The organism is Atlantibacter hermannii, from assembly GCF_009907385.1.
GTDB classification, from domain to species: domain Bacteria; phylum Pseudomonadota; class Gammaproteobacteria; order Enterobacterales; family Enterobacteriaceae; genus Atlantibacter; species Atlantibacter hermannii_A.
This window is the reverse complement of sequence record NZ_JAAATR010000116.1, coordinates 1-57,671: the sequence shown is the minus strand read 5'-3', so window position 1 is coordinate 57,671 and position 57,671 is coordinate 1. Positions and strand designations below refer to the sequence as shown.

Below are 57,671 nucleotides of genomic sequence, written 5' to 3'. Positions count from 1 at the left end.
GCGCCTCACGATCCTGGTTATTGGTGGCGATCAGCACAAAGTTATCGGGCTTGATATCGAGAGCGTCCACGGCGGCGGAAAACGATGCCGCGTGGAGCAACTGCGTTGCGGGTGGGAAAAAATCGGGATTGAGGCTTTCCGGGTAAATATCCGCCACTGAAATTTCGAATCCGAGCGGCTGCGCCGCCAGGGCAATCGCCCGGTTAACGTGGCCTGCGCCAATCAGCACCAGCCGGGGCCGCAACCCGTGAACGCTGATGTACACTGACATCGCGCCGCCGCAGTCGGACCCGACCGCGTCATCGCCGTTACGCGCCATGCGTCCGTGGAACAGCCGGGGTCTACGTTCGCGCATCGCCTCCAGCGCTTCGTCAATGACCCGACGCTCCACCATGCCGCCGCCGATCGTGCCGACGATGGAGCCATCCTGATGCACAATCATTTGCGCCGAATGACGCGGCGTGGAGCCGCGGCTATCGATAATTTGCGCCATGGCGAACGGGCAGTTTTTTTCTTCGAGTTTTGCCGCTTCAGTGAAAATATTCATTGTTACCTCAAGAGAAATATCCATTCGGCGCCCCGTTAAACCTGGGCTGCTATCTCACCACTCTGCGCGTGATGGGCGGCGTTTCCTGCACCGCCCCTTGCCAGATGACGTCCACGTCGTTCGCCTCCAGCATCTCTTTCAGGGTTTGCTGATTCTCATATTGAGAAACGCGATTGATAAACCAGATCCGGCGGCAGCCCGGCGGAGCCCCTTTAAACAGCCCCTGCGGATGCTGAACCAACCGCCGTAGGGCTGGCGTATCCAGCCGGTCTCCGGCGCTAAGCCCGGTAATCGCGGCAAAGTGCGCCCAACGATGAACGTTATCTGGCCCAACCGGCTTACCGAACAGGTTGCCGCCGGTGACCCCTATCACGCAGCTACTGGATTGAGGTATGCAAGGTTCATGCTCAGCGGGCGCTTTAATGGCAAAACCGCGAGCGCCGTCAGCTTCTGTCAAAATGACATCCAGATCCTGTTGCGCAATCAGGCGGTCTATGATTTCCGGCGCGAAACCGCGCACTTTGTTACGGGCGGCATTCCAGCCTGAGAAACAGGCCATCAACGGCAAGTGAAAACGGTCAGCGGGAAGTTGCGCAGGGTCGCGACAAAGCGTTACCGGGCAGGAAGGATCGGGCAAATACATCTGGGTGGTGGAGGTAATCAGTACGCGCCGGCCGGAATGACAAAATAATCCAGCTAACCAAAACAGCGTGCTGGTTTTACCTCCGGCGCCCACCAGACTTATTATTACGGGTTTGGCAAACGCGTTTACATCACATAACAAGCGATCGGGATCCGGTATATTTTGCGTTATTGTCATCAGGCTCCGGGTTCGAAAAATAAAATGGAAAATATTGACTGCATAATTACCGCAGCGGGTCTTTCATCACGAATGGGGCAATGGAAAATGATACTACCCTGGCAGGGTGGCACAATGCTTGATGCAAGTATCAAAAACGCGCTTCAATTTTGTTCGCGCATTATTCTGGTCACCGGATTTCGCCACGAAGAACTTGCGCAACGCTATATCCATGATCCACAACTCTTCATTGTTTATAACCCTGACTATCAATCCGGATTGCTCAGTTCCGTGCAGGCTGGCGCGGCGCAGGTGATGACAGAATATTGCTACCTCACCCATGGCGACCTGCCCTGCATGCAAAGCACAATATTTAATAATCTCTGGCACTTACGCGGAGATTACGCGCTAATGCCGCAGTATCGCGGTAAACCGGGCCACCCCGTTTTATTGCCGCGCGAGCGATTATTGCAGGCGACTCGCTTAGCGAATGTACGTTCCATGCGCGAGGCATTAATGGCGGGGGAATATCGTTTTTGTGAAATGAATCATCCGGAAATAATTTTTGATATTGATACGCCTGAAGATTTTCTGGCGCTGCAAAATCGACATCGCGAAAATTAAACAGCAGTGACAGCCTTTGTGGAGAGTTATTATTCTTTCCACGTGCCACTTATCATTATGATAACGACACGTTAGTTTTGAGAAAATGCGTTCTCCCGATGACACTGTGCCCGGCCAATATAAACAGAGTGATTTTAATTCTCATTTGTGAGCTGTGAGATAATTCACAAACCCAGGCCAACTTTCGAGGCTTCTCACAAATCTGTTTATTGCCCGCGCCCTGGATAAATAGCTGGTGCGATTGTTGCTCCTTTAACGTAATCCACCGGACGTTAAATCACTGCCGGTAATTCCGATTAAAAATGTTACGTTAAGGAGAGGGCTATGGGGGATATCATGCGTCCCGTCCCGTTTGAGGAACTTTTGACGCGCCTGTTCGATGAATACCACCAGCACCACACGATTTTTGGTATTCCTGAACAACAGTTTTATCAGACCGGGCAACACCAGCCGATTTCCGTGTTCGGCGAAACCTGCGCCACGCCCGTTGGCCCCGCTGCCGGACCGCATACCCAGCTTACCCAAAATATCGTCACCTCCTGGCTGACGGGAGGCCGTTTTATCGAACTGAAAACGGTACAAATCCTCGACCGGCTGGAACTGGAAAAACCCTGTATCGATGCGGAAGACGAGTGCTTTAACACCGAATGGTCCACCGAATTCACCCTGTTGAAAGCCTGGGATGAGTATCTGAAAGCCTGGTTCATCCTGCATCTGCTGGACGAACTACTCACCACGCGCGGCCCCGACGACGCCAAATCCTTTATCTTCAACATGAGCGTCGGCTACAACCTCGACGGCATCAAACAGCCGCCAATGCAGCAGTTTATCGACAATATGATGAACGCGGCGGATCACCCCAAATTTACCGAGTACCGCCAGACACTCAGGCGCTGGCTGACTAATCCGGCCTTCGCCGCCCGCCTGCCGGAAGCCAAACGCGAACAGCTCGCCAGCCTGGATGCGCGTATCCCGTCAACCCTGGTTCATGGCGTCACCCTCTCCACCATGCACGGCTGCCCGCCCAATGAAATTGAAGCCATCTGCCGCTATATGCTGGAAGAAAAGGGGCTGAACACCTTCGTTAAACTTAACCCGACGCTGCTGGGCTATCCGCGGGTGCGTGAAATTCTCGACACCTGCGGCTTTGACTATATCGGCCTGAAAGAAGAGTCATTCGACCACGATCTGAAGCTCGACCAGGCGCTGGCGATGCTGCAACGGCTGATGACGCTGGCAAAAGAGAAACACCTCGGCTTCGGGGTAAAACTTACCAATACCCTCGGCACGATCAACAACAAAGGCGCATTGCCGGGCGAAGAGATGTATATGTCAGGGCGCGCCCTGTTCCCGCTGTCGATCAACGTGGCGGCAGTGCTTTCCCGGGCCTTCAACGGCCAGTTGCCGATCTCTTATTCCGGCGGCGCCAGCCAGCTCACCATTCGCGATATTTTTGAAACCGGTATTCGCCCTATCACCATGGCGACCGATCTCCTGAAGCCTGGTGGCTATTTACGCCTGTGCGAATGCCTGCGCGAACTCGAAAAATCTGACGCCTGGGATATGCAGCAGGTCGACGTGGCGCGTCTTGATGAGCTCGCCAAACGCGCGGTCAGCATGGAATACACCCAAAAACACTGGAAGCCGGAAGAGCGCATCGAAGTCGCCGACGGGCTGCCGCTCACCGACTGCTATGTCGCGCCCTGCGTCACGGCCTGCGCCATCAAGCAGGATATTCCGGAGTACATCCGCCTGATGGGCGAGCAGCGCTATGCCGACGCGCTGGAGCTGATCTATCAGCGCAACGCCCTGCCCGCCATTACCGGCCACATCTGCGATCACCAGTGCCAGTACAACTGCACCCGTCTCGACTATGACAGCGCGCTCAACATTCGCGAACTGAAAAAAATCGCGCTGGAAAAAGGCTGGGAAACTTACAAGCAGCGCTGGCATAAACCGGCGGGCTCCGGTTCACGTCATCCGGTAGCGGTGATTGGCGCAGGCCCGGCGGGCCTGGCGGCGGGTTATTTCCTGGCGCGCGCCGGGCACCCGGTGACGCTGTTCGAGCGCGAGAAAAACGCCGGCGGCGTGGTGAGAAATATCATTCCGCAATTCCGTATTCCGGGCGAGCTGATCCAGCATGATATTGATTTTGTTACTGCACACGGCGTGAAAATCGAATATGGCTGCGATCCGCATCTGACGGTGGATAAGCTGCAACAGCAGGGCTTCCACTACGTGCTGATCGGCACCGGCACCGAGAAAAACAGCGGCGTCAAACTGCGCGGCGATAACCGCAACGTCTGGAAATCATTGCCGTTCCTGCGCGAATACAACCTCGGCACTCACCTTGAACTCGGCAAGCATGTGGTGGTGGTCGGCGCGGGTAACACCGCGATGGACTGCGCGCGCACCGCGCTGCGCGTGCCGGGCGTTGAAAAAGTCACCGTGGTATACCGCCGTTCCTTGCAGGAGATGCCCGCCTGGCGCGAAGAGTACGAAGAAGCGCTGCATGACGGCGTACAGTTCCAGTTCCTCAGCAACCCGGAACAGTTTGACGCCGACGGCACCCTGACAGTGCGCGTAATGGCGCTGGGCGAACCCGATGCCAAAGGCCGCCGCCGTCCGGTAGAGACGGAAGAAATCCGCACCCTGCGGGCAGACACGCTGATTACCGCCATCGGCGAACAACAGGACAGCGACGCCCTGCGCGCCATGGGCGTCCCGCTGGATGACAATGGCTGGCCGGTGGTGAATCACTTCGGTGAAACCCGCCGCCCAAACGTATTCCTGATTGGCGACGTACAGCGCGGCCCATCCTCGATTGTTTCCGCCATCGGCAATGCCCGTCGCGCCAGCGATGTGATCCTGACGCGGGAAAATATCCGCTCCCATCAGAACGATAAGCACTGGAATAACGTCAACCCGGCGGAGGTTTACCGTCGTAAGGGTGCCATCTCGGTGGCGCAGGTGGATAAGGACGATCGCGACGCCTTTGTGGCCCAGGAAGCCGAACGCTGCCTGGAGTGTAACTACATCTGCAGCAAGTGCGTGGACGTCTGCCCGAACCGCGCCAACGTCTCCATCGCCGTCCCCGGCTTCCAGAACCGCTACCAGACCCTGCATCTCGACGCGTACTGCAACGAATGCGGCAACTGCGCCCAGTTCTGTCCGTGGCAGGGCAAACCGTACCAGGACAAAGTCACGGTGTTCAGCCTGCCGGAAGATTTCCGCAACAGCGCCAATCCGGGCTTCCTGGTGGACGACAGCCGGGTGCATATCCGTCAGGGCGAACAGACCTGGGAATTGACCATCGGCAGCGACGGCCAGTTCCGGGATGTGCCCGCCGGGCTGGATGACATGTGCCGCATTATCAGCCATGTACACCAGCACCATCACTATCTGTTAGGCCGGGTGGAGGCGTAATCATGCTTATTTTAAAAAATGTCACCGCCGTGCAGTTGCATCCGGCGATGGTTCAGGAAAACGTCGATATCGCCATCGACGGCGACGAGATCCTCGCGGTCGGCCCGGCGCTAACCCAGCGCTTCCCGGAGGCGTCATATAAAGAGATGCATGGCAGAGTGGTGATGCCCGGCATCGTCTGCTCGCACAACCATTTTTACTCGGGGCTGTCGCGCGGGATTCAGGCGAAAATCGCTCCCTGCCCGGATTTTATCTCCACGCTGAAAAACCTCTGGTGGCGGCTGGACCGGGCGCTGGATGAGGAGTCGCTTTACTACAGCGGCCTGATTTGCTCGCTTGAAGCCATCAAAAGCGGCTGCACTGCGGTCATCGATCATCATGCGTCACCCGCTTATATTGCAGGCTCGCTGGACACGCTGCGCAACGCCTTTATTAAAGCGGGCTTGCGCGGGATGACCTGCTTCGAAACCACCGACCGCAACGGCGGGCTGAAGGAGCTGCAGGCGGGCGTCGAAGAGAATATCCGCTTCGCGAAGCATATTGATGCGGCGAAAGAGAAAGGCCAGCAGCCGTACCTGGTGGAAGCGCATATCGGCGCACATGCGCCCTTCACCGTCCCGGATGCGGGATTAGCGATGCTCAGCGAAGCGGTCAAGGTTACCGGGCGCGGATTGCATATCCATGCGGCGGAAGACCGCTACGACGTCTCCCACAGCCATCACCACTACGGCAAAGATCTGCTGGCGCGGCTGGCGGAATACGATCTTATCGACAGCAAAACGCTGATCGCCCACGGACTGTATCTTTCCGCCGATGATATCAAGCTGCTGAACGATAAAGACGGCTTCCTGGTGCATAACGCCCGTTCCAACATGAACAACCACGTGGGCTACAACCACCAGCTCACCGGCATTCGTAACCTGGCGCTCGGCACCGATGGCATCGGCTCGGATATGTTTGAAGAGATGAAATTCGCCTTCTTCAAACACCGCGACGCCGGCGGCCCGCTGTGGCCGGACAGTTTCGCTCGCGCGCTGACCAACGGCAACGCGCTGTTGAGCCGCAACTTCCACGCCAAATTTGGCCGCCTGGAAGCCGGGTATAAAGCGGATCTGACCCTTTGCGATTACGCCTCTCCGACGCCCCTGCTGCCAGAAAACGTGGCCGGGCATATTGCGTTCGGTCTCGGTTCATCGAGCGTGCACAGCGTGATGGTGAACGGCGTGATGGTTTACGAAGATCGCCAGTTCGCCTTTGATTGTGAACCCATCTATGCGCAAGCAAGAAAAGCCGCCGCCCGGATGTGGCAACGCATGGATGCACTGAATTAAAACCTGCCGCCTCCCGGCGAGCGGGAGGCGAAAAACGAGGGTGAATTATGATTGAGCAATTTCTTACACCAGGCTCCGTCGAGCAGGCGCTGGAACTTAAGCAGCGTTATCAGGACGATGCCGTCTGGTTTGCGGGCGGCAGCAAGCTGAATTCCGCGCCGGGCCGCACTGAAAAAACCGTGGCAATCTCGCTACAGAAAGTGTCCCTCGACTGGATAGACTGGGATAACGACTGCCTGCGTATCGGCGCAATGACCACGCTGCAAACCCTGCGCGACAGCCATCATCTGCCTCCCGCACTGTATGAAGCGTTAGGTTTTATTTACTCCCGCCACCTGCGCAACCAGTCCACCATTGGCGGAGAAATCGCCGCTGTAGAAGAGGAGTCGGTGCTGATACCGGTCCTGCTGGCGCTGGATGCGGTACTGGTATTCGGCGACGGCGAAACCGAGGCGCTGGAGAGTTACCTCGCACGGCCTGCCGACCGCCTGATTACTGAAATCATTATTAAAGACCCATACCGCGCCTGCTCTACCCGCAAAATTAGCCGCTCCCAGGCAGGTCTCACCGTATTAACCGCCGCCGTAGCCATCGACGAAGACAACAACCTGCGCATTGCGCTGGACGGCGTGGCGGATCGCCCATTGCGGTTACGGGATGTGGAGGCGCAGCGGCTGGACGGCGAGCGGCTTGAAGCCGCCGTCGGCGCGGCGATTTTCCCGCGTGACGATGTGCGCGGCAGCGTGGCCTACAAACGTTATATCGCCGGTGTGGTCGTGGCCGACCTGTACGCGGACTGCCAGCAGAAGGGAGAGGAAATCCAATGATTATTCAATTTACGCTCAACGGCAGCGCGCATCAGCTTGATGTCCATCCCGGCGCTAACGTTCAGAAACTGCTGTTTGGGCTGGGAATGCACTCGGTACGCAACAGCGACGACGGCTTCGGCTTCGCCGGTTCGGACGCCATCCTGTTTAATGACCGCCTGATTAACGCCTCGCTGCTGATTGCCGCCCAGCTGGAAAACGCCCACATTAAGACGGCGGAATCATTAGGGAAGTGGAACCAACTCAGCCTGGTGCAACAGGCAATGGTGGACGTCGGCGTCGTCCAGTCGGGCTATAACGATCCCGCCGCCGCGCTGATCATTACTGAATTACTGGATCGCATCGCCACCCCGACCCGCGATGAGATCGACGATGCCCTCTCTGGCCTGTTCAGCCGCGATGCCGGCTGGCAGCAGTATTATCAGGTGATCGATCTGGCGGTGGCGCGCAAAGCCGATCCCACCGCCACCTGCGCCGTTGCGCCCACTTTCCGTGACGATCTGGCCGTGGTCGGTAAGATCCACCCGAAAACCGACGCCGCCAAAATGGTTCAGGCCAAACCCTGCTACGTGGAAGATCGCATTACGCCGGATGCCTGCACCATCAAAATGCTGCGCAGCCCGCATCCCCACGCGCTGATTACCCACCTTGACGTCAGTAAAGCCGAAGCGCTGCCTGGCGTGGTACACGTGATCACCTGGCGCAACTGCCCGGATATTTACTACACCCCCGGCGGGCAAAGCGCCCCGGAGCCCTCGCCGCTGGACCGCCGCATGTTCAGCAAAAAACTGCGTCACGTGGGCGACCGCGTCGCGGCAGTGGTCGCGGAAAGCGAAGAGATCGCCTTGCAGGCGCTGAAACTGATCGATGTGCAATACCAGGTGTTAAAACCGGTGATGTCGATTGATGAAGCCATGGCCGAAGACGCGCCGGTGGTTCACGACGAGCCGGTGGTGTATGTCGCGGGCGCGCCGGATACCCTGGAAGAAGACAATAAAAAAGCCGTCCAGCGCGATGAGCATATGATCATCAACTTCCCGATTGGCTCGCGCCCTGCGAAGAATATCGCCGCCAGCATCCATGGCCACATCGGCGATGTTGAGCGCGGCTTTGCCGAAGCGGACGTGATTATCGAGCGCACCTATTCCTCAACCCAGGCCCAGCAGTGCCCGACCGAAACCCACATTTGCTTTACCCGCATGGACGGCGACCGGCTGGTGATCCACGCCTCGACCCAGGTGCCGTGGCACGTGCGTCGCCAGGTGGCGCGCATCGTCGGCCTGAAGCAAAACAAAGTGCACGTGATCAAAGAGCGCGTGGGCGGCGGCTTCGGGTCGAAGCAGGATATTTTGCTGGAAGAGGTATGCGCCTGGGCCACCTGCGTGACGGGCCGCCCGGTCTGGTTCCGCTACACCCGTGAAGAAGAGTTTATCGCCAACACCTCGCGCCACGTGGCGAAAGTCACCGTGAAGCTGGGCGCTAAAAAAGACGGGCGCTTAACCGCCATCAATATGGATTTTCGCGCCAACACCGGGCCGTTCGGCAACCACTCGCTGACGGTGCCCTGTAACGGACCGGCGCTCTCGCTGCCGCTCTACCCGTGCGATAACGTCGATTTCCAGGTAACGACCTACTACAGCAACATCTGCCCAACCGGGGCCTATCAGGGATACGGCGCGCCGAAAGGCAACTTCGCCATCACCATGGCGCTGGCGGAACTGGCGGAACAGTTGCAGATCGACCAACTGGAGATTATTGAGCGCAACCGCGTTCACGAAGGGCAGGAGTTGAAGATCCTCGGCGCGATTGGCGAAGGGAAAGCGCCGACCTCGGTGCCCTCCGCCGCCAGCTGCGCGCTGGAAGAGATCCTGCGCCAGGGCCGGGAAATGATCCAGTGGGATTCGCCGAAGCACAACGAAGGCGACTGGAAGATTGGCCGCGGCGTAGCCATCATCATGCAGAAATCCGGGATCCCGGATATCGACCAGGCCAACTGCATGATCAAACTGGAATCCGACGGCACCTTTATTGTTCATTCCGGCGGCGCGGATATCGGCACCGGGCTGGATACGGTGGTCAGCAAGCTCTCTGCGGAAGTGCTGCGCTGCCCGCTGGAAGATGTACATGTGATTTCCGGCGACACCGACCACGCGCTGTTTGATAAGGGCGCTTACGCGTCGTCCGGCACCTGTTTCTCTGGCAACGCGGCGCGCATGGCGGCCGAAAACCTGCTGAAGAAAATCCAGTTCCACGGCGCGCAAATGCTTGGCGAACCGGAAAGCGACGTTACGATTGTTGCGCCCGGCATCGTGCGCGGTAAGAAAGGCGAAGTGACGTACGGGGAGATTGCCCATAAAGCGGAAACCGGCACCGGGTTCGGCACCCTGGTGGCGACGGCTTGCTACATTACGCCGGAATTCGCCTTCCCTTACGGGGCCAACTTTGCCGAAGTGGCGGTGAATACCCGCACCGGGGAGATCCGGCTGGATAAATTCTATGCCCTGCTCGACTGCGGCACGCCGGTTAACCCGGATCTCGCCCTGGGGCAGATCTATGGCGCAACAATGCGCGCCATCGGTCACAGCCTGATGGAAGAGATTATTTACGACGCCGAAGGCCGTCCGATGACCCGTGATTTACGCAGCTACGGCGCGCCGAAGATTGGCGACATCCCGCGTGATTTCCGTGCGGTGCTGGTGCCAAGCGATGACAAAGTCGGGCCGTTCGGCGCGAAATCCATCTCTGAGATTGGCGTAAACGGGGCCGCCCCCGCTATCGCTACCGCCATTCATGACGCCTGCCAGGTCTGGCTGCGGGAATGGCACTTCACGCCAGAGAAGATCCTGAGCGCGCTAGGAAAACTATAACTGAACTGGCCGCTTCGGCGGCCTTTTCCCACGATTCAATGAATCACAACATAAGCGTCTGCATAAAGGGCATGTACCGGCTCAGGGCTTGCTGTACCTGAAAACGGGTGATTTAGGGCAGATAATTATTAATTGAATCAGATGATCAAATTTACTGATGAGGTGAAGGGATGTCTGATACTGATTTATCACACAAGGGTTCGGATCTTATTTATGAGTTAAATGATAATCCTCCGTTTCACCAAACCCTGATTGGTGCCATCACCCACCTGCTGGCGATCTTTGTGCCGATGGTGACCCCCGCGCTGATTGTCGGCGCTGCGCTGCAACTCTCAACCGAAACCACCTCTTATCTGGTCTCCATGGCGATGATCGCCTCCGGGGTTGGCACCTGGCTCCAGGTGAATCGCTACGGACCTATCGGCTCGGGTTTACTGTCCATTCAGTCGGTAAATTTCTCGTTCGTAACCGTGATGATTGCGCTGGGCAGCAGCATGAAGAGCGACGGTCTGCATGAAGAACTGATTATGTCGGCGTTACTGGGCGTGTCGTTCGTCGGCGCGTTTTTAGTGGTCGGCTCCTCGTTTATTCTTCCTTACCTGCGACGGGTCATCACCCCCACCGTCAGCGGCGTAGTGGTGCTGATGATCGGCCTGAGCCTGATCAAAGTCGGCATTATCGATTTCGGCGGCGGGTTCGCCGCGAAAAGCAGCGGTACTTTCGGCAATTATGAAAACATCGGCGTCGGCCTGCTGGTGTTGCTGGTCGTGATCGGCTTTAACTGCTGCCGCAGCCCGCTGTTACGCATGGGCGGCATCGCGATTGGCCTGATTGTCGGCTACATCGTGTCGTTCTGCCTGGGCATGGTGGACTTCAGCAGCATGCGCAACCTGCCGCTGATCACCGTCCCGATCCCGTTTAAATACGGTTTTGAATTCAACTTTCACCACTTTCTGGTGGTCGGCACCATTTATCTGCTGAGCGTGCTGGAAGCCGTCGGGGATATCACCGCTACCGCGATGGTCTCGAACCGCCCGATCAAAGGCGAAGAGTATCAGTCGCGCCTGAAGGGCGGCGTGCTGGCCGACGGGCTGGTGTCGGTGATCGCCTCCACCGTGGGCTCGCTGCCGCTGACCACGTTTGCCCAGAACAACGGCGTGATCCAGATGACCGGCGTGGCTTCCCGCTACGTGGGGCGCTTTATCGCCGTGATGCTGGTTATCCTCGGCCTGTTCCCGAGCATTGGACGCTTCTTTACCACCATTCCCGCGCCGGTGCTGGGCGGCGCGATGACGCTGATGTTCTCGATGATCGCCATCGCCGGGATCCGCATCATCATCACCAACGGCCTGAAACGCCGGGAAACCCTGATCGTCGCCACCTCGCTAGGGCTGGGCCTCGGCGTTTCCTATGACCCGGCGATTTTCCAGGTGCTGCCAGCCTCGATTTACGTGCTGGTTGAAAACCCCATTTGCGCAGGTGGCCTGACCGCCATCCTGCTGAATTTGTTGATTCCGCTCGGGCAGAAGCAAGAAGAGCCGGTGCCTCATGCGGTTGAAGAACTGGATTAACCACTAAGGAGTCGATCATGTCAGGCGAACAGACGCTAAAAGCCGTGCGCGGGAGCTTTCTCGATATTACCCGCACCGTTGAACATCCCGAGGAAATCGAGTCCGCGTTGCGTTTTGTGGAAGACGGGCTGCTGTTGATCCGCGACGGTAAAGTGGCGTGGTTTGGCGAATGGGAAGACGGCAAAGCACAAATCCCCTCCTCGATTCGCGTGCGCGATTACCGGGGCAAAATCGTGGTGCCGGGGTTTGTCGATACCCATATTCACTATCCGCAAAGCGAGATGGTCGGGGCCTACGGCGAGCAACTGCTGGAATGGCTGAATAAACACACTTTCCCCACCGAGCGCCGCTATCAGGACGCGGAATACGCCCGGGAAATGTCGACCTTCTTCCTCAAACAGCTGTTACGCAACGGCACCACCACGGCGCTGGTATTCGGTACGGTACACCCGGAGTCGGTGGATGCGCTGTTCGAGGCCGCCAGCCAAATCAATATGCGGATGATCGCCGGGAAAGTGATGATGGACCGCAACGCCCCGGACTATCTGCTGGACGACGCCGAAAGCAGCTATCTGCAAAGCAAAGCGCTGATTGAGCGCTGGCATAAAAACGGGCGTCTGCTGTACGCCATCACCCCGCGCTTCGCCCCGACCTCCACGCCGGAGCAGCTGGCGATGGCGCAACGGCTGCGCGAAGAGTATCCCGACACCTGGCTACACACCCATCTTTGCGAAAACAAGCAGGAAATCGCCTGGGTGAAAGCGCTGTTCCCGGAGCACGACGGCTATCTGGATGTGTATCACCAGTACGGGCTCACCGGCAAACGCAGCGTGTTCGCCCACTGCGTCCACCTTGAAGAAAAAGAGTGGGATTGCCTGAGCAAAACCGGCTCCAGCATCGCGTTCTGCCCGACCTCTAACCTCTATCTCGGCAGCGGCTTGTTCAATCTTCAGCAGGCGTGGCGCAAAAAAATCAAAGTGGGCATCGGCACCGATATCGGCGCAGGCACCACCTTCAACATGCTCCAGACGCTGAACGAAGCCTACAAAGTGGTCCAGCTGCAGGGCTACCGGCTTTCCGCTTACGAGGCATTTTATCTGTCGACGCTGGGCGGCGCGCATTCGCTGGGGCTGGACCACTGCATCGGCAACTTTACGCCCGGCAAAGAGGCCGACTTTGTGGTGCTGGAGCCCACCGCCACCCCGCTCCAGCAGCTGCGCTACGACAACTCCGTCTCACTGGTCGACAAGCTGTTTGTGATGATTACGCTCGGCGACGATCGTTCGATTTACCGTACCTACGTCGATGGCCGTCTGGTTTATGAACGCACCTGATTATTACAATGTTAACTGAGGGCATTCTTATGTCTGGCGATACACTACACACACCCAATACCGCGCAGCCGCGCAATGCACTGGATCATTTTTTCAAAATCTCCGAGCGCGGCAGCACCACGCGCCAGGAGATACTGGCGGGTTTAACCACTTTTCTGGCGATGGTCTATTCGGTCATCGTGGTGCCGGGGATGTTAGGCAAAGCGGGCTTTCCGCCCGGCGCGGTTTTTGTCGCCACCTGTCTGGTGGCGGGCTTTGGCTCGCTGCTGATGGGGCTGTGGGCGAACCTGCCGATGGCCATCGGCTGCGCCATTTCTCTTACTGCCTTTACCGCTTTCAGCCTGGTGCTTGGCCAGCAGATCAGCATTCCGGTGGCGCTGGGCGCGGTATTTCTGATGGGGGTGATTTTCACCGCCATTTCCGTGACCGGCGTGCGCACCTGGATCTTACGTAATCTGCCGATGGGCATCGCTCACGGCACCGGGATCGGCATTGGCCTGTTCCTGCTGTTGATTGCCGCCAACGGCGTCGGCATGGTGATCAAAAACCCGCTGGAAGGTTTACCGGTCGCACTGGGCGCGTTTACCTCTTTCCCGGTGATGATGAGCCTGCTGGGGCTGGCGATGATCTTCGGGCTGGAAAAATCGCGCATTCCCGGCGGGATCCTGCTGGTGATTATCGGCATTTCGATCATCGGGCTGATTTTCGATCCGGCGGTGAAATACCACGGGCTGGTGGCGATGCCGAGCCTGAGCGGTGAAGACGGCAAATCGCTGATCTTCAGCCTTGATATTATGGGCGCGCTACAGCCGCACGTGCTGCCCAGCGTGCTGGCGCTGGTGATGACTGCGGTGTTTGACGCCACCGGCACCATCCGCGCCGTGGCGGGCCAGGCGAACCTGCTGGATAAAGATAACCAGATTATCAACGGCGGCAAGGCGCTGACCAGCGACTCGGTGAGTTCGATTTTCTCCGGGTTAGTGGGCGCGGCGCCGGCGGCGGTGTATATCGAATCGGCGGCGGGGACGGCGGCGGGCGGTAAAACCGGCCTGACGGCGGTGGTGGTCGGCGCGCTGTTTCTGCTGATCCTGTTCCTGTCACCCCTGTCGTATCTGATACCGGGTTACGCCACCGCGCCAGCGCTGATGTACGTTGGCCTGCTGATGCTGAGCAACGTTTCAAAACTCAACTTCAACGACTTTATCGACGCCATGTCCGGCCTGGTGTGCGCGGTGTTTATCGTGCTGACCTGTAATATCGTTACCGGGATCATGCTGGGCTTCGTGACCCTGGTGGTTGGCCGGGTGTTTGCCCGGGAATGGGATCGCTTAAACATCGGCACCGTGGTGATTGCTGCCGTATTAGTGATTTTCTATGCCGGAGGCTGGGCGATTTAACGATCTGAGAAACAAAAAAACCCGCTTCGCGAAGCGGGTTTTTTATTGGCTAAAACTCAACGGCCGGCGGGCTTGCGGCGTTGCGCTCAAACAGCGCCAGCATATCCCGCGCCGCCTGATGCCCGGCCGCCATTGCCGTCACCACCAAATCCGCGCCGTGTACCGCATCGCCCCCGGCAAATACGTTATCGCGGGTGGTTTGGGTTGCCAGCCGCCGCGCGCCGCCGGTAATGATTAACCCGTTGTCGTCGCGCCGCACGCCGCTGCCCTGTAACCACGGCATGGCGTGAGGCCGGAAGCCAAACGCCATAATCAGCACATCGGCAGGCAGTTCGAATTCCGAACCGGCTATCGGCTGAGGGCGTCGCCGCCCATCGGCGCCCGCAGCGCCCATCCCGGTGCGAATCAGCCCAATACCGCTTACCTGGCCACGCGCATTGCGGGCGATATACTGCGGCTGGACGTTGAATAAAAACGCCACGCCCTCCTCCCGGGCGTTGATCACTTCTTTGCGCGAGCCCGGCATACTGGCTTCATCCCGACGATAGGCACAGGTGACGCTGGCCGCCTCGCGCCGCACCGAGGTACGCAGGCAGTCCATCGCGGTATCCCCGCCGCCCAGCACCACCACCTGCTTGCCTTTCAGTTCGGTCCACGGATAGTCAGGCGAATCCTCCAGCCCCATTACCCGCCGGGTATTGGCGATTAAAAACGGCAGCGCCTGGATAACGCCGGGCGCGTCTTCGTGCTCCAGCCCGGCGGTCATCAGTCCGTAGGTGCCCATCGCCAGGAATACCGCGTCGTACTCTTCCGTTAACTGATGGAACGTCTTATCGCGGCCAATTTCGCAGTTGAGATGAAACTGAATGCCCATTGCGCTGAAGATTTCGCGCCGCTGGCTGAGCAGCGATTTATCCAGTTTGAACGGCGGAATGCCGAAGGTGAGCAGCCCGCCGATTTCCGGGTGGCGATCGAACACGTCAACCTTCACGCCTTCGCGCGCCAGAAAGTCGGCGCAGCCCAGCCCGGCCGGCCCCGCGCCGATCACCGCCACGCGCTCCCGGCGCGGCAGCGCCGGAACAAAGGTGGGTCGCCAGCCCATTTTTAACGCGCTGTCGGTGATGTAACGTTCGATATTACCAACGGTCACCGCGCCGCTGCGGTTTTTCAGGGTGCAGGCCCCTTCACACAGGCGATCCTGCGGGCAGACGCGGCCACAGATTTCGGGTAACGAGCTGGTCTGGTGGGAAAGCTGCGCCGCCTCTTTAATTCGCCCCTGCTGAACCAGGCGGATCAAGTCAGGAATGGCGTTATGCACCGGGCAGGTCCAGTTGCACCAGGCTTTCTGCGCGCAATACAGGCAGCGCTCGCTTTCATAGCTGGCCTGCGCCTCGTCCAGCCCGTGATAGATTTCATCAAAATGGGTTTTACGTTCGGCGGCGTCGCGCTTTTCGGCCCCCTTGCGCGGCGGTTTACGCAAGATGCGTTTATTCTGCGGCTCCGGCATAAACCCCTGCGGGTTCGCCGCCTGGCGCTGGCGGGCGCGGCGCAGTTTGCCGAGCCCATTGCCGTCCATGACGCGTAACGCCTGGGTCGGGCAGTGCGCCACGCAGGCGGGCTGGACGCGCTCTACCGACTGGCATAAGTCGCATTTTTGGGCCAGAAGTCCCTTTTCATCAGGCGTAACGATAATATCGATCGCGCCAAACGGGCAGGCTACCAGGCAGCTCTTACAGCCGATACAGCGCGTGGAGTCCAGTTGGATCGTGTCGTTGTCATAATGCAGCGCCTCTATCGGGCAACTCTTTACGCAGGGCGCGTCCAGGCAGTGCTTACAGGTCACCGCGCTGCTGTGTTCGCCGTTGAAAATGACGCGAATGCGCGGCAAAAAGTCGCGGCGCTGCTGCGGCCAGCCGTCGTTATGCGCAACCACACAGGCAACCTCACAAGCGCGACAACCGATACACTCCCTGCTATCGGCGACAATCAATCTGTTCATAGGCATCCTTTATGTTTCGGTTTGTGAAATTACGTTTCTGGAAACAATGCAAGAACCGGGCGATGTTGTGATTTCCCGTCCGGGAGAGCGAAATGTTGTGAATGTGATCAAATTAATCGCGCCAGAACTGTGGCAAGCGGTTTTCACAGACAGGCGTTACGCTCTCAGAATGAGAGGCGGGAATGATGCATAAAAACGATTTTTATCCTCACGCGATCCTGAGATAAGCGATCCACAATGAATCACTCGCTTTATCAATCTGAGAATCGCCGGTTTTATCAAATGCAAACGCTTGCGTCGCTAATCGGTACGACGACGGTTCTGAGCGGCAACTTTGTGAACTCCCCCGCGTTTTAACGACGTCCTTTGCCCCGCACGAAAAACTGGCACTTTCTGAGCATGGTGTCAGGGGTTGGCAACCGTAATCACATCACGGCAGATCCGGGTCGTCTCAGACCGTCGTCAGAGGAAGCCGTATTCACGCAGGCAGCGCCTGGTCTGCTCGCGGGTTTAACAAAAGGATGGAATTCATGAGTACGCTTGATTCACGACCACAAACGCTCCCCCAGGATAACGCCGCGCCGACGGATGAAGTCGACCGCGTGTTGTCCCCGGCAAAATTGTGCATTCTCGGATTACAGCATGTGCTGGTGATGTATGCCGGCGCGGTGGCGGTGCCGCTAATGATTGGCGATCGGCTTGGGCTGGATAAAGAAACCGTCGCGCTGTTAATCAGTTCCGATCTGTTCTGCTGCGGCGTGGTCACGCTGCTGCAATGTCTGGGCGTGGGCCGATTTATGGGGATCCGTCTGCCGGTGATTATGTCCGTCACCTTCGCCGCCGTAACGCCGATGATCGCCATTGGCCTGAACCCGGATATCGGCCTGACGGGGATCTTTGGCGCGACGATCGCGGCGGGCGCGATCACGACGCTGCTGGCACCGGTCATTGGCCGTTTGATCCCGCTGTTCCCGCCGCTGGTTACCGGCGTGGTGATCACCTCCATCGGGCTGAGCATTATTCAGGTCGGTATCGACTGGGCGGCGGGCGGTAAAGGCAATCCGCACTATGGCGATCCGGTTTACCTGTGCATCTCGTTTGCCGTGCTGCTGTTTATTCTGGTGGTGACCCGCTTTGCGAAAGGGTTTATGTCTAATGTGGCGGTGCTGCTGGGGATCGTGTTTGGCTTTGTCCTGTCGTTGATGGTCAATGAAGTCAATCTGACGGGCCTGCATGACGCTAAATGGTTCGCTATCGTGACGCCGATGGCGCTGGGCACGCCGGTGTTCGATCCGGTGTCGATCCTCACCATGACCGCCGTGTTGATTATCGTGTTTATCGAATCGATGGGGATGTTTCTGGCGCTGGGGGAAATCGTCGGGCGCGAACTGACGTCGCAGGACATCGTGCGCGGCCTGCGGGTGGACGGCGTCGGCACGCTGTTCGGCGGATTGTTTAACAGCTTTCCGCACACCTCGTTTTCGCAAAACGTCGGGCTGGTGAGCGTGACCCGCGTTTACAGCCGCTGGGTGTGCGTGGCGGCGGGGATCATATTGATACTCTTCGGCATGGTGCCGAAAATGGCGGTGCTGGTGGCGTCTATCCCGCAATTCGTGCTGGGCGGCGCGGGGCTGGTGATGTTCGGCATGGTGCTGGCGACCGGCATTCGCATTCTCGCCCGCATCAACTACACCACGAACCGTTACAACCTTTATATTGTGGCCATCAGCCTGGGCGTGGGGATGACGCCGATGCTGTCGCACAACTTTTTCTCGCAGTTCCCCGCCGTCCTCCAGCCGCTGCTGCACAGCGGGATCATGCTGGCGACCTTTAGCGCAGTGACGCTGAATCTGTTTTTCAACGGTTATCATCCACAGACCGGGCTGGCGGAAGAGCCGTCCTGCGTCAGTGGGAAATCGGTGAGAACGGTACGGATGTGGCTGCTGCTGCGCAAAGTGAAGAAGAACCGGGAAGAGTGAAATAAAAAAGCCCCGGTCCTGTAACCGGGGCTTGTGATAAGTCAGAAAACTTATTTAACCGGACGCATCGCCGGGAACAGGATCACGTCGCGGATGGTGTGGCTGTTGGTGAACAGCATAACCATACGGTCGATACCGATGCCCAGACCTGCGGTCGGCGGCAGCCCGTGCTCCAGCGCGGTCACGTAGTCTTCGTCGTAGAACATCGCTTCGTCGTCGCCCGCGTCTTTGGCATTCACCTGATCCTGGAAACGCTGCGCCTGATCTTCCGCGTCGTTCAGCTCGCTGAAGCCGTTGCCGATTTCACGGCCGCCGATGAAGAATTCAAAGCGGTCGGTGATTTCCGGGTTTTCGTCGTTACGACGCGCCAGCGGAGACACCTCTGCCGGGTATTCGGTGATGAAGGTCGGCTGGATCAGGTGCGCTTCCGCCACTTCTTCGAAGATCTCGGTCACGATGCGGCCCAGGCCCCAGCTCTTCTCCACCTTGATGCCGATGGATTCAGCAATCGCTTTGGCAGAGTCGAAGTTGTCCAGATCGGCCATATTGGTTTCCGGACGGTATTTCTTGATCGCTTCGCGCATGGTCAGTTTTTCGAACGGCTTGCCGAAGTCGAACACTTCATCGCCGTAAGGCACTTCGGTTTTGCCCAGCACGTCCTGCGCCAGAGTGCGGAACAGCGATTCGGTCAGCTCGATCAGATCTTTGTAATCCGCATACGCCATATAGAGTTCCATCATGGTGAACTCTGGATTATGACGCACCGAGATACCTTCGTTACGGAAGTTACGGTTGATTTCGAACACGCGCTCGAAGCCGCCAACCACCAGACGCTTCAGGTACAGTTCCGGCGCGATACGCAGGTACATATCCAGATCCAGCGCGTTGTGATGGGTGATAAACGGACGGGCAGAGGCGCCGCCAGGGATCACCTGCATCATCGGGGTTTCCACTTCCATAAAGCCGCGACCCACCATGAACTGACGGATGCCCGCCAGGATCTGGGAACGCACTTTGAAGGTATTGCGGGATTCATCGTTGGAGATGAGATCCAGGTAGCGCTGACGGTAGCGCGCTTCCTGATCCTGCAGACCGTGGAATTTGTCCGGCAGCGGGCGCAGGGCTTTGGTCAGCAGGCGCAGTTCCGTACAGTGGATCGACAGCTCGCCGGTTTTGGTTTTAAACAGCTTGCCGCGCGCCGCCAGGATATCGCCCAGATCCCACTTTTTAAACTGCTCGTTGTAAACGCCTTCCGGCAGATCGTCGCGGGCAACGTACAGCTGAATGCGGCCGCCCACGTCCTGCAGGGTCACGAAAGAGGCTTTACCCATAATGCGGCGGGTCATCATGCGACCGGCTACCGCCACTTCCACGTTCAGCGCTTCCAGCTCTTCGTTTTCTTTAGCATCGAATTCAGCGTGCAGTTGGTCAGAGGTGTGGTCGCGACGGAAGTCGTTCGGGAACGCGACGCCCTGCTCACGCAGTTGCGCCAGCTTGTCGCGACGGGTCTGGAGTTCGTTATTAAAATCGGCTACCGCATCCGCGTTCTGCGCGTGTTGTTCAGACATGTTGGTTCCTCATAACCCTGCTTTCAAACTTGCTTCGATGAATTTGTCCAGATCGCCATCCAGCACCGCCTGCGTGTTACGGGTTTCAACACCGGTACGCAAGTCTTTGATGCGGGAGTCATCCAGTACGTAAGAGCGGATCTGGCTGCCCCAGCCGATATCCGATTTGTTGTCTTCCAGCGCCTGTTTCTCAGCGTTTTTCTTCTGCATCTCAAGCTCATACAGCTTCGCTTTCATCTGCTTCATGGCCTGATCTTTGTTTTTGTGCTGGGAACGGTCGTTCTGGCACTGCGTCACCGTACCGGTCGGAATGTGGGTGATACGCACCGCGGATTCCGTACGGTTAACGTGCTGGCCGCCCGCGCCGGATGCGCGGTAAACGTCGATGCGCAGATCAGCCGGGTTGATTTCGATATCGATATCGTCATCCACTTCCGGGTAGACAAACGCGGAACTGAACGAGGTATGGCGACGGCCGCCGGAGTCAAACGGGCTTTTACGCACCAGGCGGTGAACGCCGGTTTCAGTACGCAACCAGCCGAACGCGTATTCGCCGGAGATCTTGATGGTGGCGGATTTAATACCGGCCACTTCGCCTTCGGATTCTTCGATGACTTCGGTTTTGAAGCCGCGCGCTTCGGCCCAGCGCAGGTACATACGCAGCAGCATGCTGGCCCAGTCCTGGGCCTCGGTGCCGCCGGAACCGGCCTGCAGGTCGAGATAGCAGTCGGCGCTGTCGTATTCGCCGGAGAACATGCGGCGGAATTCCAGCTGCGCCAGTTTGGCATCAAGCTGATCGAGTTCAACAACGGCTTCGTTGAAGGTTTCTTCATCGTCGGCTTCAACCGCCAGTTCCAGCAGGCCGGAAACATCCTCCAGGCCCTGGTTTAGCTGGTCCAGCGTATCGACGATGGCTTCCAGAGACGAGCGCTCTTTACCCAGCGCCTGGGCGCGTTCGGGCTCGTTCCAGACATCAGGCTGTTCGAGTTCAGCGTTTACTTCTTCGAGACGTTCTTTCTTTGCATCGTAGTCAAAGATACCCCCTAAGAACGTCGGTGCGCTCGGTGAGGTCCTGAATACGGTTTTTTACCGGGTTAATTTCAAACATGGTCAGTATGATCTTTAAGTGATGACGGTAGTCAGAATGCGGTCGTAAGGGCGAAAGTTTACCGGAAATTCGCCCTTTTTTATAGCGAAACTGGCGTTAAAGCGGCCAGAGATGGTCGATTATTAACTGCACACTGCGATTGCCGCGAAACTCGTTGATATCCAGCTTGTAAACGATTTCCACTTCGCGTACGCCCGCGTCGGGCCAGCGGGCAGTATCAACGTTAAACGCGATGCCGTCTAACAGCGGGCCGCCCTGCGCCGGTTCCAGCATGACCTTCAGGTGTCGCTCGCCCACCAGCCGCTGCTGCAACAGCCGAAAACGCCCGTCAAACGCCGGTTCCGGGAACCCCTGGCCCCACGGACCGGCGTCACGCAGTTGCTCTGCGATCTCCAGCGTCATCTCCTGCGGCTGTAGCGGGCCGTCGGACCACACTTCGCCTTCCAGTAACGCCGGATCGAGCCATTGCGCTACCAGCTCAGCGAAACGCTGCTGGAAGACCTCGATTTTTGAGGCTTCCAGCGACAGGCCCGCCGCCATGGCGTGGCCGCCGAATTTAAGTATCAGTCCCGGATTCAATGTATCGAGGCGCTCCAGCGCATCGCGCAGATGTAGACCGGGAATCGAACGGCCTGAGCCTTTGAGCGTGCCGTCGCCCGCAGGCGCAAAGGCGATGACCGGGCGGTGGAACCGCTCTTTGATACGCGATGCCAGAATGCCCACCACGCCCTGATGCCATTCGGGATGATAAATCGCCAGCCCGACCGGCAGTTCGTCAGCGCTTTTCAGGCAGGCGTCGCACAGCGCCAGCGCTTCTGCCTGCATACCCTGCTCGATCTCTTTACGGGTCTGGTTCAGGGCATCCAGTTCATTCGCCAGTACGCGCGCTTCGCCGGGGTTATCGCACAGCAGCAGCGCCACGCCCACCGACATATCGTCCAGCCGCCCGGCAGCGTTCAAACGCGGTCCGAGAGCGAACCCCAGATCGCTTGCCGCCAGCTTTTGCGGATCGCGACTGGCGATTTCCAGCAGCGCGCGAATGCCCGGTCGGCATTTCCCGGCGCGGATGCGGCTCAGCCCTTGCCAGGTCAAAATGCGGTTATTGGCGTCGAGCGGCACGACGTCCGCCACGGTGCCTAACGCCACTAAATCGAGATATTCCGCCAGGTTAGGAATGGCAATGCCCTGCTCATCGAACCAACCTTTGTCGCGCAGGTGGCTTCGCAGCGCCAGCATCAGATAGAACGCCACGCCGACGCCCGCCAGCGATTTCGACGGAAATTCACAGTCCGCCAGGTTAGGGTTGATAATGGCTTCGGCATCCGGCAGCGTCGCGCCCGGCAGGTGGTGATCGGTAACCAGCACCGGGATACCGTACCGGCGTGCGTGCTCTACGCCTGCGTGAGAAGAGATGCCGTTGTCCACCGTCATGATCAGCTCAGCGCCCAGCGCTTTTGCCTGATCCACCACTTCCGGGCTTAAGCCGTAACCGTCTTCAAAGCGGTTCGGCACCAGATAACCGATCTCTTTTCCGCCAAGGCTGCGCAGCGCCAGTACGCTGAGCGCGGTGCTGGTCGCGCCGTCGGCGTCAAAATCCCCCACCACCACAATGCGCTGCCCGGTTTTAAACGCCTGATACAGCATTTCAACAGCAGCGTTGATGCCGGTGAGCTGCTGCCAGGGCAGCATGCCTTTTACGCTGCGCTCAAGATCTTCCGCGCCGCGTACGCCACGGCTGGCATACAGCCGTTTTAACAGCGGCGAAAGCGATGGCGGCAGTACGGCGGTTTCATCCACCTTACGCCGACGGAGTTGCGATTGTTGCTTCACGCGTTATTGTCCGCCGGTCTGTTTCTGATGTTCGTCAAGGAAGGCTTTCATCTCTTTCGGCCCCTGATAGCCCGGCACCACATAGCCATTGCTTAATACAATCGCCGGCGTACCGGTCACGCCGAACTGCACGCCCAGGGCGTAGTGATCGGCGATGTCGATATCGCAGCTGGCGGCGGGTACGGATTTGCCGCTCATGGCGTCATCAAAGGCTTTATTGCGATCGTTGGCACACCAGATGGATTTCATGTCTTTTTCCGCCTGGCTCTGGATGCCCTGACGCGGGAATGCCAGATAACGCACGGTGATGCCCAGCGCGTTATAGTCTTTCATCTCTTCGTGCAGTTTATGGCAGTAGCCGCAGGTGATGTCGGTAAACACGGTGATAACGTGTTTTTCCTGCGGGGCTTTATACACAATCATCTCTTTTTCGAGATGGGCAAGTTTGCCCATCAGCAGTTTGTTGGTCACATTGACCGGCGAGCTGCCGCTAACGTCATACAGCGGCCCCTGGATGATATGTTTGCCGTCCTCGGTGACATACAGCACGCCGCTGCTGGTCAGTACGGTTTTCAGGCCAGGAACCGGAGACGCCTGAATATCCGCGCTTTGCACGCCCAGTTTCGCCAGCGATTGCTTAATGACCGCGTCGTCAGCGTGAACCATACCGGAAACAGTGGCTGCCAGAAGCGTCAGCAGCATAAAGCCTTTTTTCATAACATGTCCTTTAGTCAGCAAGCACTTACGCACGTGGGTGATGCTGTTGATGAAGTTGCCGCAGGCGTTCGGTCGCCACGTGCGTATAAATTTGGGTTGTTGATAAATCGCTATGGCCCAGCAGCATCTGCACCACGCGCAGGTCCGCGCCGTGATTAAGCAAATGCGTGGCGAAGGCATGGCGTAAAACGTGAGGCGAGAGTTTATCGCTGTCAATACCTGCCAGTGTGGCGTAATGCTTGATGCGATGCCAGAAAGTCTGGCGCGTCATTTGTTGCGCGCGGTTACTTGGGAACAGCACATCGCTGGACTGGCCGTTGAGCAGCCACGGTCGGCCATGTTCAAGATACTGCTCCAGCCAGTGCACCGCCTCTTCCCCCAGCGGCACCAGGCGCTCTTTATTGCCTTTCCCCACCACGCGCACCACGCCCTGACGCAGGCTGATATCGCTCATCACCAGCCCCACCAGCTCAGACACGCGCAGCCCGGTGGCATAAAGCACTTCGAGCATCGCCTTGTCGCGAAGTTCAATCGGGTTACCTTCCAGCGCGGGGGCCTGTAACAGCCGGTCAACCTGCGCCTCGCTTAAATCCTTCGGTAAGCGCTGGGGCAGTTTCGGCGAGGCCAACTGGGCGCTGGGATCGTCCGGGCGAATTTTTTCCCGATACAGATGCTGAAACAGTCGACGAACCGCGCTGAGCAGGCGCGCAGAACTGGTGGCCTTATAGCCGCCTTCGACGCGCTCGGCCAGCAGCCCCTGTAAATCATCGCTACCGGCAGAGAGTAAATCCCGCTCATGGTGATGAAGCCACTGCACCAGCATCGTCAGATCCCGACGATAGGCGCTAAGGGTGTTTTCCGACAGATTGCGCTCCAGCCAGAGCGCATCCAGAAACTGTTCGACGCGGATAAGATCCTGTTCCACACGAGCCTCTCGTTTATCATGCAGGGTTGCATTATGCATGATAGCGGCCGCGATCTGGTACACTGAGCCACCCGTACAGCAAGAAATGAGATGTAATCGCAATGAAAATGGGTCTTTTTTATGGTTCCAGCACCTGTTACACCGAAATGGCGGCGGAAAAAATCCGCGACATTATCGGGCCGGAACTGGTGACGTTACATAACCTGAAAGATGACGCCCCGGCGCTGATGGCGCAGTACGATGTGTTAATCCTCGGCATTCCGACCTGGGATTTTGGTGAAATTCAGGAAGACTGGGAAGCCGTCTGGGACCAACTGGACACACTGGATCTCGACGGAAAAATCGTTGCGCTGTACGGCATGGGCGACCAGCTTGGCTACGGTGAATGGTTCCTCGATGCCCTCGGCATGCTGCATGATAAGCTGCTGCCAAAAGGCGTGAAGTTTGTGGGCTACTGGCCGACCGAAGGGTATGAATTTACCAGCCCGAAACCGGTGATTGCCGATGGTCAGCTTTTCGTCGGCCTCGCGCTGGATGAAACCAATCAGTACGATCTTAGTGATGAGCGTATTGAGCAATGGTGCGAGCAGATACTGGCGGAGATGGCCGGGCATTTCTCCTGAGTCATTATGATGGACGGCCGCTTTGCGGTTGCTGTAACAGCACCCGGCGCAAATCGCGCCATTCACTGGCATCCATGCTGTCCGCGGCCAGCCATAAATGCTGGCTGCGTTGAGTCTCAGGATGCCGCAAGCGCAGCAGCATACCGCTTTGCAGCATCCACGGCGCGCCAATCAGCTCCCACTCCACCCCCTGCCAGCGCAGCCGGTAATCCATCGTCAGTTTTACTTCGCCCTGTAGCGAATGAATACGCCGCTGGCTGCGCACGCAATCAAACACCACCAGCGACAGTAAAACCAACCAAACCGGCATATAACTCAGCGGCCAGGGCAGCAATAAGATCACCGCTGCGACAATGCCGTGCAGCATGAGAGAAAACCACTGTGCGCGCCACGAGACGCGGAGATCAGATTGCCACAGGACCACGATCCCGGTTCCGCGTCTGAATCAGTTGCACCATGCGCTGCAGCTCAGGGTCCGCAGGCTTACCGTGGTTCATTAACCAGTTGAAAAGATCGGGATCGTCGCATTCGAGCAGGCGAATAAACACCTGTTTATCGTCATCGCTCAGAGAGTCGTACTCGTGTTCAAAGAACGGCATGATTGAGATATCCAGCTCACGCATCCCGCGACGGCACGCCCAGTGAATACGGGCTTTATTGTTAATATCCATGACTGCTTTCCTGGGTAATCACTCTGGAAGATGCCTGCTAGTGTAACTCGTTTTCAACGCTTCATTTAATGGAATGTTGTCATTTAGGCGTCATCTTCCAAAAAACCTTATTAAAAATGAAACTATTACGCGTTTTTGCGGGAAAACGCGTAAATCAAAGAGACGGCACGAATCGCAATGTCAAAGCGCTTGCAATGTCATGTGGCTCTTTTACCATTAGTCTCATTCGACTCTGCATGATGAACCGGGGCAATTTTATGGCATTTAATCCGTTTCCACCGCGCCAGCCGACGGCTGCCGCTCGACTGCCTTTGACGCTGATCTCTCTTGAAGACTGGGCGCTGGCGACCATGACCGGCGCTGATAGCGAAAAGTATATGCAAGGCCAGGTGACCGCGGATGTGGCGCTGATGACGGAAAACCAGCATCTGCTGGTGGCCCACTGCGACGCAAAGGGCAAAATGTGGAGCAACCTGCGCCTGTTTCGCCAGAATGACGGCTTCGCCTGGATCCAGCGTCGCAGCGTGCGCGACGCCCAGCTCACCGCGCTGAAAAAGTATGCCGTGTTCTCGAAGGTGACTATCGCACCGGACGACAATGCGGTGCTGTTAGGCGTGGCGGGTTTCCAGGCGCGCGCCGCGCTGGCCAACCACTTTTCGACCCTGCCGGACGCGGATAACCCGGCGGTCCACGTTGACGACACCACCCTGCTGTGGCTGCCGCTGCCCGCAGAGCGTTTCATATTGATCATCTCAGAAGAGAAAGCCCAGCAGCTCACCGAAAGCCTGCGTGGTGAAGCGCAGCTTAATGCCAGCCAGCAGTGGCTGGCGCTGGATATCGAGGCCGGTTATCCGATTATCGATGAAGCCAACAGCGCGCAGTTTATCCCTCAGGCGACCAACCTTCAGGCGTTTGGCGGCATCAGCTTTAAAAAAGGGTGCTATACCGGCCAGGAGATGGTGGCGCGTGCGAAATTCCGCGGCGCCAACAAGCGCGCGCTCTGGTCGCTGGTCGGTAACGCCAGCCGCACACCTGCGCCAGCGGAAGATCTGGAATTGAAAATGGGCGACAACTGGCGCCGTACCGGGACCGTTCTGGCCGCCGTGAAGCTGGATGACGGCACCGTGCGCGTTCAGGTGGTGATGAATAATGACATGGAAAGCGCCAGCGTCTTCCGGGTGCGCGATGAACCCAGCCATACTCTGGCGATTGAGCCGCTGCCGTATTCGTTAGAAGAAGCGTGATAACACACCCCTCGCAGGCCGCGAGGGGTATTTTTTAATGTTGACCGACGTACAGATAAATCGCCAGGAAGTGGCACACGCTGCCACCCAGCACAAAGCCGTGCCAGATCGCATGGTTGTACGGAATACGTTTACACACGTAGAAAATTACGCCCAGCGAATAGACAACCCCGCCAGCCGCTAACAGCGTCACCCCGCCAAGCGCAAGTTTTTCCGTTAGCTGGTAAATCACAATCAGCGACAGCCAACCCATCGCCAGATAGGTCACCAGCGACAGCACCTTAAAGCGGTGCGCGATAGTTAATTTAAACAGGATACCCAGCAGCGCCAGTCCCCAGATGACAATCATCAGGGTGCGCGCCAGCGTTGAATCAAGCCCCACCAGTAAAAACGGCGTGTAGGTCCCGGCAATCAGTAAATATATTGCGCAGTGGTCGAACTTTTTCAGCCAGATTTTCGCTCTGGCATGCGGGATGGCGTGGTACAGCGTCGACGCCAGAAACAGCAAAATCATGCTGCCGCCGTACAGGCTGTAGCTGGCGATCGCCATCACGTTAGCGTTGGCGTCCACCGCCTGGATTAGCAGCAGCACTAATCCTACGATCCCAAACACCAGCCCGATACCGTGACTGATGCTGTTGGCTATTTCCTCAGCCAGTGAATATCCCTTCTCAATTAATGGTTTGCTAACCATAAGGCGACTCCGGGGGAACTGAATATAAAAGCAGCTCCACTAGCCTAATTGAGAATGATTTCAGTGTACACCTGTTCGCTAAAATATTTATTTTACCGATTGTGTACAGCGGTGGGATCTTGCCAAAAGCTATGCAGAAATCACTTCAAAAGCAATTACATACAGCTGCGTCACGCCGGGGTAAATGTCGTTGATAACCTCGCGCAGCACGTCAAGCGTCATATTCTCCTGGTGAGCATGTTCGTCGTTTAACGCGCTCAACAGCGTTGGCGTGACGCTCAGGACTTTGATGGTGCAAAAGTAACCGTCGTCCTCGTGCCGCCCTACCCGCAGAATTTGCCCCGGTTCGAAGTGCGCCTCGCTCTCGTCGCGAATAGTGATGGTTTTACGGCCGGCCAGAATGTCGCGCTCAAAGCGCTGAAAGAAAGTGATATCGTTCATAAGGTGCTCATTAACATTATGTTCAGGATGGGGGGATATTACCTTTCCCGGGGTGGGTTCAACACCACAATTCCAGTATCCTTGAACCAGTGCATGAAAAAGGATCGCTCACCGTGACGATATTCACCCATTCCGCCGTCGCCAGCCTGAATAACATCGAAATGATGGTCTATAACTACGTCATTAAAAATCGCGACAAAGTGATGTATATGACCATCCGCGAGCTGGCTGAAGCGGTGGGTGTTTCAACGACTACGGTGCTGCGCTTTTGCCGCAAACTCAACTGCGACGGTTACTCCGAATTCCGGGTGCGTTTTAAGCTCTATCTGGAACAAAACGAACCCCGGCAGGCCAGTTTCGGGGCCAGTGAGATCATCAGCTTTTTCCGCAGCGTAAATAACGACGAGTTTGAGCAACTGCTGGATGAAGCCGTGGATATCATCCTGGCGTCAGAACGGATTATTTTTGTCGGCGCGGGGACATCCGGTTCGCTGGCAAAATACGGCGCGCGCTTTTTCTCTAACGTCGGGAAATTCAGCAATCACATTGATGATCCCTACTTCCCGGTGACCAACGATATGGCAAAAAACGCACTGGCGATTGTGCTGTCGGTTTCCGGCGAAACGGCGGAGATCCTGCGCTTCGCCAGCCAGTTCAGCCTGCATCATTGCAAAGTGTTGTCGATCACCAGCCACGATAATTCGTCGCTGGCGAAACTGGCCGATTTTAATCTTTCGTGGCATATCCCCCAGACCCGCATCGCGGGCGTTTATGACATCACCACCCAAATCCCGGTGGTCTATATTCTTGAGACCCTGGGGCGCAAAATCGCCGGCAAACTGGGGGAATAAAACACCCTGTTTTCTGACGGTAACAAGTCACAACCCGTTGATTTTGTTATATCGTGACATTTGCATTTCCTTTTGACAGACTCGCCTTCACCTCCTGTCTCACACTGTTCCGGGATCTCTACGATGAAAAAACTGACTTTACCCAAAGATTTTTTATGGGGTGGCGCGGTCGCCGCGCACCAGGTTGAAGGCGGCTGGAATAAAGGCGGCAAAGGCCCCAGCATTTGCGACGTGTTGACCGGCGGCGCGCACGGCGTTCCGCGTGAAATCACCGACAGCGTGGAAGCGGGAAAATATTACCCCAATCATGAAGCCGTGGATTTTCATGGCCGCTACAAAGAAGACATCAAGCTGTTTGCGGAGATGGGCTTTAAGTGCTTCCGCACCTCCATCGCCTGGACGCGTATCTTCCCGAATGGCGACGAGCAGACCCCAAATGAAGAGGGTTTACAGTTCTACGACGACATGTTCGACGAACTGTTGAAGTACAACATCGAGCCGGTGATCACGTTGTCCCACTTCGAAATGCCGCTGCATCTGGTACAGCAATATGGCGGCTGGACTAACCGTAAAGTCGTTGATTTCTTTGTGCGCTTCGCCGAAGTGGTGTTTGAGCGTTACAAAAACAAGGTCAAATACTGGATGACCTTTAACGAGATCAACAATCAGCGCAACTGGCGCGCCCCGCTGTTCGGCTACTGCTGTTCCGGCGTGGTGTATACCGAACATGAGAATCCGGAAGAGACCATGTATCAGGTGCTGCATCACCAGTTCGTCGCCAGCGCACTGGCGGTGAAAGCAGCCCGCGGCATCAACCCGGCAATGAAAGTCGGCTGCATGCTGGCAATGGTGCCGCTGTATCCGTTCTCCTGTAAGCCGGAAGACGTAATGTTTGCCCAGGAATCGATGCGCGAACGTTATGTCTTTACCGATGTGCAACTGCGTGGTTACTACCCGTCCTATGTCCTGAACGAATGGGAGCGTCGCGGCTTCAACATCAACATGGAAGACGGCGATGAGCAGGCGCTGCGCGAAGGCACCTGCGATTATCTGGGCTTCAGCTACTACATGACCAACGCGGTGAAAGCCGAAGGCGGCAGCGGCGATGCGCTATCCGGTTTTCAGGGCAGCGTCCCGAACCCGCATGTAAAAGCGTCCGACTGGGGCTGGCAGATTGACCCGGTTGGCCTGCGCTACGCGCTGTGCGAGCTGTATGAGCGCTACCAGAAGCCGCTGTTTATCGTTGAGAATGGCTTCGGCGCGTACGATAAAGTGGAAGACGACGGCAGCATCAATGACGATTACCGCATTGATTACCTGCGCGCCCACGTTGAAGAGATGATCAAAGCGGTGACTTACGACGGCGTGGATCTGATGGGTTATACCCCGTGGGGCTGCATCGACTGCGTCTCCTTTACCACCGGCCAGTACAGCAAGCGCTACGGCTTTATCTACGTGAACAAACACGACGACGGCACGGGTGATATGTCCCGCTCCCGTAAGAAAAGCTTTAACTGGTATAAAGAAGTCATCGCCAGCAACGGCGAAAAACTGTAATCCAGTCAGGGGCCCTAGCGCCCCTTTTTACTGTTCAATCATTAATGACATTGATGAAACCTATCCCAATGATAGGCCCGGCTTGTAAAATTTATTGATACCCATCAAGGGGTAGAATTCCCACACTGACACTATGCCCTTTCAGGAACCAGATAGTTTGCGGTCTCTGAGACCTCATTCACCTTGAAGGGATAATAAGATGAAAAACCTTACTAAACTGGCGCTGGGTGTCGTGGGCGTCGGTCTTGTCGGCTACCTCGGGCTCGTGGCGTATGTGTATCACCACGACAGCGAGCGTAACAGCCGCGCTTTGACTCAAACCTCTGCTTCACCGCAAAACAACAACGTGCTGGCGATCATGCGCGACAAAGGGTGTGACTACTGCCATACCGTGTCCAGCGATCTGCCGTTCTACTCCTCGCTGCCCGTCGCGAAGCAGCTGATGAACTACGACATGCACCTTGGCTACAAATCATTCAACCTCACCCCGCTGCGTCAGAGTCTGATTGACGACACGCCCGCGCTGCAAAGCGATTTGACCAAAATCGAATGGGTGATGGAGCATCAGACCATGCCGCCGACGCGCTATACCGCCCTGCACTGGGACGGCAAAATGAGCGACGAAGAGCGTGGCGTGGTGCTCGACTGGATCAAGGCCCAGCGCCTGAAGTATTACGCTGCCGACGACATGGCGGAGCAGCACCGCAACGAACCGGTCCAGCCGATCCCGCAAACCGTCCCTTACGATGCGCGCAAAGCCGCGCTGGGCTTCCGGTTGTATCACGATCCGCGCATCTCTGATGACAACTCCATCTCCTGCGCCAGCTGCCACCAGCTTGGCGCGGGCGGCGTGGATGGCCGTAAAACCTCAACCGGCGTGCGCGGCGAAATCGGGCCGATTAACGCCCCAACGGTGTTTAACTCGGTGTTTAACGTGGTGCAATTCTGGGATGGCCGCGCGCCGGACCTGAAAGCCCAGGCCGGGGGCCCGCCGCTCAACCCGATCGAAATGGCGTCCAAATCCTGGGATGACATCACCGCCAAACTGAATCAGGACGCGATCCTCAGGCGCGACTTTACTGCCGTCTATCCGGAGGGCTTAAGCGGCGACACCATTACCGACGCCATCGCCGAGTTTGAAAAAACGCTGATCACACCCAACTCGCCGTTCGACAACTATCTACGCGGTGACGAAAACGCGCTCACCGCTCAGCAAAAACAGGGCTGGAAGCTGTTTAAAGATAACAAGTGCGCCACCTGCCATACCGGGGTGATCCTTGGCGGGAGAACCTTTGAACCGCTGGGCCTGAAGAAAGCGTTCACGTTTGGCGACGTCCTGCCGGCGGATATTGGACGTATGAACGTCACCCATGACGAACGTGACCGCCTGCGCCAGAAAGTGCCGACGCTGCGCAATATCGCGCTCACCGCGCCGTATTTCCACCGTGGCGACGTGGCGACGCTGGATGAGGCGGTGAAATTGATGCTGCGTTACCAGGTGGGCACCGAACTGCCGCAGTCCGAGGTGGATGACATCGTGGCATTCCTGCAAAGCCTGAACGGCGTCTATAAACCCGCGTCGCTGGAATAACCCTATAGCCGCCCGCAAGGGCGGCTACTTGCCCCCCGCCAGATCGATAACGCTGCCGGTTACGTACGACGCGCTGTCGCTTACCAGCCAGGCGATGGCCTGCGCCACTTCTTCCGGCTGCCCGCCGCGCCGCATCGGGATGGCAGGCGCAACGCGATCCACCCGTCCCGGCTCGCCGCCTGAGGCATGCATTTCGGTATAGATAAAGCCTGGCCGCACGCCGTTAACGCGAATGCCCTGCGCCGCCACTTCCAGCGACAGCCCGGTGGTCAGCGTGTCCACCGCGCCCTTCGAGGCCGCATAGTCAACGTATTCCCCCGGCGACCCCAGCCGCGCCGCCACCGAAGAGACGTTAACAATCGCCCCGCCGCTGCCGCCGTGTTCGGTGGACATCCGCTTTACCGCCTCCCGGCAGCATAAGAAATAGCCGGTGACGTTGGTGGACAGCACGCGATTAATCCGCTCGGCGGTGAGATTTTCAACGCGGCACTGGGTTGAAAGAATGCCCGCGTTGTTCACCAGCACGTTAACCGGCCCCCAGGCCTCGTCGATGGCGGTAAACATCGCCACCACCTGCTGCTCGTCAGAGACATCCGCCTGCCAGGCCAGGGCTTCGCCGCCCGCTCGCGCGATCTCATCCACCACCGCCTGCGCGGCCTGCCGATCGCGATGATAGTTCACCACCACCCGCATCCCCTGCTGCGCCAGTAGCAGCGCGGTGGCTTTGCCAATTCCCCGGCTGGCACCGGTAATTAATGCGATGGTCATAACATCTCCCAAAAAATAAGGGCACCGAAGTGCCCTTACAGGATAGAACAACGCGCTGCGTTACTGATATTCACTCATCGGCACGCAGGAGCAGAACAGGTTGCGGTCGCCGTACACATCGTCCAGACGTTTTACCGTCGGCCAGTATTTATTGGCGTGGCCCGCCGGGAACACCGCCAGCTCGCGGCTGTACGGATGCGCCCACTCTTCGGCCAGTTCGTTCTGGGTATGCGGCGCGTTAACCAGCGGGTTATCCTCCAGCGGCCATTCACCTTTCGCCACGCGATCGATCTCCTCGCGGATGGTCAGCATCGCGTCGATAAAGCGGTCCAGCTCCAGTTTGCTTTCCGATTCGGTCGGCTCAACCATCAGGGTTCCGGCTACCGGGAACGACATGGTCGGCGCGTGGAATCCGTAGTCGATTAAACGCTTGGCGATATCCAGCTCGCTGATGCCGGTCTGCTCTTTCAGCGGACGAATATCAAGGATGCACTCGTGCGCCACGCGGCCATCGCGCCCGGTATACAGCACCGGGAACGCGCTTTTCAGACGCGTTGCGATGTAGTTGGCGTTGAGGATCGCCGTCTGGCTGGCGCGCTTAAGACCCTGCGCGCCCATCATGCGGATGTACATCCAGCTGATTGGCAAAATCGACGCGCTGCCGAACGGCGCGGCGGAAACCGCGCCCTGACGGGTCAGCATACCTTCAATCTGCACCACGCTGTGGCCCGGCACAAACGGAGCCAGGTGCGCTTTCACGCCGATCGGACCCATGCCCGGGCCGCCGCCGCCGTGCGGAATACAGAAGGTTTTATGCAGGTTGAGGTGCGAGACATCCGCGCCGATATGGCCTGGCGTGGTGATGCCCACCTGGGCGTTCATGTTCGCGCCGTCGAGGTAAACCTGGCCGCCAAACTGATGCACCACATTGCACACTTCGCGAATGGTTTCTTCGTACACGCCGTGCGTCGACGGATAAGTCACCATGATGCACGACAGCTGGTCGCCCGCCTGCTCAGCTTTAGCGCGCAGATCGGTCAGATCGATGTTGCCCTGCTTATCGCACGCCACGACCACCACCTGCATCCCCGCCATCTGCGCGGAGGCCGGGTTGGTGCCGTGCGCGGAAGCCGGGATCAGGCAGATATCGCGATGCCCTTCGTTGCGGCTCTCGTGATAGTGACGGATTGCCAGCAGACCGGCGTATTCGCCCTGCGCGCCGGAGTTCGGCTGCATGCACAGCGCGTCGTAACCGGTGAGTTTCACCAGCCACTCGGAGAGCTGGGCGATCATCTGGTGATACCCTTCCGCCTGATCCACCGGGCAGAACGGGTGCAGCTCGGCAAATTCCGGCCAGGTAATCGGGATCATTTCCGCCGCCGCGTTGAGCTTCATGGTGCAGGAGCCCAGCGGGATCATCGCCTGGTTGAGCGCCAGATCTTTACGCTCCAGCGAGTGCATGTAGCGCATCATCTCAGTTTCGCTGTGATAGCGGTTAAACACCGGGTGCGTCAGGATCGCGTCCTGGCGCAGCATGGCGTCCGGGATCGAGCGGCTGTCGTGCGCCACATCTTTATCCAGCTCGCTGATATCCAGCCCGTGGTTGTCGCCCAGCAGCACGCTAAACAGGTTCAGCAGATCCTGGCGGGTGGTGGTTTCATCCAGGGTAATGCCTACGCCGTTCAGCACGTCGCTGCGCAGGTTGATTTCTTTGGCCTGGGCGCGGCTCAGCACCGCGGCTTTATCCGTGATTTCTACGCACAGCGTGTCGAACCAGCTGCTGTGGCGCAGTTTCAGGCCCTTCTGCTGAAGGCCCGCTGCCAGAATATCGGTCATACGGTGGATGCGATCGGCGATGCGCTTCAGGCCTTTCGGGCCATGGTAAACCGCATACAGGCTGGCGATATTGGCCAGCAGCACCTGGGAAGTACAGATGTTGGAGTTGGCTTTCTCGCGGCGGATATGCTGTTCGCGGGTCTGCATCGCCATACGCAGCGCGGTGTTGCCCGCCGCGTCTTTGGAAACGCCGATGATGCGGCCAGGCATGGAGCGTTTATGCTCATCGCGCGCGCCGAAGAACGCGGCGTGCGGGCCGCCGTAACCCATCGGTACGCCGAAGCGCTGGGCGGAGCCGAACACGATGTCCGCGCCCTGATGACCCGGCGCGGTCAGCAGCACCAGCGCCATAAAATCAGCGGCCACGCTGACCACCACTTTGCGGGATTTCAGTTCAGCGATCAGCGCAGCGTAATCATGCACTTCGCCCGTGGTGCCGACCTGCTGCAACAGCACGCCAAACACGTCCTGATGGTCGAGCACTTTTTGCGCGTCATCGACAATCACGTCAAAGCCGAAGGTTTCGGCGCGGGTACGCACCACATCCAGCGTCTGCGGGTGTACGTCCGCCGCCACGAAGAAGCGGTTCGCGCCCTTAAGTTTGCTGACGCGTTTGGCCATTGCCATGGCTTCCGCCGCCGCAGTGGCTTCATCCAGCAGCGAGGCCGACGCGATGTCCATGCCGGTCAGATCGATAGTCACCTGCTGGAAGTTAAGCAGTGCTTCAAGACGGCCCTGAGAGACTTCCGGCTGGTACGGCGTATAGGCGGTGTACCAGCCCGGGTTTTCCAGCATATTACGCAGGATCACCGGCGGCGTGTGCACGGCGGCATAGCCCATGCCAATAAAGGTTTTATAACGCTTGTTGCGGGCGGCGATGGCTTTCAGTTCAGCCAGCGCCGCGAATTCGGTGGTCGCCTCGCCGATAGCGGGCGGCGTCGCCAGCTGAATGTCTGCGGGCACGATTTGCGCCGTCAGGGCATCAAGGGATTCCGCGCCAACGGTATTGAGCATGGCGTGCAGTTGCTCGCTATCCGGGCCGATATGACGGTCAATAAACGCGTCGCGATTTTCCAACTGGTCGAGGGTCTGGGTCATGAGCGAGGGTTCCTGAAACGTGCAGTGAATCGGGTGGTCACTGGTGATACTCGAAAAATTGTTCATGTTGCAGAAGCCAGCGCTCCTGCAACATGAATGATGACGCGTATTTATTCGTCTTCTAACAGGGCTTCGTAACCCGCCGCATCCAGTAATGCTTCTACTTCGGATTCGTCGCTGGCTTTGATACGGAAAATCCAGCCTGCGCCATACGGCTCGCTGTTCACCTGCTCCGGGGAATCGCTCAGGGCGTCGTTTACCGCAACGATTTCACCGCTGACTGGCGCATAAATGTCGGATGCCGCTTTCACGGATTCCGCCACCGCGCAATCATCGCCCGCGCTGACGGTCGCGCCAACGTCCGGCAGATCGACGAATACCATGTCGCCCAGCAGTTCCTGCGCATGTTCGGTAATACCGACGGTATAAGTGCCGTCCGCTTCTTTGCGCAGCCACTCATGCTCTTTGCTGTATTTCAGTTCACCTGGCACATTGCTCATTTCTTTTTCTCCGAATAACAAAACAGTTACTGAACCACCGGCTTACCGGCGCGAACAAAAATCGGTTTAGTGACGATAACCGGCATTTCACGGTTGCGGATCTGCACGATGGCGGTGTCGCCAATCCCGGCAGGCACCCGCGCCATCGCGATGCTGTAGCCCAGCGTTGGCGAGAACGATCCGCTGGTGATTTTGCCTTCCTGTACGTTGCCCTGCGCATCGGTGAACCGCACCGGCAGGTCATTGCGCAGAACGCCTTTCTCTTTCATCACCAGGCCAACCAGCTGGTCGGTGCCTTTCTCACGCTGGGATTCCAGCGCTTCACGGCCAATAAAATCACGATCTTCCGGCTGCCAGGCGATGGTCCAGCCCATATTGGCTTCCAGCGGAGAAACGCCTTCGTCCATCTCCTGACCGTAAAGATTCATGCCTGCCTCCAGACGCAGCGTATCGCGGGCGCCAAGTCCGCACGGCTTCACGCCTGCTTCCACGAGCTGGCTCCAGAACGCGGCGGCTTTTTCCGCTGGCATCGCGATTTCATAGCCCGCTTCGCCGGTATAGCCGGTAGTGGCGATAAACAAATCGCCTGCCTGCACGCCAAAGAACGGCTTCATGCCTTCTACGGCCTGGCGCTGTTCATCGGTAAACAGGGTTGCGGCTTTCTGCTTCGCCTGCGGCCCCTGAACGGCAATCAGCGCCAGGTCGTCGCGAACGGTGATGTCGAGGGAATAGGGTTCGGCGTGCTGGGTGATCCAGGCGAGGTCTTTTTCACGGGTGGCGGAGTTAACAACGAGGCGGAAATCATCTTCAGCGAGGAAATAAACAATCAGATCGTCAATCACGCCGCCGGAGGCATTGAGCATCCCGCTGTACAGCGCTTTACCCGGTTGGGTGAGCTTCGCCACGTCATTCGCCAGCAGATAGCGCAAGAATTCGCGGGTGCGCTCGCCATGCAGGTCGACGATGGTCATGTGGGAAACATCGAACATGCCGGCATCGCTGCGCACCGCGTGATGCTCATCAAGCTGCGAGCCGTAGTGCAGCGGCATCATCCAGCCATGGAAATCCACCATGCGCGCGCCGCAAAGCGTATGTTGTTCGAACAAAGGAGTCTGTTGAGCCATCTTTTCCTCTTACAGTCAGCAGAGGCTAATTGCCTCTTTACTACTGGACGAAACCCGGCGTCGGCATCATTCCCGCCGCCGACGCAAACGTTACCTTTGGCCTGAAGTTACCATCTAACGCAGGGACAAACCACACGCGAAAATGGGTCATTACATTAGCTTATGACCAAAACAGGAAAAGAAGGCTACAGTGGAATTCACTGGAAAAACGCGAATACAGACACATAAACGCAACATAATCGGCAGTGATTTTTTACGGGGAAGCATTTACGTCGGAAATTCCGACGAAATCGCTGAAAGGGAAAATTCGCCACATTAAAAAAACTAATTCGAAAAATCCGGTCAAATTAGAATAATTCAAATGAGGTGAGGCTTCCCTTCTCAGCGCCGGAAAAGGGAAGTGTGATCGAGTTAACGTAACCAGTCAGGCAGGTCGTTAAGACCCATCGCTTCACGAATCAGCTGTGGTTTTACCCCAGGCAAGGTATCCGCCAGTTTTAGCCCAACGTCGCGCAACAGTTTTTTGGCCGGATGGCTACCGGCAAACAGTTCGCGAAACCCCTGCATGCTGGCCAGCATTACCGCCGCGCTGTGCTTGCGGCTACGTTCGTAGCGGCGCAGATAGAGATGCTGCCCAATATCCTTGCCCTGCTTATGCAGACGGCGGATCTCGGCAATCAGCTCCGCCGCATCCATAAAGCCAAGGTTAACGCCCTGCCCGGCGAGCGGATGAATGGTATGCGCCGCGTCACCCACCAGCGCCAGACGGTGCGCGGCGAACTGACGGGCATAGCGTCCGGTTAGCGGATAGATCTGACGTCCGCTTTCCACTGAACACAGGCCGAGGCGATTATCAAAGGCGATGCACAGTTCCTGATTAAAAGTGTCGACATCGCACTGTTGTAACCGCTCCGCCTCTTTCGGCGGCAGCGACCAGACGATGGAGCACTGCACAGGATCGGGCAACGGCAGAAACGCCAGGATGCCTTCGCCATGGAAGATCTGCCGCGCCACCGCGCCGTGCGGTTCGGCGGTGCGAATGGTCGCCACCAGCGCGTGATGGCGGTAATCCCAGAACGTCAGCGGGATATCGGCGCGGTTGCGTAGCCAGGAGTTGGCGCCATCGGCACCCACCACCAGCCGCGCCGTGAGCATACTGCCATCCTGCAACGTCAAAAAGGCTTCGTTCTCACCAAACGCCACCTGCTGTAGCTGCGACGGGGCGATCAACGAGGCGTCGGCGTTGCGGGAGGCTTTCTCCCACAGCGCCTGGTGGACCACGCTGTTTTCGATAATATGGCCAAGATGGCTGTAGCCCATGCTTTTATCATCGAACGCGATGCGCCCGAAGCTGTCTTTGTCCCACACTTCCATGCCGTGATAGCGGCTAACCCGCTGTTCCAGAATGGATTGCCAGACGCCAAGTTTTTCCAGCAGTTTTTCACTGGCCGCGTTAATGGCGGAAACCCGCAGCGCGAAAGGCGCATCCGCCGCCAGCGGTTGCGGACGCTGCTGTTCGAGCACCGCGACGCGTAAGCCGCTGCCCTGCAATCCGCACGCCAGCGCCAGCCCGACCATTCCGCCGCCTACAATCGCCACATCTACGCTTTGCACATTTGTCTCCTTAGCGCGCAACCCAACCCAGAGTCCGCCTTGCCAGCGCATCGCGCGCTGGCGTGAATATCTCAACGCCCATTAACCCTACATTCCGCCCAACCACCAGCGGCGACCAGTGGTTAGCAAACAGATGCACCAGCCCGTCGGTAACGCCGACGGTGGCATCGCGATCCGGCTCGCGCTGGCGCTGCCAGCCGTTAAGCACCGCGAATGCGCCAACGTCCTGTCCCGCCTGCCAGGCCTGCGCCACGTTTTCCGCCAGGGTGATCACATCGCGCATCCCGAGGTTAAACCCCTGGCCGGCAATGGGATGCAGCGTTTGCGAGGCATTGCCCACCAGCGCAACGCGATGGGAGATTGACGATTCCGCGCGGCTCAACACCAGCGGATAGGCGCTTCTGGCCCCCGCATGGGTGATGCGGCCCAGACGCCAGCCGAACGCTTTCTGAAGCTCATCGCAGAACCGCGCGTCGCTCCAGTCCAGCACCTGCTGGTTTTCCAGCGGATGGCACCACACCAGCGAACAACGCCCCTGGGTCATCGGCAATACCGCCAGCGGCCCATGTTCGGTAAAGCGCTCGAACGCGCGGCCTCGATGCGGCTGTGCGGTGGTCACGTTGGCGATCACCGCCAGCTGTTGATAAGGCATATTTTGCCAGCGGATGCCGCACTGCTCGCCAATTGCGGAACGCGAACCGTCCGCCGCCACCAGCAACGCGCCGCGGATCTGCTGGCCGTTAGACAGCGTGACGTCGACGTGCTGTTCGTCGCGCGTCACGCTCATTACTCTGGCCGGGCAGTGTAGCGTCACGCCGCGCGCGCGCTTGAGCAGGGAAAACAGCCGCTGGCCGACTTCATGCAGTTCAACCACCTGCCCCAGCGCATCAATCTGATAATCCCGCGCCTCGATGGTAACAAACCCGGCATGGCCTCGGTCGCTGACGTGCACCGTTTCAATGGCGGTGGCGCAGTCAGCCAGATTTTGCCAGATGCCAATGCGCGCCAGATGCGCCACGGTCCCCTGGGCCAGCGCGATGGCGCGGGCGTCAAACCCCGGATGCGCCGTGCTGGAAGGCGGCGTCGCCTCAACGAGATGCACCGCCAGCTTGCCCTGGGTTAAGTGGGAAATCGCCAGCGCCAGGGTCGCGCCCGCCATTCCGCCGCCGACGATGATAATACTCATGGCTGTTTCGCCGCCGCCATCAGCGCTTCGATATCATCGGGGCGCTTCACCACGCTTGCCGTCAGGTTTTCATTGCCGGTGGCGGTGATCAGGATGTCGTCCTCAACCCGGATGCCGATGCCTCGGTACTGCGGCGGCACGTCGGCGTCCGGTGCGATATAGAGACCCGGTTCGACGGTGATCACCATGCCTGGCTCCAGCGTACGGGAGCGATCAGGGCCGTACACGCCCACGTCATGCACATCCAGCCCCAGCCAGTGGCTTAAGCCATGCATAAAGTAAGGGCGGTGGGCATTTTCGCTCATCAACTGATCGACATCGCCTTTCAGGATGCCGAGCTTCACCAGGCCGGTAATCATAATGCGCACGACGTCCTGAGTGACCTCCTGCATGGAGGTGCCAGGACGATACAGCGCAAGGGCCGCGTCCAGCGAGGCCAGCACGATGTCATAGATTTCGCGCTGCGGCTGAGTGAATTTGCCGTTGATCGGGAAGGTCCGGGTGATGTCCCCCGCGTAGCCCTGGTATTCGCAGCCCGCGTCGATCAGCACCAGTTCGCCATCCTGCAACAGCGATTCGTTTTCGGTGTAATGCAAAATGCAGCCGTTTTCGCCGCCGCCCACAATGGTGTTGTAAGACGGGAAGCGTGCGCCGTGGCGGTTGAATTCGTGAAGGATTTCGCCTTCAAGCTGATATTCAAACATCCCCGGACGGCATTTCTCCATGGCCCGCGTATGGGCCAGCGCGGTAATTTCTCCGGCGCGTCGCAGGGCAGCAATCTCTTCTTCGGATTTGAACAGGCGCATTTCATGCACCCAGGGTCGCCAGTCGGTCAGCGTGGCGGGCGCAGTGAGATTCTGGCGCGAGCCGCGACGCAGTTTATCCAGCGCGTGGAACACTGCCGCGTCGGCATAATCGTACTGGCCCTGGGCGTGATACACCACGTCGAGACCATTCAACAGTTGAAACAGCTGTTCGTTAAGCTCATCCCAGGCCAGCGCGCGATCCACCGCCAGTTTTTCCGGCGCGGCCTCCTGCCCCAGACGGCGGCCAAACCAGATTTCGGCGGTTTTATCGCGCACCCGGTTAAACAACACGCTGTGGTTGTGGGTATTATCGCTTTTGATCAGTACCAGCAGGGCTTCGGGTTCGTTAAACCCGGTGAAGTACCAGAAATCGCTGTTCTGGCGGAAAGGATATTCGCTGTCGGCGCTACGGGTCACTTCCGGCGCGGCGAAAATCAACGCGGCGCTGCCCGGCGCCATTTTTGCCAGTAATTGCTGGCGACGACGAAGGAATTCCTGTTGTGTCATGGCGCCTCCTACGCGGTGACGTAAATTAATGGAGCGTCGGTTTACGCACTTCCGGCGCGGTCGGCTGCTGCTGGCGACTAAAGGTGTCGTGGCAAAGCAGCGCGGCGACGCGGACGTACTCGACAATCTCTTCAAGAGACATTTCTAATTCTTCCTGATCCTCTTCTTCATCGTAACCCAGCTGGGCGATGTTGCGCAGATCGTCGATCGCTTCGCCGGTCTCGCCGGTGACTTTATCCAGCTTAGTCTGGGTTACGCCGAGGCCCAGCAGAAAGTGATTAACCCAGCCCGCCAGCGCATCGGCGCGGTCGAATACCGAGACATCATCACCTTCCGGCAGGTAGAGCTGGAACAGGAAACCGTCGCCTTCCAGCGAATCGCTGGTGGCGGAGTGCATTTGACGCAGCGCCTGGGCCAGATTCTGGCCGAAGGCCAGACCTTCGTTGGTCAGATCGTGCAACAGCGGCTGCCAGCTGCTGTCAGTATTGCCGCCGCACAGCATCCCACTGATGAGGCCATGCATTTCGGCGGGCGTCAGTCCCACACCCTGTTGGGTGAGTAGCTGGTTAACGTCATCGTAACCAGGTAAAGCGTTCTGTATAGACATGCGCATTCATCGTCGTTGGGAGGAAAAGTTCGTGTTATGCTACCACTTTGGGCCCTGGGGATACCAGAAAAGGGCTTGTATCTTCATATAAGGGTAGCTATAGTGTCGCCCCTTCGCAGCCCCGGCTGCGGTAGCAGGCGAGTCAACAGCAGGAAGGTGGAATGTCTGCACAACCAGTCGATATCCAAATTTTTGGGCGTTCACTGCGGGTGAATTGTCCGCCTGAACAAAAAGATGCGTTGAATCAGGCTGCAGAAGAGCTGAATCAACGGTTGCAAGATTTAAAAGTTCGCACTAGAGTCACAAATACCGAGCAGTTAGTCTTCATCGCAGCACTCAACATTTGCTACGAGCTAACGCAGGAAAAGGCCAGGACTCGCGACTACGCTGAAAGCATGGAACAGCGTATCAGAATGCTCCAGCAGACCATTGAACAGGCATTACTTGAGCAAGGTCGCATAAGTGAGAGAACAGGGCCGAAGTTTGAATAACACTTCAGGGTTGACTATGGTAGAGTGACCGTGAAGAAAAAATTTCTCTGAGATGTTCGCAAGCGGGCCAGTCCCCTGAGCCGATATTTCATACCACAAGAATGTGGCGCTCCATGGTCGGTGAGCATGCTCGGTTCGTCCGAGAAGCCTTAAGACTATGACGACATATTCACCTTGAACCAAGGGTTCAAGGGTTACAGCCTGCGGCGGCATCTCGGAGATTCCCTTCCCTACCTTTTCAGCCTTTCCAACAGCGACACCTTCTTACTGAAGGATACTGTTTCATGATCCAACAGCGTTTACCCCTTTCAACGCGCCAGCACATTCGCCAGCAGATCAGATTACGCCGAAAATCGCTTACTCAGCAGCAACAGTTGAACGCCGCCCAGCAGGGTGCCGCACGCATGATGGCTTTTGCGCCGGTTGTGGAAGCGCATACCGTGGCGCTGTTTCTCTCTTTCGATGGCGAACTGGATACCCGGCCCTTGATCGAAGGGTTATGGCGTGCGGGAAAAAAAGTCTATTTGCCGGTGCTGCATCCGTTTAGCCCGGGAAACCTGCTGTTTTTGCGCTACTTCCCCGACAGCGACCTGGTGCTTAATCAGTTTAAAATTCATGAGCCGGTGCTGGATGTACGCCACGTTTTACCGCTCCACAAACTCGATGTGCTGGTTACCCCGCTGGTGGCATTTGATTCCGCCGGGCAGCGTCTCGGCATGGGCGGCGGCTTTTATGACCGCACCTTGCAAAACTGGCGCGCGCACGGTTTGTTCCCGGTAGGTTATGCCCATGATTGCCAACATGTGGAATCACTTCCGGTTGAAGAGTGGGATATCCCGTTGCCCGCCGTGATCACCCCGACCGCCACCTGGCAGTGGCAATAAAAAAGCCCACCGAAGTGGGCCTTTCAGATCCAGAAAAAATCAGTAAAGCAGGCGCGCGCGAATGGTGCCCGGGATCGCTTTCATCGCCTGTAGCGCATTAAACGCAACATCTTCTTCCGCATCAATATCAATCACCACATAACCCATTTGCGACGTGGTTTGCAGATACTGGGCCGCGATGTTCACACCCTGTTCGGCGAAAATCTGGTTGATAGCGGTGAGAATGCCCGGACGGTTTTCGTGAATGTGCAGCAGACGGCTCACGCGGCCTTCGTGCAGCGGCAGCGATACTTCCGGGAAGTTTACGGCAGACAGGGTTGAGCCGTTATCAGAGTATTTCGCCAGTTTGCCCGCCACTTCCAGACCGATGTTTTCCTGCGCTTCCTGGGTCGAGCCGCCGACGTGCGGCGTCAGGATCACGTTATCGAATTCGCACAGCGGCGAGTTAAACGGATCGCTGTTGGTGGCCGGTTCGGTCGGGAATACGTCAATGGCCGCGCCCGCCAGATGTTTGCGTGACAGCGCATCGCACAGCGCCGGGATATCCACCACGGTGCCGCGTGCGGCGTTGATCAGCAGCGAGCCGGGTTTCATCAGCGCCAGCTGTTCCGCGCCGATCATATCTTTGGTCGAGGCGTTTTCCGGCACGTGCAGGCTGACCACGTCGCTCATGTTCAAAAGCTCGGAAAGATACTGCACCTGCGTGGCGTTGCCCAGCGGCAGTTTGCTTTCGATATCGTAGAAATAGACGTGCATACCCAGCGATTCCGCCAGAATGCCCAGTTGGGTACCGATGTGGCCGTAGCCGATAATACCCAGCTTTTTACCACGCGCTTCAAAAGAGCCCGCCGCCTGCTTGTTCCAGATACCGCGGTGCGCTTTGGCGTTGGCTTCAGGGATGCCGCGCAGCAGCAGCAGCAGTTCGCCGATCACCAGTTCGGCGACCGAACGGGTATTCGAGAACGGTGCGTTAAACACCGGCACGCCGCGACGCGCCGCCGCCTGTAAATCAACCTGGTTGGTGCCGATGCAGAAACAGCCTACTGCCACCAGCTTTTCCGCCGCAGCGAAGATCTCTTCAGTCAGATGAGTACGGGATCGCAGGCCGATGAAATGGGCATCACGGATGGACGCTTTCAGTTGCTCGCTGTCCAGCGCGCCTTTGTGATATTCGATATTGGTATATCCTGCTGCACGCAGGCTATCGATGGCTTTCTGGTGAACACCTTCCACCAGTAAGAATTTAATCTTGTCTTTTTCCAGTGATACTTTTGCCATTTCCCGACCCTGTTATTCTGAGCTGATGTTGTGCTGGGTAATAAGTCACCCTTCTGCCAACATATCAAAATTTCGCGGCCCGGCAATATGAACGTTTGCGTCACGATTTTGAAGAAATATCATCCAACTGCAAAAGCCAGAATAAAATATTGCCTGAAAGAATAAAGACGAAAGGAATGACAGGAGTGTGTCGAGATTGTGACAGATGTCACCAAATTCCGTGGGGGGAAATTTTTTTCTCAAACAGGGCACTTTCGCGCCCCGCTCAGATCATTTCACGATGGTTTTCACGCCGTCGGCGGTGCCAATCAGTGCCACATCGGCGCCACGGTTAGCAAACAGCCCCACGGTAACCACGCCCGGAATACTGTTAATAGCATTCTCCAGCGCCACAGGGTCAATAATTTCAAGGCCATGCACGTCAAGGATCACGTTGCCGTTATCGGTTAACACGCCCTGGCGGTACTCCGGACGGCCGCCCAGTTTAACCAGCTGACGCGCCACGCAGCTGCGCGCCATCGGGATCACTTCCACCGGCAGCGGGAATGCACCAAGGATATCCACCTGCTTGGAAGCGTCCGCGATACAGATAAACTTCTCCGCCACCGAAGCAATGATTTTTTCGCGGGTTAATGCCGCGCCACCGCCTTTAATCATCTGCATATGGCCGTTGATCTCGTCGGCACCGTCAACGTAGATACCCAGCGAATCGACTTCATTGAGATCGTAAACGGTGATGCCGAGCGCCTTGAGTTTTTCGGTGGAAGCATCAGAGCTTGAAACCGCGCCATCGATTTGATGCCTGATGGTGCCAAGCGCATCAATAAAGTGTGCGGCGGTCGATCCTGTACCGACTCCTACGATGGTGCCAGGCTGCACATACTGGAGCGCCGCCCAACCCACTGCTTTTTTCAGTTCATCCTGCGTCATGGTCTTTTGCCTGTGGTATGAAATCTGTGGCGCATTATAGAACAAGGCGTGACGAAAAGGGGTATCTATTGGCGCGGCAAATCTCTACCAGAGTCTGTTTTTGTCGGTAACGCCGGGAAAATTATGTCATAGTGCCCGGTAGTGCAGATTATCAGGAATTCAGGAGCAGCCCCGAGACATGAAACGCCCGGACTACAGAACATTGCAGGCGCTGGACGCAGTCATTCGTGAACGCGGTTTTGAGCGCGCGGCGCAGAAGCTGTGCATTACTCAATCCGCGGTATCGCAGCGGATAAAGCAACTGGAGAATCTGTTCGGCCAGCCGCTGCTGGTGCGTACCGTGCCGCCCCGCCCGACTGAACAAGGGCAAAAGCTGCTGGCGCTGCTGCGCCAGGTAGAGTTGCTGGAAGATGAGTGGCTGGGAGATGAGCAAACCGGCTCGACGCCGCTGCTGCTATCGCTGGCGGTCAACGCCGACAGTCTGGCGACGTGGCTGCTGCCAGCGTTAGCGCCAGTGCTGGTCGATTCCCCCATTCGCCTTAATCTTCAGGTTGAAGACGAAACCCGTACCCAGGAACGCCTGCGGCGCGGCGAAGTGGTGGGCGCGGTGAGTATTCAGCCGCAGCCGCTGCCGAGCTGCCTGGTGGATCAACTGGGAGCGCTGGATTACCTGTTTGTGGGGTCGAAAGCCTTTGCGGAACGTTATTTCCCTAACGGCGTTACCCGCGCCGCATTGCTGAAAGCCCCCGCCGTGGCGTTCGATCATCTGGACGACATGCACCAGGCCTTTTTGCAGCAGAACTTCGACCTGTCGCCCGGCAGCGTGCCCTGCCACATCGTCAACTCCTCTGAAGCTTTCGTCCAGCTGGCGCGCCAGGGGACAACCTGCTGTATGATCCCCCACTTGCAGATTGAAAAAGAGCTGGCAAGCGGCGAGCTGATCGACCTGACGCCAGGCTTATTCCAGCGCCGGATGCTCTACTGGCACCGCTTTGCGCCAGAAAGCCGCATGATGCGCAACGTCACCGATGCGCTGCTGGAGTACGGTCACAACGTGTTGCGCCAGGTATAAAAAAACCCGCCAGTTGGCGGGTTTTTGTTATTACTGCGCGGTTTGCGCAGGGGTCGTTGTCGCAGGCTGAGACTGCGTAGTGCCCTGCCCCTGGTCAGGCTGGAGCTCAAACACCACATCAACCTGATCGTCAAACTGGATGGTCGGCTGCTCGTAGGTTTCCTGAGCCGATACCGCTGGCGCGGCGTCCGCTTTCATCATGCGAACCATCGGGCTCGGCTGATAGTTGGAAACATGATAACGCACGCTGTAGACCGGGCCGAGTTTGCCTTTGAAGCCTTCCGCCAGCTGTTGCGCCTGGTGGGTGGCATCGTCAATCGCCGCTTTACGCGCTTTATCTTTATACTGCTCCGGGTCGGCTACCGCTAACGAGACCGCACGGATTTCGTTCAGTCCCGCTTTTAACGCGCCGTCGAGCAGGTTGTTCAGCTTGTCGAGCTGGCGCACGGTCACTTCAACGGTGCGGATCGCGCGATAGCCTTTAAGAATGCTTTTGCCGTTCTGGTAGTCGTAATCCGGCTGAGTGCGCAAGTTCGCCGAATTGATATCTTTTTTCTCTACCCCGTTTTCCTGCAGGAATGTGAGGTATTGCGCAACGCGATCGTCAGCCTGCTTTTTGGCTGCGGCGGCGTCTTTAGCGGAAACATTCACTTCGATAGCGAGTGTCGCGATATCCGGCACTGCATCGACGCTGGCCGTCCCTGACGTCACGATATGGGGGCCGTTCGGCAGTTCGTTTGCCTGCACGCCACCCGCGCCTAATCCAATCATTGCCGCCAGGGCCATCACTTTAAACTTCACTGTTCTTCCTCCGCGTACGTTCCAAATCAAACGCCCGGAAATGATACGAGCGCCACGTGCAAGCTTAGCCGCTGGCGGGCGAAAGTCTATAAGAGAAAGATTAGTTAATCAGTTGTGACAAGTGATTAACGCCATCTTTCGCCAGCTGGAAAGCGATCACCCACATCACCATCCCCACGATACCATTGATAATACGCTGCGCTTTAGCCGTGCGCAGACGCGGCGCCAGCCAGGCGGCCAGCAGCGCAAGTCCGAAAAACCACAGGAATGACGCGCTGACTGTGCCCAACGCAAAGGCGCGTTTTGGCCCTTCGGCCAGTTGGCTGCCCAAACTGCCCAGCACCACAAAGGTATCGAGATAAACATGCGGATTGAGCCAGGTGACCGCCAGCAGCGTACCGATAATACGCCATCGGCCCTGGCGCATCACTTCAGCGTTAGCCAGCTCGATATTCTGGCTCATGGCGGTGCGAAACGCGCCCCAGCCGTACCACAGCAAAAAGCCAACGCCGCCCCAGGTAACCAGCGCCAGCAGCCAGGGGGACTGCATCAGGATCGCGCTGCCGCCAAAAATCCCCGCGCAAATCAGCGCTAAGTCGCTGATGGCGCACAGCAAGGCAATCATTAAATGGTACTGGCGACGAATGCCCTGATTCATCACAAAAGCGTTTTGCGGGCCTAACGGAAGGATCATGGCTGCACCAAGAGCAAACCCTTGAAAATAATAACTTATCACACTGCTTTCCTGACATTCACGAGATGGAGGGCAAGTGTAATGCGCCACGCTCATTAGCTCTAACGCAAAATTTTAATCGCTAATTAGCATGGCTAATAATCACTGGCATAAAAAAGCCAGCGAAACGCTGGCCTGGGGATTATTGCGCGTCGGTGGGTTTATCCAGCGACGTCGGTTTGATGTCCTGCGCCGTAGTCTCGGTGATGATAGACGGCTGCTTCGGCTGGGGCTTCTCTGCCTGTGCCTGTTCCTGCTTTGGCTGCGCCGGCTGTTTGACGTTCACATCCATCTGCGGATACGGGATGCTGATGCCCTCGGCGTCCAGCGCTTTTTTAGCGCGCTCAAGGATATCCCAGTAAACGTCCTGCAAATCGCTGCTTTTGCTCCAGGCGCGAATCACGAAGTTGATGGAGGAAGCGCCCAGCTCGTTCATGCGCACCGTTCTTTCACGATCCGGCAGGATACGCTCATCGGACATCACGATATCGGTCAGGATCGCACGGACGCGATCAATATCCGCGTCGTAGGACACGCCGATCACCAGTTCGTTACGGCGCACCGGCTGGCGCGAAAAGTTAATGATATTGCCCGCGATAATTTTACCGTTCGGCACCACCACATACTTACCGTCGGCGGTAATCAGCGTGGTCGAGAAAATCTGCACGTGCTGCACAGTACCCGCGATCCCGCCGAGATCGACATACTCCCCGGCGCGGAACGGACGGAAGGTGACCAACAGTACGCCCGCCGCCAGGTTCGAGAGTGACCCCTGTAACGCCAGGCCCACCGCTAAACCTGCCGCACCCAGCACGGCAATTACCGAGGCCGTTTGCACGCCTACGCGCCCCAGCGCGGCAATCAGCGTAAACGCGATAATACCGTAGCGCACCAGCGCGGACAGGAAGTCCGCCACGGTGGCATCGATGTGACGCGCCAGCATCAGCTTGTTGACGGTGTTGGAAATCGCGCGCGCCACAATCATCCCCACGATGATGATCGCGATGGCCGCAACGATATTGACTAAATAACTCAACAGCAGCGCCTGGTTGGTTACCAGCCAGTCGCCGGCACCGTTGATGCTGTCGACAACGTTCAAATCTTCCATTTACGGTTCCTTTTGCTATCGCTAAATTTGGCTTTCATTGCCCCGCTGGGCTTTGAATCACGGTTTATAAAGGGTAAACAAAAACGCTGGAGTGTGCCAAGTTGGTCACAGAAATGGGATTCCGGGGCGGGTAATACGGGGAAAATTAAGAAAAAAACCCGCACAAGGCGGGTTTTATAGACGGGCGTTAGCGCGACAAATTACAGAACGTCAACCGCGTTCAGTTCTTTGAAAGCCTGCTCCAGACGGGTGATCATTGAAGTCTGGGCAGCACGCAGCCATACGCGCGGATCGTAGTATTTCTTGTTCGGCTGGTCTTCGCCTTTCGGGTTGCCCAGCTGACCTTGCAGATACGCTTCGTTAGCTTTGTAATAGTTCAGAATACCTTCCCAGGTGGCCCATTGGGTGTCGGTATCGATGTTCATTTTGATCACGCCATAGCTGACGGAGTCTTTGATTTCCTGAGCGGAAGAGCCGGAACCGCCGTGGAACACAAAGTTCAGGCTGTTGTGCGGCAGGTTGTGTTTTTTGGACACATATTCCTGAGAGTCGCGCAGTATAGTTGGGGTCAGTTTGACGTTACCCGGCTTGTAAACGCCGTGAACGTTACCGAAAGAAGCCGCAATGGTGAAACGCGGGCTGATGGCGTTCAGTTTGGTGTACGCGTAGTCCACGTCTTCCGGCTGGGTGTACAGTGCGGAAGCATCCATATGGCTGTTGTCCACGCCGTCTTCTTCACCGCCGGTGCAACCCAGTTCGATTTCCAGAGTCATGCCGATTTTGGACATACGCTCCAGGTATTTAGAGCAGATTTCGATGTTCTCTTCCAGAGACTCTTCAGACAGGTCGATCATGTGAGAAGAGAACAGCGGTTTACCGGTAGCGGCGAAGTGTTTTTCACCCGCATCCAGCAGGCCGTCGATCCACGGCAGCAGTTTCTTCGCGCAGTGGTCAGTGTGCAGGATCACCGGCACACCGTAGTGTTCAGCCATCTGATGGACGTGATGCGCGCCAGAGATCGCGCCAAGAATCGCAGCCTGCTGCCCTTCTGCTTTCAGGCCTTTGCCCGCGATAAACGCAGCGCCGCCGTTAGAGAACTGAACAATGACCGGAGCTTTAACTTTTGCAGCGGTTTCCAGCACTGCGTTGATGGAGTCGGTGCCTACACAGTTAACCGCTGGCAGAGCAAAGTTATTCTCTTTAGCCACCTGGAAGATTTTCTGTACGTCATCACCCGTGACTACGCCCGGTTTTACGAAATCAAAAATTTTAGACATGTTTAGGTTGTCCTGTATCGTCGACCATCTTTTACCCGTTGTTTTTCGCGCCGCTGGCATGATGGCTAAACCGGCTAACCTGAAACGCAGGCTTCAAATCAGCGCATCGTTTTGCCGCCTTCCTGCGACCTGAAATCCATTGGATAGAAAAGTTATTTGAAAATCAGGCGGGTTTCCCCGCCTGTTCAACGCTTACTTCTTAGCACGCTCTTCGAGCATAGCTACGGCTGGAAGCACTTTGCCTTCCACGAACTCAAGGAATGCGCCGCCGCCAGTAGAGATGTAGGAAATTTTGTCAGAGATACCGAACAGATCGATGGCTGCCAGCGTATCACCGCCGCCTGCAATGGAGAACGCATCGCTGTCTGCGATAGCGTTAGCCACGATTTCAGTACCTTTACGGAAGTTAGGGAATTCGAACACGCCAACCGGGCCGTTCCACAAAATGGTTTTGGCGTTTTTCAGGATTTCCGCCAGCTTCTGCGCAGAAACGTCGCCGATATCCAGGATCTGCTCGTCGTCTTTCACGTCGGCAACAGATTTCAGGGTTGCGTCTGCGGTTTCAGAAAACTCAGTGGCTACGCGGACGTCGGTCGGAACCGGGATATCACAGGTGCCCAACAGACGTTTCGCTTCGTCAACCAGATCCGCTTCGTACAGGGATTTACCCACGTTGTGGCCCTGGGCAGCAACGAAGGTGTTGGCGATGCCGCCGCCGACAATCAGCTGATCGGCGATTTTAGACAGGGAGTCCAACACGGTCAGTTTGGTAGACACTTTAGAACCGCCAACGATAGCCACCATCGGGCGAGCCGGTTCTTTCAACGCTTTACCCAGCGCTTCCAGTTCGTCGGCCAGCAGCGGGCCAGCGCACGCAACGTCTGCGAACTTGCCAACGCCGTGGGTAGACGCCTGCGCGCGGTGCGCAGTACCGAATGCGTCCATGACAAACACGTCGCACAGCGCAGCGTATTTTTTCGCCAGGGTTTCGTCGTCTTTCTTCTCGCCTTTATTAAAGCGAACGTTTTCCAGAACTACTAACTCGCCTTCAGCCACTTCTACGCCGTCCAGATAGTCTTTAGCCAGACGGACCGGGTTAGAGAGTTTGTCTTTCAGGTAGTTAACAACCGGCAGCAGAGAGAATTCTTCGTTGTATTCACCTTCGGTCGGGCGACCCAGGTGGGAGGTAACCATCACTTTAGCGCCCTGTTTCAGGGCCAGTTCGATGGTCGGCAGCGATGCGCGGATACGGGCATCAGAAGTCACTTTACCCTCTTTAACCGGCACGTTCAGATCGGCACGGATCAGTACGCGTTTACCTGCCAGATCCAGATCGGTCATCTTAATTACAGACATGGTGAATCCTCTCGTTGATTCTTAAAGTTTTGCAGGCACAGATTGCGCCTTACCGGAAACCTTGAGCGGCCATCGCTAACGTCGTGTCAAGCATACGGTTAGCAAAGCCCCATTCATTATCACACCAGACCAGCGTTTTGATCAGATGCGAACCGCTGACCCGCGTTTGCGTGCCATCAATAATGGCACTGTGCGGATCGTGGTTAAAATCACTTGAGACCAACGGTAACTCCGTATAGTCAACTATACCACGAAATGTCTCTCGCGCCGCTTTTTGCAGCAACCCGTTGACTTCACAGGCTTTAACCGCTTTATTCACCGTCACGCTTAAATCGATGGCGGTGACGTTAATGGTCGGCACACGCACGGCAATGGCTTCAAAACGGTCGTTAAATTTGGGGAAAATACGCGTAATCCCCGCCGCCAGCCGCGTATCCACCGGAATGATCGACTGGCTGGCCGCCCGCGTGCGACGTAAATCGGCATGCCAGGAATCGATAACTTGCTGATCGTTCATGGCCGAGTGGATCGTCGTCACGGTCCCGGAATCAATATCAAAGGCTTCGTCAAGCAGCTTGATCACCGGAATAATACAGTTAGTGGTGCATGAGGCGTTGGAGACAATACGATGCTCCGCCTGCAGCGCGTCATGGTTGACGCCGAACACCACCGTCGCATCTAAATCATTGCCGCCAGGGTGGGAGAAAAGCACCTTTTTCGCACCTGCCGCCAGATGGGCTTCGCCATCAGCGCGCGTTCCGTACACCCCGGTACAATCCAGCACCACATCGATACCCAGCTCGCGCCAGGGCAAATTCTCTATATCACGCTGATGAAGAAGCCGGATGACATCATCACCAATCCAGAGTTGTTCACACTCCTGGCGAACATCCCAGGAAAAGCGTCCGTGCGTGGTGTCGTACTTCAACAAGTGCGCCATGCCCTGGGCATCGGCCAACTCGTTGATCGCCACCAGTGTGATTTCCGCACGACGCCCGGATTCGTATAACGCGCGAACCACGTTGCGCCCAATGCGCCCGAACCCGTTTACCGCAATGCGTAGTGTCATAGATCCCCTGCAAGACATTCCAGGTGAAAGAAGTGGCTGACAGGGTAATGCAGCGACGTCACCAGGGGAATGCTTGCCGACCATAAACCTTAGCCAATCGTTTATTTGTCGAGCGAAATACAAACTGAAACGCTTCAGCTAGGATAAGCGAAACGCGGAATAAAAGATATTCATCAGGCGTGAACAAAAACTGATATCTGATCCACATCACACTTTCCTGCAAATCTGGCCGGCAAATTATTCCAATGACAGAATTATCGCAAAGCTTTGCCGGATTCCTTGTTTGCGCTGCATCGCGTTTCCTGATTTATATCAGCAATTCATTTCTTGCGGCCCTATATTATCTGCCTCACGTCCGAGTCTCGGAGTAACCCTAACCCATGTCAAAAACAGCTCTTTCATCTTTACCCGCCTCCGGGGCGCGTTTTTACGCGTTACGTCTGCTGCCCGGCGACGAGGTGCTAAGCCAGTTACGCGCATTTATTCAACAACATCACCTGTCTGCCGCCTGGATTGCCGGTTGCACCGGCAGTATGACCGATGTCGCGCTGCGTTATGCAGGGCAGGAAGAAACAACTCAACTGCGCGGCACTTATGAGGTCATATCCCTGAGCGGGACGCTGGAACTCACCGGCGAGCATTTACATCTCTCTATTTCCGATCCGCAAGGCGCCATGCTCGGCGGCCATATGATGCCCGGCTGTACGGTTCGCACCACGCTGGAAATCATCATCGGCGAGTTAACGGCGCTTACCTTTAGCCGCCAGCCCTGCGAAGTCTCCGGTTACGAAGAACTGGTCATTCATCCCCGTTACTAATCTGACAAGAGGTCATTTTATGGCTCAGCGCCACTTTTCCAGCCAGACTCTGGCACTTATTGTTATCGCTATCGCGATTAACATGATCGGCGGGCAATTAATCAGCATGCTGAAGTTGCCTGTTTTTCTCGACTCCATCGGCACCCTGATTAGCGCCGTGCTGCTCGGGCCGTTAATCGGCATGTTGACCGGGCTTATCACTAACCTGATCTGGGGACTGCTCACCGACCCGATTGCCGCCGCCTTCGCGCCGGTCGCGATGGTGATTGGCCTGGTAGCCGGCTGGCTGGCGAAAGCAGGCTGGTTTCGTACCCTGCCAAAGGTGATCGTCAGCGGCGTGATCATTACCCTCGCCGTGACCGTGGTGGCAGTGCCGCTGCGTACCGCACTGTTTGCGGGCGTGACCGGCAGCGGCGCTGACCTGTTCGTGGCCTGGATGCACTCCATGGGGCAGAATCTGATCGAATCTGTTGCCGTGACGGTGCTTGGCGCTAACCTGGTGGATAAAATCCTGACCGCAGTCATTGTCTGGATCCTGCTGCGCCAGCTTCCTCTGCGCACCACCCGCCACTTCCCGACCATGTCGGCTGTGCGGTAATGCATCCGTTTACTTCATTAACGCTGTGGGCGTGGGCGGCCTGCGCCACGCTGCTGCTTCCCCCGGGCCTGATTCTGGCGATTTACAGCGCCACGGCGTTTCTGTCACTCCTGCTGTTTAACGCGACCCGCCCCAGAGCGCGTTATGTCGCCTGGCTGATGTTTTCGCTGGGTGCGGGGTTGTGGCTGGTACACGGCGGCTGGCTCACCGAGTGGATCAGCGGCCAGCCGCGCGATCCGCAACGCTGGGCGCACGCGATAACGCTGTGGCTGCGCATTCTGGCGATTATCTCTACCTCGCAGCTGTGGATGGGCTTTGTTCCGGCGCGTCAGTTTACCCGCGCCCTGTTCGCCAGCCGTCTGCCGCCGGGTATCGCCTACGTGTTTGCCGGGCCGCTGCTGGTGGTGGAACAACTCAGGCGCCAGCTCACCAGCATCAGCGAGGCGCAACGGGCGCGCGGCGTGCCGTTGGATGGCCGCTGGCACCAGCGTCTGCGCGCTATTCCCGCGCTGATCGTGCCCTTGACCCACAATGCGTTGAACGATTTGGCGATACGCGGCGCGGCGCTGGACATGCGCGGTTTCCGCCTGCATTCACGGCGCACCACGCTTTGGGCACCTGAGGATAGCGCCCTGCAACGCGTTGCGCGTTACGGACTGATTGCGTTGATATTTGCGCAAACGGGGGCCTGGCTATGGTTACGCTAGACGATTTTTGCTATCGCCCGCGCCACGCCACGCAACCTTCGGGCAGACTCAATTTCCATTATTCCCTGCCGGGAATGGTGGCGATATTTGGCGGCAACGGCAGCGGCAAAAGCACCCTCGCGCAGCTGCTGGCCGGGTGGTATCCCGATTTTCTGCCTGGCGAAATCAGCGGCAAAGGCCAGTTGCTCGGCCAGCCGATCGGCCTGCGCTCGCTCGTCGAGCAGTCGCAGACCATTCAACTGGTGCAACAGGCCCCTGCCCTGCAGTTTTCCGGCTGTACCTTTAGCGTGGAAGAGGAAGTGGCGTTCGGCCCGGAAAACCTTTGTCTGAGCGAACATGCGATCCTGCAACGCGTCGATGAGGCATTAACGCTCACCGATTGCCAGGGATTGCGTCATCGTCACCCGGCGACGCTGTCCGGGGGCGAATCCCAGCGGGTGGTGATTGCCAGCGCGCTGGCGATGCAGCCCCGCGTTTTACTGCTTGATGAAGCATTCAGCCGCTTAACGCCACAGGCCACCCGGCGGCTGTTGACGGTGCTTGCAACATGGGCGCTGGAACGCCAGGCGCTGATTGTGCTGTTTGAGCGCAACCCCCAGCCGGTTATCGGCTACTGCCAGGCGGCATGGCAACTGAAGGCAGGAGAGCTCACGCCATTATGTTGAAGATAAACCAGATTGATTTTTTCTGGCCGGGAGCCGCACAGCCCTGCCTTAACGGTCTGTCATTAGCGGTTTCTCCCCAGGAAAGCGTGGCGCTGATTGGCGATAACGGCGCGGGGAAATCCACCCTGTTACGCCTGATGGCGGGATTACTTCAACCGAGCCGGGGTGAAATCCATATTCAGAACCAACCGCTGGCGAAACTGAAAGCGCAACAGCGCGCCAGGCTTATCGGCGTGCTGTTTCAGGAAGCGGAACATCAGATCCTGCACAGCGAAGTGTTTGCCGAAGTGGCGTTCGGCTTACGGCTGCAAAAACGGCCTGAAGCCGAGATCCGCCAGCGTACTGAAGCAGCCCTGGCGCTGTGCGGGCTGGAAGAGGTGGCGCAGGCGCATCCGCTGGATTTACATGTTGCGCAACGCCGGATGGTGGCAGTCGCCAGCCTGGAAGCGATGGCGCCGCCGTTAATTCTGCTGGACGAGCCAGGCCGGGATTTTGACGCGCACTGGCTGGCCCTGTTCGAGCGCTGGCTCGCGGCCTGTAAACAGCGCGGAGATACCATCATCGCCATTAGCCATGATTACGATTTTACCCGTCGTCATTTTCCGCGCGTGATACGGCTCAGCGAGGGGCGCATCAGGGAGGATGGCAGCCCGGAACAGCTGTTGGTGAGCGCATAAAAAAAGGGCCGCATCAGCGGCCCTTACTTTTACTGTGGCGAATTACAGAATCGCTTTCGCCTGTTTCACCACGTTTTCTACGGTGAAGCCGAACTCTTCAAACAGCTGCTCTGCCGGTGCAGACTCACCGAAGGTGGTCATACCGACAACTGCGCCGTTCAGGCCGACGTATTTGTACCAGTAGTCAGCGATACCCGCTTCTACCGCTACGCGTGCAGAAACCGCTTTCGGCAGCACGGATTCACGGTATGCCGCATCCTGCTTCTCGAATGCATCGGTAGACGGCATGGAAACCACGCGCGCTTTGATGCCTTCTGCTGACAGTTGATCCCACGCCGCCACAGCCAGTTCCACTTCGGAGCCGGTGGCAATCAGGATCAGCTGCGGCTGGCCGTCGCAGTCTTTCAGCACGTAACCGCCGCGAGCGATATCCGCCAGTTGCTGTTCGGTACGCTCCTGCTGCGCCAGGTTCTGACGGGAGAGGATCAGCGCGGTCGGGCCGTCCTGACGCTCAACACCGTATTTCCACGCCACCGCGGATTCCACCTGGTCACACGGACGCCATGTGGACATGTTCGGGGTGACGCGCAGGGAAGCGGTCTGCTCTACCGGCTGGTGGGTCGGGCCGTCTTCGCCCAGA

51 protein-coding genes and 1 other RNA gene (1 of these 52 running past the window's edge) are annotated in these 57,671 nt (G+C 57.4%); 23 read left to right on the top strand and 29 right to left on the bottom strand.

The window, feature by feature from the left end; translation table 11 throughout:
• Both yqeB and yqeC read right to left on the bottom strand, forming a co-directional pair.
• Nucleotides 1–547, bottom strand: partial view of a selenium-dependent molybdenum cofactor biosynthesis protein YqeB gene (yqeB, locus tag GV764_RS21565; protein WP_161662149.1) — the start only. 1,079 nt of this gene lie to the left of the window's left edge; only the first 547 of its 1,626 coding nucleotides appear in the window; its start codon is at nucleotides 545–547; its stop codon lies off the left edge, out of view.
• A gap of 49 nt (nucleotides 548–596) precedes the next feature.
• A complete protein-coding gene (gene yqeC / locus GV764_RS21560) occupies nucleotides 597–1,367 on the bottom strand; it encodes a selenium cofactor biosynthesis protein YqeC (protein ID WP_161662147.1) in 771 nt (256 codons plus the stop codon).
• Nucleotides 1,368–1,391: 24 nt separating this feature from the next.
• Between yqeC and GV764_RS21555 the strand changes: the two genes are divergently transcribed.
• From GV764_RS21555 to GV764_RS21520, 8 genes are all read left to right on the top strand, one after another.
• Entirely contained in the window at nucleotides 1,392–1,970 is a 579-nt protein-coding gene (locus GV764_RS21555) for an NTP transferase domain-containing protein (RefSeq protein WP_161662145.1), read from the top strand.
• Nucleotides 1,971–2,294: 324 nt separating this feature from the next.
• Nucleotides 2,295–5,396, top strand: coding sequence for a putative selenate reductase subunit YgfK (gene ygfK / locus GV764_RS21550; protein ID WP_161662143.1), 3,102 nt, complete (start codon nucleotides 2,295–2,297; stop codon nucleotides 5,394–5,396).
• Nucleotides 5,397–5,398: 2 nt separating this feature from the next.
• Nucleotides 5,399–6,727 (top strand): putative aminohydrolase SsnA, encoded by a 1,329-nt coding sequence (gene ssnA, locus GV764_RS21545; RefSeq protein ID WP_161662141.1) that lies wholly within the window; start codon nucleotides 5,399–5,401, stop codon nucleotides 6,725–6,727.
• 47 nt (nucleotides 6,728–6,774) lie between these two features.
• The gene (gene ygfM, locus GV764_RS21540) at nucleotides 6,775–7,554 is read left to right on the top strand and encodes a molybdopterin-dependent oxidoreductase FAD-binding subunit (RefSeq protein ID WP_161662139.1); all 780 of its coding nucleotides are present in this window, start codon (nucleotides 6,775–6,777) and stop codon (nucleotides 7,552–7,554) included.
• A complete protein-coding gene (locus tag GV764_RS21535) occupies nucleotides 7,551–10,421 on the top strand; it encodes a molybdopterin-dependent oxidoreductase Mo/Fe-S-binding subunit (RefSeq protein ID WP_161662137.1) in 2,871 nt (956 codons plus the stop codon). Before ygfM ends, GV764_RS21535 begins: the two co-directional genes overlap by 4 nt.
• Before the next feature lie 170 nt (nucleotides 10,422–10,591).
• Nucleotides 10,592–11,992, top strand: coding sequence for a nucleobase:cation symporter-2 family protein (locus GV764_RS21530; protein ID WP_161662135.1), 1,401 nt, complete (start codon nucleotides 10,592–10,594; stop codon nucleotides 11,990–11,992).
• A gap of 17 nt (nucleotides 11,993–12,009) precedes the next feature.
• Nucleotides 12,010–13,326, top strand: a complete 1,317-nt coding sequence (gene guaD, locus GV764_RS21525; RefSeq protein ID WP_161662132.1) for a guanine deaminase — start codon at nucleotides 12,010–12,012, stop codon at nucleotides 13,324–13,326.
• A gap of 29 nt (nucleotides 13,327–13,355) precedes the next feature.
• Nucleotides 13,356–14,723 carry an NCS2 family permease gene (locus GV764_RS21520; RefSeq protein ID WP_161662131.1) on the top strand — a complete coding sequence of 456 codons (1,368 nt, stop codon included), beginning with the start codon at nucleotides 13,356–13,358 and terminating at the stop codon, nucleotides 14,721–14,723.
• 49 nt (nucleotides 14,724–14,772) lie between these two features.
• Here GV764_RS21520 and GV764_RS21515 read toward each other — a convergent pair whose 3' ends face one another.
• Nucleotides 14,773–16,722 (bottom strand): FAD-dependent oxidoreductase, encoded by a 1,950-nt coding sequence (locus GV764_RS21515; protein ID WP_161662130.1) that lies wholly within the window; start codon nucleotides 16,720–16,722, stop codon nucleotides 14,773–14,775.
• 530 nt (nucleotides 16,723–17,252) lie between these two features.
• Here GV764_RS21515 and GV764_RS21510 point away from each other — a divergent pair.
• Entirely contained in the window at nucleotides 17,253–18,701 is a 1,449-nt protein-coding gene (locus GV764_RS21510) for a nucleobase:cation symporter-2 family protein (protein WP_161662129.1), read from the top strand.
• Nucleotides 18,702–18,751: 50 nt separating this feature from the next.
• Here the strand turns inward: GV764_RS21510 and lysS are convergent, their stop codons facing one another.
• The 5 genes from lysS to xerD all read right to left on the bottom strand — a co-directional run bounded on the left by lysS (nucleotide 18,752) and on the right by xerD (nucleotide 24,849).
• Nucleotides 18,752–20,269 carry a lysine--tRNA ligase gene (gene lysS / locus GV764_RS21505; RefSeq protein ID WP_161662128.1) on the bottom strand — a complete coding sequence of 506 codons (1,518 nt, stop codon included), beginning with the start codon at nucleotides 20,267–20,269 and terminating at the stop codon, nucleotides 18,752–18,754.
• A 9-nt stretch (nucleotides 20,270–20,278) separates the two neighbouring features.
• Nucleotides 20,279–21,377 (bottom strand): peptide chain release factor 2 gene (prfB, locus tag GV764_RS21500; protein ID WP_121497543.1). Its coding sequence is split into 2 segments (ribosomal slippage): nucleotides 20,279–21,301 and nucleotides 21,303–21,377, totalling 1,098 coding nucleotides; the frame shifts between segments, so codons are not numbered across the junction.
• A 96-nt stretch (nucleotides 21,378–21,473) separates the two neighbouring features.
• The gene (gene recJ, locus GV764_RS21495) at nucleotides 21,474–23,207 is read right to left on the bottom strand and encodes a single-stranded-DNA-specific exonuclease RecJ (protein ID WP_161662127.1); all 1,734 of its coding nucleotides are present in this window, start codon (nucleotides 23,205–23,207) and stop codon (nucleotides 21,474–21,476) included.
• Between the two features lie 3 nt (nucleotides 23,208–23,210).
• A complete protein-coding gene (gene dsbC, locus GV764_RS21490; RefSeq protein WP_161662126.1) occupies nucleotides 23,211–23,924 on the bottom strand; it encodes a bifunctional protein-disulfide isomerase/oxidoreductase DsbC in 714 nt (237 codons plus the stop codon).
• Nucleotides 23,925–23,949: 25 nt separating this feature from the next.
• A complete protein-coding gene (gene xerD, locus GV764_RS21485; protein WP_161662124.1) occupies nucleotides 23,950–24,849 on the bottom strand; it encodes a site-specific tyrosine recombinase XerD in 900 nt (299 codons plus the stop codon).
• Between the two features lie 101 nt (nucleotides 24,850–24,950).
• On the opposite strand from xerD, the gene fldB reads away from it, so the two are divergent.
• Complete coding sequence (gene fldB / locus GV764_RS21480) at nucleotides 24,951–25,472, top strand: flavodoxin FldB (protein ID WP_161662122.1); 522 nt, start codon at nucleotides 24,951–24,953, stop codon at nucleotides 25,470–25,472.
• Nucleotides 25,473–25,476: 4 nt separating this feature from the next.
• On the opposite strand, the gene GV764_RS21475 is transcribed toward fldB, so the two are convergent.
• Both GV764_RS21475 and sdhE read right to left on the bottom strand, forming a co-directional pair.
• Complete coding sequence (locus GV764_RS21475; protein ID WP_161662120.1) at nucleotides 25,477–25,896, bottom strand: protein YgfX; 420 nt, start codon at nucleotides 25,894–25,896, stop codon at nucleotides 25,477–25,479.
• Nucleotides 25,877–26,143, bottom strand: coding sequence for an FAD assembly factor SdhE (sdhE, locus tag GV764_RS21470; protein WP_161662118.1), 267 nt, complete (start codon nucleotides 26,141–26,143; stop codon nucleotides 25,877–25,879). The genes GV764_RS21475 and sdhE overlap by 20 nt, the downstream gene beginning before the upstream one ends.
• 257 nt (nucleotides 26,144–26,400) lie before the next feature.
• Here sdhE and ygfZ point away from each other — a divergent pair, with 257 nt between their 5' ends.
• On the top strand, nucleotides 26,401–27,387 hold the full coding sequence (gene ygfZ / locus GV764_RS21465) for a tRNA-modifying protein YgfZ (protein ID WP_161662116.1): 987 nt from the start codon (nucleotides 26,401–26,403) through the stop codon (nucleotides 27,385–27,387).
• Between the two features lie 34 nt (nucleotides 27,388–27,421).
• On the opposite strand, the gene trhA is transcribed toward ygfZ, so the two are convergent.
• The gene (gene trhA / locus GV764_RS21460; protein WP_161662114.1) at nucleotides 27,422–28,081 is read right to left on the bottom strand and encodes a PAQR family membrane homeostasis protein TrhA; all 660 of its coding nucleotides are present in this window, start codon (nucleotides 28,079–28,081) and stop codon (nucleotides 27,422–27,424) included.
• Between the two features lie 129 nt (nucleotides 28,082–28,210).
• The gene (yqfB, locus tag GV764_RS21455; RefSeq protein WP_161662113.1) at nucleotides 28,211–28,522 is read right to left on the bottom strand and encodes a N(4)-acetylcytidine aminohydrolase; all 312 of its coding nucleotides are present in this window, start codon (nucleotides 28,520–28,522) and stop codon (nucleotides 28,211–28,213) included.
• A gap of 119 nt (nucleotides 28,523–28,641) precedes the next feature.
• On the opposite strand from yqfB, the gene GV764_RS21450 reads away from it, so the two are divergent.
• The 3 genes from GV764_RS21450 to GV764_RS21440 all read left to right on the top strand — a co-directional run bounded on the left by GV764_RS21450 (nucleotide 28,642) and on the right by GV764_RS21440 (nucleotide 32,521).
• Nucleotides 28,642–29,373 (top strand): MurR/RpiR family transcriptional regulator, encoded by a 732-nt coding sequence (locus GV764_RS21450; protein ID WP_161662172.1) that lies wholly within the window; start codon nucleotides 28,642–28,644, stop codon nucleotides 29,371–29,373.
• Between the two features lie 123 nt (nucleotides 29,374–29,496).
• Nucleotides 29,497–30,930, top strand: coding sequence for a 6-phospho-beta-glucosidase (locus GV764_RS21445; RefSeq protein WP_161662111.1), 1,434 nt, complete (start codon nucleotides 29,497–29,499; stop codon nucleotides 30,928–30,930).
• A 199-nt stretch (nucleotides 30,931–31,129) separates the two neighbouring features.
• Entirely contained in the window at nucleotides 31,130–32,521 is a 1,392-nt protein-coding gene (locus GV764_RS21440; protein WP_161662109.1) for a cytochrome-c peroxidase, read from the top strand.
• A gap of 24 nt (nucleotides 32,522–32,545) precedes the next feature.
• Here GV764_RS21440 and GV764_RS21435 read toward each other — a convergent pair whose 3' ends face one another.
• From GV764_RS21435 to GV764_RS21400, 8 genes are all read right to left on the bottom strand, one after another.
• Nucleotides 32,546–33,289, bottom strand: a complete 744-nt coding sequence (locus GV764_RS21435) for an SDR family oxidoreductase (protein WP_161662107.1) — start codon at nucleotides 33,287–33,289, stop codon at nucleotides 32,546–32,548.
• Between the two features lie 60 nt (nucleotides 33,290–33,349).
• Nucleotides 33,350–36,223, bottom strand: a complete 2,874-nt coding sequence (gcvP, locus tag GV764_RS21430; RefSeq protein ID WP_161662106.1) for an aminomethyl-transferring glycine dehydrogenase — start codon at nucleotides 36,221–36,223, stop codon at nucleotides 33,350–33,352.
• Nucleotides 36,224–36,333: 110 nt separating this feature from the next.
• A complete protein-coding gene (gene gcvH, locus GV764_RS21425; RefSeq protein WP_161662104.1) occupies nucleotides 36,334–36,723 on the bottom strand; it encodes a glycine cleavage system protein GcvH in 390 nt (129 codons plus the stop codon).
• A 26-nt stretch (nucleotides 36,724–36,749) separates the two neighbouring features.
• Nucleotides 36,750–37,847 (bottom strand): glycine cleavage system aminomethyltransferase GcvT, encoded by a 1,098-nt coding sequence (gene gcvT / locus GV764_RS21420; protein WP_161662102.1) that lies wholly within the window; start codon nucleotides 37,845–37,847, stop codon nucleotides 36,750–36,752.
• Between the two features lie 411 nt (nucleotides 37,848–38,258).
• Nucleotides 38,259–39,461 carry an FAD-dependent 2-octaprenylphenol hydroxylase gene (gene ubiI, locus GV764_RS21415; RefSeq protein WP_161662100.1) on the bottom strand — a complete coding sequence of 401 codons (1,203 nt, stop codon included), beginning with the start codon at nucleotides 39,459–39,461 and terminating at the stop codon, nucleotides 38,259–38,261.
• Between the two features lie 10 nt (nucleotides 39,462–39,471).
• Nucleotides 39,472–40,647: a 2-octaprenyl-6-methoxyphenyl hydroxylase gene (gene ubiH, locus GV764_RS21410; protein ID WP_161662098.1), complete on the bottom strand. Its 1,176-nt coding sequence runs from the start codon at nucleotides 40,645–40,647 to the stop codon at nucleotides 39,472–39,474.
• Nucleotides 40,644–41,960, bottom strand: a complete 1,317-nt coding sequence (gene pepP, locus GV764_RS21405; protein WP_161662096.1) for a Xaa-Pro aminopeptidase — start codon at nucleotides 41,958–41,960, stop codon at nucleotides 40,644–40,646. The genes ubiH and pepP overlap by 4 nt, the downstream gene beginning before the upstream one ends.
• A 25-nt stretch (nucleotides 41,961–41,985) precedes the next feature.
• Nucleotides 41,986–42,567 (bottom strand): YecA/YgfB family protein, encoded by a 582-nt coding sequence (locus GV764_RS21400; RefSeq protein ID WP_161662094.1) that lies wholly within the window; start codon nucleotides 42,565–42,567, stop codon nucleotides 41,986–41,988.
• A gap of 161 nt (nucleotides 42,568–42,728) precedes the next feature.
• On the opposite strand from GV764_RS21400, the gene zapA reads away from it, so the two are divergent.
• The 3 genes from zapA to GV764_RS21385 all read left to right on the top strand — a co-directional run bounded on the left by zapA (nucleotide 42,729) and on the right by GV764_RS21385 (nucleotide 43,942).
• A complete protein-coding gene (gene zapA, locus GV764_RS21395; protein ID WP_161662092.1) occupies nucleotides 42,729–43,058 on the top strand; it encodes a cell division protein ZapA in 330 nt (109 codons plus the stop codon).
• Between the two features lie 41 nt (nucleotides 43,059–43,099).
• Nucleotides 43,100–43,283, top strand: a non-coding RNA gene (gene ssrS, locus GV764_RS21390) — 6S RNA.
• Nucleotides 43,284–43,342: 59 nt separating this feature from the next.
• Nucleotides 43,343–43,942: a 5-formyltetrahydrofolate cyclo-ligase gene (locus GV764_RS21385; protein WP_161662090.1), complete on the top strand. Its 600-nt coding sequence runs from the start codon at nucleotides 43,343–43,345 to the stop codon at nucleotides 43,940–43,942.
• 39 nt (nucleotides 43,943–43,981) lie between these two features.
• Here GV764_RS21385 and serA read toward each other — a convergent pair whose 3' ends face one another.
• Both serA and rpiA read right to left on the bottom strand, forming a co-directional pair.
• Nucleotides 43,982–45,220 (bottom strand): phosphoglycerate dehydrogenase, encoded by a 1,239-nt coding sequence (serA, locus tag GV764_RS21380; RefSeq protein ID WP_161662088.1) that lies wholly within the window; start codon nucleotides 45,218–45,220, stop codon nucleotides 43,982–43,984.
• Nucleotides 45,221–45,490: 270 nt separating this feature from the next.
• Nucleotides 45,491–46,150, bottom strand: a complete 660-nt coding sequence (gene rpiA / locus GV764_RS21375; RefSeq protein ID WP_201743302.1) for a ribose-5-phosphate isomerase RpiA — start codon at nucleotides 46,148–46,150, stop codon at nucleotides 45,491–45,493.
• Nucleotides 46,151–46,328: 178 nt separating this feature from the next.
• Here rpiA and argP point away from each other — a divergent pair, with 178 nt between their 5' ends.
• Nucleotides 46,329–47,222, top strand: coding sequence for a DNA-binding transcriptional regulator ArgP (gene argP / locus GV764_RS21370; protein WP_161662084.1), 894 nt, complete (start codon nucleotides 46,329–46,331; stop codon nucleotides 47,220–47,222).
• Nucleotides 47,223–47,252: 30 nt separating this feature from the next.
• Here the strand turns inward: argP and GV764_RS21365 are convergent, their stop codons facing one another.
• The 6 genes from GV764_RS21365 to epd all read right to left on the bottom strand — a co-directional run bounded on the left by GV764_RS21365 (nucleotide 47,253) and on the right by epd (nucleotide 53,566).
• Complete coding sequence (locus tag GV764_RS21365; RefSeq protein ID WP_161662082.1) at nucleotides 47,253–48,023, bottom strand: oxidative stress defense protein; 771 nt, start codon at nucleotides 48,021–48,023, stop codon at nucleotides 47,253–47,255.
• Nucleotides 48,024–48,123: 100 nt separating this feature from the next.
• Nucleotides 48,124–48,759, bottom strand: coding sequence for an arginine exporter ArgO (gene argO / locus GV764_RS21360; RefSeq protein ID WP_161662080.1), 636 nt, complete (start codon nucleotides 48,757–48,759; stop codon nucleotides 48,124–48,126).
• Nucleotides 48,760–48,898: 139 nt separating this feature from the next.
• Nucleotides 48,899–49,864: a small-conductance mechanosensitive channel MscS gene (mscS, locus tag GV764_RS21355; RefSeq protein ID WP_161662078.1), complete on the bottom strand. Its 966-nt coding sequence runs from the start codon at nucleotides 49,862–49,864 to the stop codon at nucleotides 48,899–48,901.
• A gap of 200 nt (nucleotides 49,865–50,064) precedes the next feature.
• Nucleotides 50,065–51,141, bottom strand: a complete 1,077-nt coding sequence (gene fbaA / locus GV764_RS21350; RefSeq protein WP_161662076.1) for a class II fructose-bisphosphate aldolase — start codon at nucleotides 51,139–51,141, stop codon at nucleotides 50,065–50,067.
• 192 nt (nucleotides 51,142–51,333) lie between these two features.
• Nucleotides 51,334–52,497: a phosphoglycerate kinase gene (gene pgk, locus GV764_RS21345; protein WP_161662074.1), complete on the bottom strand. Its 1,164-nt coding sequence runs from the start codon at nucleotides 52,495–52,497 to the stop codon at nucleotides 51,334–51,336.
• A 49-nt stretch (nucleotides 52,498–52,546) separates the two neighbouring features.
• Nucleotides 52,547–53,566: an erythrose-4-phosphate dehydrogenase gene (epd, locus tag GV764_RS21340; RefSeq protein WP_161662072.1), complete on the bottom strand. Its 1,020-nt coding sequence runs from the start codon at nucleotides 53,564–53,566 to the stop codon at nucleotides 52,547–52,549.
• Nucleotides 53,567–53,946: 380 nt separating this feature from the next.
• Between epd and GV764_RS21335 the strand changes: the two genes are divergently transcribed.
• Genes GV764_RS21335 through GV764_RS21315 form a run of 5 tightly spaced genes read left to right on the top strand, consistent with a single transcriptional unit; the run spans nucleotide 53,947 to nucleotide 57,031 of the window.
• Entirely contained in the window at nucleotides 53,947–54,384 is a 438-nt protein-coding gene (locus GV764_RS21335) for a PPC domain-containing DNA-binding protein (RefSeq protein WP_161662070.1), read from the top strand.
• Nucleotides 54,385–54,403: 19 nt separating this feature from the next.
• Entirely contained in the window at nucleotides 54,404–54,982 is a 579-nt protein-coding gene (locus GV764_RS21330) for an ECF transporter S component (protein WP_161662068.1), read from the top strand.
• Nucleotides 54,982–55,689, top strand: coding sequence for an energy-coupling factor transporter transmembrane component T (locus tag GV764_RS21325; protein WP_161662066.1), 708 nt, complete (start codon nucleotides 54,982–54,984; stop codon nucleotides 55,687–55,689). Before GV764_RS21330 ends, GV764_RS21325 begins: the two co-directional genes overlap by 1 nt.
• Nucleotides 55,677–56,354, top strand: coding sequence for an ABC transporter ATP-binding protein (locus GV764_RS21320; protein WP_161662064.1), 678 nt, complete (start codon nucleotides 55,677–55,679; stop codon nucleotides 56,352–56,354). The genes GV764_RS21325 and GV764_RS21320 overlap by 13 nt, the downstream gene beginning before the upstream one ends.
• Complete coding sequence (locus tag GV764_RS21315) at nucleotides 56,348–57,031, top strand: ATP-binding cassette domain-containing protein (protein ID WP_161662062.1); 684 nt, start codon at nucleotides 56,348–56,350, stop codon at nucleotides 57,029–57,031. The genes GV764_RS21320 and GV764_RS21315 overlap by 7 nt, the downstream gene beginning before the upstream one ends.
• Nucleotides 57,032–57,073: 42 nt before the next feature.
• On the opposite strand, the gene GV764_RS21310 is transcribed toward GV764_RS21315, so the two are convergent.
• The coding region (locus GV764_RS21310; RefSeq protein WP_328515199.1) for a transketolase-like TK C-terminal-containing protein at nucleotides 57,074–57,671 on the bottom strand (598 nt) is incomplete at its 5' end.

Coding starts and splice junctions, on each gene's coding strand:
- GV764_RS21440 (WP_161662109.1), top strand. CDS start 31,130: ATGAAAAACCTTACTAAACTGGCGCTGGGTGTCGTGGGCGTCGGTCTT.
- ygfZ (WP_161662116.1), top strand. CDS start 26,401: ATGGCATTTAATCCGTTTCCACCGCGCCAGCCGACGGCTGCCGCTCGA.
- GV764_RS21400 (WP_161662094.1), bottom strand. CDS start 42,567: ATGTCTATACAGAACGCTTTACCTGGTTACGATGACGTTAACCAGCTA.
- GV764_RS21510 (WP_161662129.1), top strand. CDS start 17,253: ATGAGTACGCTTGATTCACGACCACAAACGCTCCCCCAGGATAACGCC.
- GV764_RS21520 (WP_161662131.1), top strand. CDS start 13,356: ATGTCTGGCGATACACTACACACACCCAATACCGCGCAGCCGCGCAAT.
- serA (WP_161662088.1), bottom strand. CDS start 45,220: ATGGCAAAAGTATCACTGGAAAAAGACAAGATTAAATTCTTACTGGTG.
- pgk (WP_161662074.1), bottom strand. CDS start 52,497: ATGTCTGTAATTAAGATGACCGATCTGGATCTGGCAGGTAAACGCGTA.
- GV764_RS21320 (WP_161662064.1), top strand. CDS start 55,677: ATGGTTACGCTAGACGATTTTTGCTATCGCCCGCGCCACGCCACGCAA.
- argP (WP_161662084.1), top strand. CDS start 46,329: ATGAAACGCCCGGACTACAGAACATTGCAGGCGCTGGACGCAGTCATT.
- fldB (WP_161662122.1), top strand. CDS start 24,951: ATGAAAATGGGTCTTTTTTATGGTTCCAGCACCTGTTACACCGAAATG.
- GV764_RS21435 (WP_161662107.1), bottom strand. CDS start 33,289: ATGACCATCGCATTAATTACCGGTGCCAGCCGGGGAATTGGCAAAGCC.
- pepP (WP_161662096.1), bottom strand. CDS start 41,960: ATGACACAACAGGAATTCCTTCGTCGTCGCCAGCAATTACTGGCAAAA.
- gcvH (WP_161662104.1), bottom strand. CDS start 36,723: ATGAGCAATGTGCCAGGTGAACTGAAATACAGCAAAGAGCATGAGTGG.
- zapA (WP_161662092.1), top strand. CDS start 42,729: ATGTCTGCACAACCAGTCGATATCCAAATTTTTGGGCGTTCACTGCGG.
- GV764_RS21315 (WP_161662062.1), top strand. CDS start 56,348: ATGTTGAAGATAAACCAGATTGATTTTTTCTGGCCGGGAGCCGCACAG.
- GV764_RS21385 (WP_161662090.1), top strand. CDS start 43,343: ATGATCCAACAGCGTTTACCCCTTTCAACGCGCCAGCACATTCGCCAG.
- GV764_RS21335 (WP_161662070.1), top strand. CDS start 53,947: ATGTCAAAAACAGCTCTTTCATCTTTACCCGCCTCCGGGGCGCGTTTT.
- yqfB (WP_161662113.1), bottom strand. CDS start 28,522: ATGAACGATATCACTTTCTTTCAGCGCTTTGAGCGCGACATTCTGGCC.
- dsbC (WP_161662126.1), bottom strand. CDS start 23,924: ATGAAAAAAGGCTTTATGCTGCTGACGCTTCTGGCAGCCACTGTTTCC.
- GV764_RS21325 (WP_161662066.1), top strand. CDS start 54,982: ATGCATCCGTTTACTTCATTAACGCTGTGGGCGTGGGCGGCCTGCGCC.
- ubiH (WP_161662098.1), bottom strand. CDS start 40,647: ATGAGTATTATCATCGTCGGCGGCGGAATGGCGGGCGCGACCCTGGCG.
- GV764_RS21535 (WP_161662137.1), top strand. CDS start 7,551: ATGATTATTCAATTTACGCTCAACGGCAGCGCGCATCAGCTTGATGTC.
- ssnA (WP_161662141.1), top strand. CDS start 5,399: ATGCTTATTTTAAAAAATGTCACCGCCGTGCAGTTGCATCCGGCGATG.
- GV764_RS21515 (WP_161662130.1), bottom strand. CDS start 16,722: ATGAACAGATTGATTGTCGCCGATAGCAGGGAGTGTATCGGTTGTCGC.
- guaD (WP_161662132.1), top strand. CDS start 12,010: ATGTCAGGCGAACAGACGCTAAAAGCCGTGCGCGGGAGCTTTCTCGAT.
- yqeC (WP_161662147.1), bottom strand. CDS start 1,367: ATGACAATAACGCAAAATATACCGGATCCCGATCGCTTGTTATGTGAT.
- trhA (WP_161662114.1), bottom strand. CDS start 28,081: ATGGTTAGCAAACCATTAATTGAGAAGGGATATTCACTGGCTGAGGAA.
- ygfM (WP_161662139.1), top strand. CDS start 6,775: ATGATTGAGCAATTTCTTACACCAGGCTCCGTCGAGCAGGCGCTGGAA.
- gcvT (WP_161662102.1), bottom strand. CDS start 37,847: ATGGCTCAACAGACTCCTTTGTTCGAACAACATACGCTTTGCGGCGCG.
- sdhE (WP_161662118.1), bottom strand. CDS start 26,143: ATGGATATTAACAATAAAGCCCGTATTCACTGGGCGTGCCGTCGCGGG.
- fbaA (WP_161662076.1), bottom strand. CDS start 51,141: ATGTCTAAAATTTTTGATTTCGTAAAACCGGGCGTAGTCACGGGTGAT.
- rpiA (WP_201743302.1), bottom strand. CDS start 46,150: ATGACGCAGGATGAACTGAAAAAAGCAGTGGGTTGGGCGGCGCTCCAG.
- lysS (WP_161662128.1), bottom strand. CDS start 20,269: ATGTCTGAACAACACGCGCAGAACGCGGATGCGGTAGCCGATTTTAAT.
- GV764_RS21555 (WP_161662145.1), top strand. CDS start 1,392: ATGGAAAATATTGACTGCATAATTACCGCAGCGGGTCTTTCATCACGA.
- ygfK (WP_161662143.1), top strand. CDS start 2,295: ATGGGGGATATCATGCGTCCCGTCCCGTTTGAGGAACTTTTGACGCGC.
- mscS (WP_161662078.1), bottom strand. CDS start 49,864: ATGGAAGATTTGAACGTTGTCGACAGCATCAACGGTGCCGGCGACTGG.
- gcvP (WP_161662106.1), bottom strand. CDS start 36,223: ATGACCCAGACCCTCGACCAGTTGGAAAATCGCGACGCGTTTATTGAC.
- GV764_RS21445 (WP_161662111.1), top strand. CDS start 29,497: ATGAAAAAACTGACTTTACCCAAAGATTTTTTATGGGGTGGCGCGGTC.
- GV764_RS21330 (WP_161662068.1), top strand. CDS start 54,404: ATGGCTCAGCGCCACTTTTCCAGCCAGACTCTGGCACTTATTGTTATC.
- GV764_RS21530 (WP_161662135.1), top strand. CDS start 10,592: ATGTCTGATACTGATTTATCACACAAGGGTTCGGATCTTATTTATGAG.
- epd (WP_161662072.1), bottom strand. CDS start 53,566: ATGACACTACGCATTGCGGTAAACGGGTTCGGGCGCATTGGGCGCAAC.